We start from the raw sequence: 57671 nt of genomic DNA on the forward strand, positions 1-57671 counted from the left end.
GCTCGACAGGAAGTAGCCGTGCGCACAGTGCAGTTCGAGCCAGTCGAAGCCGGCAGCCGCAGCCATTTCAGTCGAGCGCACGAACTGCGCTTGAATTGCGCGCAGCTCGTCGACGCTCGCTTCGCGCGATTGCTGGCTGACGCCGCGCAGATATTGCTGTGGCGATGCCGACACGAGTGGCCAGTTGCCGTCATGCAACGGTTGGTCGATACCTTCCCAGCTCACGCGTGTCGACGCTTTTGCACCGGCATGTCCGAGCTGGATGCCGATTTTTGCGTCGGTCTGGCTATGCACGAAATCGACGATGCGTTTCCATGCGGTCAGATGTTCGGGGGCGTACATGCCGGGGCAGCCCGGCGTGATGCGCGCTTCAGGCGACACGCAGGTCATCTCGGCCATCACTAGCGCGGCGCCACCCATGGCGCGAGCGCCGAGATGCATCAGGTGATAGTCGCCTGCAACACCATCGACCGCCGAGTACTGCGCCATCGGCGAGACGACGACGCGGTTTTTTAGCGTGACGCCGCGTAGCGTAAACGGTGTGAACATCGGCGGCACGGAGCGCTTCGCCGGCGGCCGTTCGACACCGGCACGTGCGGCAAGCCAGTCTTCGAACGTAGACAGATAGCCGGCGTCGCGTGCGCGCAGATTTTCGTGCGAGATGCGTTGCGAGCGTGTGAGCAGCGAGTACGCGAACTGCTCGGGCTCGAGCGCCGTATAGCGACTGACGTGCTCGAACCATTCGGTGGAATTGCGCGCGGCATTCTGGATGCGCAGCACGTCGACACTGCGCACCTCCGTGTAGTGCGTGAGCGCCGCGGCGAGATCGTCGCTATGCGCGCGGATGCTGTTGGCGAGTTCGATCGAATCTTCGAGTGCGAGCTTCGTGCCCGAGCCGATCGAGAAGTGCGCGGTGTGCGCCGCGTCTCCCATCAGCACGATCGGCGTAGTGCTACCGTCTTCGTTGCTGCGCCAATGCACCCATTCCTGATTGACGACGCGCGGGAAACGAATCCATTGCGACGAGCCGCGCAGATGCGCAGCGTTCGACAGCAACGGCTGACCGTCGAGATAGTTCGCAAAAAGCTTCTCGCAGAACGCGATGCTTTCTTCCTTCTCCATCTTGTCGAGACCGGCCGCGCGCCAGACATGTTCGGGCGTTTCGACGATGAACGTCGAGGTCTCGTCGTCGAAGCGATACGCGTGGGCCTGGAACCAGCCCCATTCGGTTTCTTCGAATGCGAACGTGAACGCATCGAACAGCTTGCGCGTGCCGAGCCAGACGAAGCGGCAGTCGCGCATGTCGATGTCGGGGCGATAAGTGGCGGCGTACTTCTGGCGGACAGCGCTGTTTGCGCCGTCGCAGGCGACGATCAGATCGGCTTGATAGACGGAGTCGTCGGTGACCTGGGTTTCGAACACCAGTTTTACGCCGAGCGCTTCGCAACGCGCTTGCAGGATATTCAGCAGACGTTTGCGACCGATGCCACAAAAGCCGTGCCCCGACGAGCGGATCTGCTGGCCGCGGAAATGGATCTCGATGTCGTCCCAGTGGTTGAACGCGTCGAGAATCTGGTCGGCGCTCGGTGCGTCGGCATTGCGTAGATTGCCGAGTGTCTGGTCCGAAAAGACGACGCCCCAGCCGAACGTGTCGTACGGGCGGTTGCGTTCGACTACCGTGACCTCGTGAGCCGGATTGCGACCCTTCATCAACAGCCCGAAGTACAGCCCCGCCGGGCCGCCCCCGATACAGACGATACGCATGCTCGTTCCTCGAGTAGGTTACGAGCTTAATTTAGTCTTCGATAGTTTAGATGTCAAGTAAATGATGGAGATGGTGTTTGAGCGGGAACCCGGATTGTGATGTTAGAAATAAGAAGTGTCACCAGAAAATAAAAAGTGTCACGCCAGTCCGCAATGTCAAACGACAGCGACAGGTTCGCCGTCAAAGTCCTGGCCCGCAGGCTTTGAATAGGCAAAGGGGTAGGTAGTGGCGCTTCTGATCCGAAAGAATAGAGTCAGTCATGAATATTCCACAATGTGGGCTGCGTCAGAACGAGACTCTTGGATTCCTCGACCGCGAATCTGGGGGGCGGGCAACGGCTCATGCATCCGGACGCAACAGCTCAACTTCGTAAGCATCCACACTTCGCTCGCATTGTCGCCGCGGTAACCAGCCATAGGAGCGTTCGCAAAAATCTGGGTGAGTTCACGTTATGCGGAATCAGGTGGACATTCCGCGTCACTGAAATTCTCTTTGATGCCCCGTTTTCTGCCATGTGTTAGATTTCCAGAGTTTTAGATGACCACTAGAACGCTATCTATATGAGAAATAATTACTGAGGGCATCGTGGCAAACGAAATCCGGGGGCTCGTCGTTCACAAATTTGAGAAGGTGACGCACGAGAAGGGCCAGATTGTGCCCAGAGGCAATGCGATTGAGATAACTGAGGCCGTGCAACGTCTCGTGGACGCGCTTCATTCCTTGTACGGCGACAAGTCTGGCAAGGGGTATGGGAAGTTTGAGGATGACGAAGACACTTACCCGATGCAGCGTCGCGTCCGCGCTTATTTCACAGAAAAAGCTGACGATTTTTATGCATTCTCGCTCGCTGCGATGAATATCCTGAAAGGGAAGGCGGATGAAGCTCCATTGACCACGGGTGGGTACGTTCTTATCGCTCACATCTTTAATGGTGCGAGAGACTTCCTGTTGTTCGCCATCGTCACAGACACCGTGGGAAGCGCCATCACCGACACACTAGACATTGAGGACCGTGCTCACGTCGACCTCAATAAGTTCCGTCTGGCCGGCCGAATCGACCTCACGGGCTGGAGTGAGAAGGAAGAGCGTTACATTGGCTTCCTGAAAGGCGCCAAGGCCGACGACGTGTCCGGGTACTTCCGCCACTTCCTCGGATGCGACTCCGCGGTTTTGCCGCGACAGGAAACGAGGAAGCTTGTGGGCGCCTTGCAAGCCTTTGCCGCCAGGCACTTGCCTGACGACGGGGAACGTGATGCCTGGCTTCAGAAAGTAGTCGACATATGCGAAGACCTGGCCAGGAAAGAAGAATCCTTTATCATCGAGAGGTTCAGCAACGAGATGTGGCCGCAGGAACCGGAGCTCGTTCGTAGTGCGCTTGCGGACGCGGACCTGCAGCTTTCGGACGGTTTCGTTCCTGACAAGAGTGCATTGAAGCCACTCGTTAAGTTCAAAGCCTCAACCAAGTTGTGGAAGCTCGAGTTCGACCGGAAGGCAATCAGCTCCGGTGACGTCAACTACAACAAGGAACAAGGTACGCTAACGTTGAAGAATTTGCCAGACTCACTTAAGAAGGAACTGGACGCCGAAGATGAGTGATGCAAAGTTCGAGACTTTGTTGACGCTCTACCGCGCCGCTGACTTCGGTGAGGGGCGCGCGGCAACGCTCACCGTAAGTAATGAATCAATAAATGAGGCGTTGACGACGTGCCTGTCGGACGCCCGCGAATACGCTGTCGGTCTCGACGCCGATAGCGATGAATTTGCCATCGGGTCGACAGTTAACGTTGTGTTCGAGGACCCGCGAACGGGTCTTGGTGCCCTCGCTAGAAGCCTGTCTGAAATTCTTCAGCCAACCAGATATAGGTTGAAGGAGCCGAACGATTACTTTCTCATCGACAGCAAGTTTGCGAAGAACGATGGAGAGATTCCTAGCGATGTGCAGAAATATCGCCAGGTGCTTCGGCTGATTAAGCTGCTCAAGCAAGCGGCGGCTTTTCTGGATAGCGACGAAGGTGCGCTGGTTTTTGTCCATGGCGGCAAATTCGAGCTGCCCATCGAGTACGGGGTTAAAGACCTGCGCGCACTCGATGACGCGACAATCGCGAAATTGCTTTCATTCGTTGGCGACGATGCTCACGTTGAAAAGAAGCTCGGCATCCTTGAAGGTGCTGTAAAAGCACTACTGGAGAGCTGGCCGAAGGAGCAGCGTTTTGTCCATCTGCTCTCGAATCTCTCCCAGCTTGCAGAGAAGACGCGCGACGGTTACCAGTTGTTCATCGCGGACTTTTCTTATGACAAGGTGAGGGACGCGACAGAGGCAGCAAAGGTCGAATACGCGGGGAAGATACACAAGGCCTTTTCCGACATTCAGACGCAAATACTGGGTATCCCGGTAGCAACCATTGTCGTCGCAAGTCAGATGAAGGACGCGAAAGTCATTGGCTATGAGTTTTGGGTTAATACAGCCGTCCTTGTAGGTTGCTGGGTGTTTGCAATTCTTGTCGCTTTTGTGCTTTGGAACCAGACCCACACGCTTGCTGTGCTCGATGCGGAGATAGAGCGGCAAAAGGAGCTGATTAAGAAGCAATATAAAGACATAGCGAGCCAGTTCGTTGGGGTATTCAAGTTCCTTCGCAGGCGCCTTTGTCTGCAACGGTGGGCGTTGAGAGCCGTCGGATTTGTCTTGTTTGTCGGTCTGATTCTGGCTCACGTGATTTATTTCAAACTGACAGTGCCCGCACAGGCTTGGCTGCCCATGTGGACGCGCAGCGATACCTTGAGCGCTGTCAAAACGCCAGCAGGGTCTGCGGTACCACCTAGCGCTCTCGGTGCGGTGAGTGGGAAAAGCGACACTCATGCACGGGCAGCACAGAAGCAGAACGCGTCTGCGGCAACTGGCGCGTCCGGAGTTAAGTAACTCGATTAGATGGCGCACTGTCACGGCTGGCGACACCTTGCCAGACCCCGCAATGAAAGAAGCAACGAAGCCATGCACAGACATTTTCAGAAAAGGGAAGAATGGCCGGCCGAGTTCCCTAGCTCTGGATAGTCGTCTTTGGCGCAGGATCGCTCTGCGCACCGATCGTAGACTTGCTCGCGGGGGCGGGAGTTGGGCAAGTCGACGTTGTCGATTTCGACATGTTCGAACCTGAGAACGTCGCTCGCCACTCGCTCGGCCTCGACAGCGTTGGTAAGGAGTTAGGCTACGCCGTTTTTAAACGGCGATGTGATTTGGCTGGGTAACGGTCAGCTCGTACACTCCTGCCGTATTGTTCATCACGAGCTGCCCGTAAGCGCTCCATGAAACGGCGTGAGCTACCTTACCAGCAACTGCACCGGCCGCCTCGTTTAAGGTCGTTATCATCCGCCCTTCCATGCGATTGACAGGATTTGCCCTATCACACTGGATGACAACGTAAGCAGCAATAGGAGGCAAGGTTGCATCTGCGTTCGGGATCCGGTCGTGAGACGTCAGCAAGAACCCATTTGATATAACCGCGACGTCAGCCATGCCATAGTAGATGAAGTTTCCACGCCAAGGCATCTTCGTCGTTTTGTGGAATGCGCTGTTGTAGTTCGTTGCCATCCCATATAGATCGAGTGGCACACTTTTCAGCACCTCGAACATGGCGCTCGTCTGCTTCGCCGCCGGTAGCATTGAGATACTCTTGAGGCCGTATATCGCTTTTATGGCCTCCTTTCGGGCATCTATCAGCGTCTGCAACAGGCTCGTCGTGTATTGATTGGGGATGGTCGCAGTTGCTGCAAGGCCGTTGACCCTGCGGCGGATCTCGGTCGCACTGGCGAGCCCATTAGGCTTTCCCTGTCCGGCTACACCAGCCTGCCTTGGCGGCCTCGGGGCGACGAGCTTTTCCGGCAAGTCCACATTGAACCTGTGAGCCTGAGGCTGGGTGGCTCTCACCCCATACTGAACGAAACCTGCATCTCCGTACGGGCAGTCGTTAGCGTGGGGGGAGGTCCGCGAAGCCAGCGTAAAGTACGCTCTCTTCTCGAACTTGACGCCGTATACCGCTGCTGGAGTGACCTCGACATCACAAAAAGCGCAAACCCACCAGGCGAACTTAGGGGTCGTGTTGCGGACATAGTCGTCTCTCAGGGCGTGTGCAGTCCACTCGTCGCCGTGTTCATTTCTTGCCAATTCGCTCATCTAGTCGTATCCATGGTCTCATCGCTGAATCGAAAGGATGACCAACACCTTTCCTCTAGTAATTTAATACTACAGTCGGCAGTCTCTTTTTGTCATCGTGAGGCTACTTCGGTAGTTCTTGTTGCGATACCGCAGGCTGATTCATCTTGATACCTGTGACACCGCGATGGCACCCGGTTTAACTCTTCTCGTCGGACTTTTTCCTGGACGCTGCGCGCCGGGCGCTGCCGATCCTTTTTGCAGCATGGATGCAAAGAACGTTTTGAACAAAACGAATTCCAGAGTTTCGTGCTGCCAGCACTGCAACCAGATACTGGGCTGCGAAAACCACCACAGACCACCCAACAGCTGAAGTTGTGTTCCCAAAAAGAAACAGGCCGAGTGCCACAAGGGGGACGAGCAACAACGACATTGCAGCGACGTCCCGGAACATCAGGTATTTCTGATGGCTCTCTAGCACCGAACTGTCATTCTCGACCTGCTTGTAAAGCCTGTACCACATCGAGTTTTGATCTCGCTCATCACTGGGAAATGCCCCTACATTCTTTCTGAGCGAGTCGACATCAATCCGTGCATCGGTCAATGCATGCATGGAAAACGCACGTGAACCAGGCATCGGGTTATGAATGCGCCAGAACACCAGGACTGCCTTCTGTGAGTGCGAGAGCAGATACGAAAGGAAGATGATCGGCACTGGCAGAAAGACGGACAGCCCGGTCCGCAACGCCATTCCCTTGTCCGCAACGAAATCGTCGATGGGGTGATGAAACGCGATAACCAGCAACACGATTACGTCGAAAACACCGACGGCGACGAGCCAGACCATATTTCGCGCCTTTAATGATTTTCCAGATGAAGCGACCTGTGCGACTTGCTGTAAAGCGTCCATGTTCTTCCCGTATATCGAGTATCGAAGGCAAGCGAATTCAGGTTGGCGATCCATCGCGGACCAGTGCAGCGTATCCATGCGGATGGCGAATTAGCAACACTGCTGCGTGGCGTATCTGGCCGTCGAGAGATCTTGCTGTGTCCCTGTCCATCTGCGACGGCCCACTCACTGCCAGATGGCTGTGCCATGTCCCTAGGCACCATAGCGTGTGTCCACCGAGCGCTTCATAGTCGCGAATCGCGCCCACGGTTCCAGCAACCCCGAGCACGAAACGCTCAGGCGCGCGCGTGCTATCTGGCGAAGCGGGAAGGACATCCGTGATGAATATCTCTCTCGTGAGTGCGGAAACGTTTCCTACGATAATGCCCCCAGTTTCAACCGCAGGATGTTCAGCAACGTCAGCAGCAATTTTTTGGTGTGCCCTGTCAAGCACACGGACGGTCCACGTCTTCCCGTCAAATACCTCCGCCACGTGCGTTGCACCAACTTCGTCGTGCGTCCACACAATGGACATTCCGTCGTCGCCGACAGATGCAACGGAAGATGCACCGGTTTCGGGCAAACCGACCTCATCGTATCGATGCAATCGCTGGCCGATTCCGGCTGCGACGAGCGAGACTCGCGCGTCCGACATAGGGATAGTGACCGAGTGGCAGCCGATACCGATCTCGAGAACATTCGCCGCCGCGGTTACACCCGCATCGCGCAGAAGTCCGAGCGAGCGAAGCTGTTCGTATGAGTGATACAGCAGGTCGATGGTCGAGGGATTTCTGCCTTGTCCCTCCACGGTCATGAATGCCGCGTTTCCATGATGGAGAACTGCGCCTTCAACAACACGGGCGTCAAACTTCGCCTTTGCGAAGAAGTCGCGCACCGCAGGCGAGCCTGTCGTGTTTACAACCACCGATAGCTCGCCGCGAAAAAAATCCCGGTATTTAGCTCCATTGAAGTCCAGGCCGCGAACGTCAAAGGCGACGAACTTCGGGCGCTTTGAAGCGAAGCTCCCCATGACCTGAGCCAGCCTCTCTGCTTTTCCGTGCAAGTTATTCACGTCATCAGGCAGCAGTGCATGGCGGGCTACGTTATGTGCGACAACAAGCTTCTCATCTATCAGCAGCGCCGCCCTGCCTCCCGCGCGCGCAACATGCATGGCAACCTTCGACCCCAGACTCCCGCATCCTGCAAATGTCAGTTGCAATTCCTTCGGTTGTTCCTGCAGCGCCGACGTCCGTTTCAACAGCTTCGGAGAAATGGGGGATGAGAAGGCAACAGCGCCAACCGCTGTCGTGTCGTCCACCGTCAGTCTCGTCGGCAGCGAGAGTTGCATCTTGTAGGCCATCATCTCAAACTGGCTCTGGGTGCCGATAATGTTCGTGGGTCTGCGCACCGGAAACGCAAAATACAGGAGCACATTGGCCTTGCGCTTCGACGTTGCAAGAGTACGGTTGAAGTTACTTATGAAATCGTCCAGTGCAACTCGACAGCCCCACTCGGCCGCCTGCTCGGCAAGCTCCGCGAACGTCGTGACTGTATCGGCCTTGTATCGCTCATGAACAGCGGGTTGCTCACCAGGAGCGGATTGCGGCCAGCAGAAAACCAGAGGTACACGCCCGAAGTATGTCGTGTCGGTCATTCCGTGCGCGTTCAGCCACTCGTGCATGAAAGTCGGATCGCCTACCGGGGACCTGGGTTGAGGGTCACGCGCTAATGACCAGCGGCCGTCTTTGCTCCAGCATGTCATGCACATGAACAGGCGCCATCCGCCAAAAGGCGGCTTGACGAAATGTTCTGCTGGGTCCATTTCGACGAAGTTGAAGCCGACTTCCCTTCGGCTCGGTTCCCAACCCTTCTCATTGATGGCCAGCTGGTCGACCGCAGCTTTGTTAAGCCAATCCGACATCTGGTCGACAAGACGATAGAAACCGTCTGAATGCATTACGTCGAGCTTGTCGCCGAAAGTGATGCAGGGGGGCACCCGACTTCCGCGCTTGTGCAGATAGATATGCGGCAACGCGTCCGGAAAATTCTCGCGCAATGTGAATCGCGGTGCCGTATCCGGGAAACCAGATGGAAACTCGACCAGCACATCCTCTCGCGCCTGGACACCGTTCGGACTTTCGCCCGCAGCGGCCCAGCGCGATGGCAGTTCAACGAGAAACGTCGCGTAGACGTTTGCCCCCCCGCCCGCAATCTCTTCGACTTTTACCGACTCGACCGCAGGATGCGCCTCGAGCGACCGGATTGCACCCTGCAGTAGTGCGTTCATGACAGCCCCAGCCTTAGCCGTGTGACAGGGGTTTCGAGCCGAATGCAGAGGCAGCACCCGCCGCTGCAGGGGTCGCAGCGACCTTCCATTTTGCCTTGACGCCGCCCGACATCACCTCGAACACCATAGGCTCGGGGTTCTGCTCGTTAGGATGGGCCGAGGTGTTTACAAACTTGCCCGACGCGTCCCTCGCGATAGCTTCGTACTCGCGCTTTGCACGGATGCAAGGAGGATCATTATCGTCGTCGAGAATCAGATTACTGCTGGCGACGATGTAAGCGCCCGCACGCGTCTGCGACAGCGCCTTGCGTGCGTCGGAAGACACTTCGGCATCCTCCTTCTTCTTGCTCCAGCTGTGCCACGAGAGCGTGTGCCACGAACAATGATGAGGCGTCGACAGTAAGTCGTACTCCAGCGCCGGTGTATCGTCCTTGTGGCGTTCCCACTGTTTTTCCCAGATGTAGACCTCTGCGTCACCGCCTGACAGAAATTTCACTGCATCTGGAACTGCTCCCGTGCCGATGGAATAGTTGATGATGATGCTGGACTCGTTCTTCGACAATTCATCGGCATCGTGCTCGTCGTCAGCCGGCATCGGCGCCAGGAGCAGGGCACTGAAGTTCTCCTGCTCTTTGCCGGCCACCGCAGTGATGCGCTGGTCAGTCTTTACGACAATGTCGAGAATATCGTCGGTCCTGCCGTCCGTGTCCTCACCCATAATCACCATACGGTCGCCGTCTTCCAGCGCACCCTCTTCGCGAAAGAGCGCGACGCGACGCTTCGCTTCGGTGTTCCACGCGCGCGCGTCATCGCTCAGGGTGTGGTATTTCGAGGCGCGGCGGAATACCAGCGGCGACGACCACATCTCCCGAATAACAATTCTCGACGGCCCGCCCTGCGTTGGATAGTCCATCAGCGAGCCAAGGTAAAAATGCTCGCACAGGCCGCGGCAGTGGTCCTGGTCTGGATGACTCAGGACCATTACATCGACGTACGGACGCCCCTCCTCATCGACGGCAAGTCTGTCTCGCAAATCCTTGAGCACGTCACGTACACCATCACCGGGTTGCCGGATGTTGATGTCGATCAGAATAGTCCGTCCGCTGGACAATTTGATAAGCGTCATGTCCCCATTGCCCACGGGGAAAAAGGTGATTTCTGGCGTTGCCATGGGTGACGTCCTTAAAAAAGCGCGTGATATACGTTGTCAGCGAACTTGTGGTAATTCTTACCGCTCAACAGCTATACATGGTATTGCCAATGTCACAACATATAGTGCATTTTATGCTGGATGTACTAGATATTGCGATACATGTCCATTCGTGCATCGGTCAATTCGACCGTTTCCGGGAGCCGTCGGCTCGCGAAGTACGCGTGCCTGACTAACGATTGATGTTGCGCGTCTCGCGTTCGACTATCATCAGACTGCCCGCTTACCTGGAGCGGCAAAGTATCAAACGCGTCGCCCATACCTAGTAAGACTCTCCAGAACGGCCTCGCGGACGTCTTAACAAAAATTTTCTTCGGCAGCGTCCGTAGAACGCGCTTGGGGAGTCTTTACCAATAAGGGGAGTTCGGGAGCTATGAGTGAAGCCCTCGAAACTGACGACCGCCTGAGTCTGGTGGAGGTCAGGCAGGAACTGGAGAAAATGTCGCCAGCCGATTGGCTTCGTGTCGAGTGGATGGCCCGGCAGGCGTTCTCCGGGCTCGGTGCCGCATCTCATGAAGACCTGCTTCAGGAGGCCTGCGCCAAGCTACTGGGTGGGGAGCGCGTGTGGCGTCGCGGCTACGCTGCGGTTCCGGTAATCGCGTTCGTCCTGGACAGCATGGCTAGCAACGCACGCAAACGCGATGCGAATGGGCCAATTGACGGAGATACCATTGTGGAGAGCAACGACGTCATGGAAGCGACCGACTTGCTCGTTCGAAACGTGGAGCCGGTTCAGACGCTAACCCCCGATATTGCGGCGTCCGATGCTGAGCAGGCTGCTCGCGTCGAGGACCTTCTCGCTGACGATGCAGAGGCAGCCCTGGTCGCGTGGGAGTGGGCCGCTGGTAGATGCGGTACTGAAGCCGCTGCAGCACTACAAATGGACAAGAAACAATACGATGCCGCCCGTAAGCGGCTGGTGAGAAAGCTCAAACTCATGGAAGACGAAAGGAGGAACGGATGAGCGCATCGCGCAAGCCCCAGCTCTCGTCGAGTTTTCTCGATTCGTATATGCACGAGCTGATGTCAATGTCCGATGAGGAAATCCTCGAAGGGCAAGATATAGACGCAGTGAAATTACGTGCGGCCAACCGCATTGAAGAAGCAGGTCGGGATGCGGGGCGCAAACGACTGGCCGCAGCGAAAGCGCGTCGCCAGACGCAAGAGGATCCGGTAGCCTCGCCGTCCTCGGTATCGCTGGACGAAATAAAGGCTTACCTGCTCGCCGCCGCGAATGACGGTGACGTTACCCTCGCTGCTCGCCAGCTGAGCGAAATGTCGGAAGCTGACACCCGGAGACTCTATGCTCAGCTCAAGCAGCTTCGAGAAGGCCAGGGGGACAACAAATGACACCCGGCCAGCGCGCCGAGGCACTCATTTTCGGGTTTGGTATCTCATCTCCGTCGGAGCTTGACGTTGAAGCTATTGCGTGTGACGCGGGAATGGACGTTCGGTACGAACAGCTTGACGGCTGCGAGGCAACACTCGTGGGGGTCAAAAGTCAGGCAATCGCGACCATCAGGCCGTCAGGGAATCGCGGACGCGAGCGATTTTCGGTTGCGCATGAACTCGGGCACTGGAATCTCCACCGCGGAAAATCCTTCCGCTGTCGCGTCGATGATCAAAGTGAAAACCTGGCGTCGGACGTGAAGCTGGAGAAGGAAGCGGACAGCTACGCCGCCCATCTGCTAATGCCACGCTATTTGTTTGACCCGGCGATTCGGTCGGGGCCGAGACTTCCGACGTTCAAACAGATCGGGGAAGTCGCGCAGGCGTTCGAGGTAAGCGTCGCGGCTGCCATTATCCGCATGGCAGAGGTTGACTCCTTACCGGTAATCGTCGCCTGCTATGACGCGCGTGGCATTCGCTGGCGCGCAGTTGCACCCCATGTTCCCCGGCGATGGCGCCTGGTTCAGAAACTTGACGAAGCCAGCTTTGCCTTTGACATCGTAAGTGGCAGCAATATTCAGCAGTCGTCGGGAAAGCAATCGGCTGACGCATGGTTCACAAACGATGATGCCGAGAACTATGAGATTCACGAACACGCGATACCCGGGCGTGCCGGCGAAGTGCTGGTGATGCTTTACCTGAGCGACATTGAGATGTTTGATGCGCCCTTCGAATCGCACAAGCGCGAAAGTCGCTTTGACGGTGGTTGGGATTCTGGGCGGCGCACGCGTTGAGTAGTTAAACTCACCTTGAAGGACCTCGGTGCGCCTATACCCGGCGGTACTCGGGCTATCTCGTTTTCCATGGTCGATCTCGTCGCGCTTGAGTCACTCCAGCTGCGTCGGTGGCATACACCCGATATAGCATCGCGCTGAAGGTGCTCAGGTCGCGAACCAAAGGTGTCAAACGCCGCATGTTCGCCAGTAAGTGCGGTTGATACCCCATAGCCAGGATCCTGCTACAGGGGCAATTGCAGATCGCCACGCGTACCCTTCAGTCTTCCGGCCCGGGAAAACTCCCCTCCACAAAGGCGCGGGTCTGCGTGAGATCCGTTTTCGCGTACGCGGCCGTCGTCTGCACTGATGCGTGGCCGAGCAGCTGCTGCGCGACCGGCAGCGGCACGGCGTGGTCGATCACCAGCGTGCGTGCGTAGCCGTGCCTGAGCCAGTGCGTCGATGCGGCGCGCAGCAGGGTGAGTGTCGCACCGTCACCGGGCGCAACGTGATCTTCCGCCGCATGGAAGACCGCCTTGACCTGGTCGTACAGCCCGCTCGTGCCGAGCGCCTCGCGCCGCTCGCTGTGAATGACGGGCAGCCGTTCAAACGGAGCGGGGGTGGCCGGCAGTCCACGGGCAAGCCGGTACGCGCGTAGCGGCGGCACGCAGACAGCGGGCAGCGGAATCGCGCGCAACCGGCGACCCTTGCCGCACACGTGCAGGGTCCAGTGATCGCCGGCGTCCACCTCCAGTCGCGGCAGTCCCAGCGGTTCCGACCACACCAGTTCGGCGAGCCGCACACCCGCGTACCGGTACAGCGACCAGATCGCGCACCGGCGGGCCCATACCAGCGGCTCGATGCCGGCCGGCGTGGCGCCGGCGATGACCGCGTCACACAGCGCGACCACGCTGGACGGGATGATGCGGTTGGGCGTCCAGGCCACGCGGGCGATGCCACCCGCGGGGAGGTCGGCGGCCGGATTCGCGCTCAGGTAGCCGGTCCTGAGCCAGTAGCGAAAAAGGCTCGATACGACGGCGAGTGCGCGCGATGGCGTCGCCGCTGACCGCGGGTGCGGCGTCGCCGGGCGACCGGGGTGAGCCCGGTGACGGGTACCGGGGAGCGCCGGTTCGTCCATGGCGCGGCCGTACCCGGGCCCGCGCTCGAGCGCACGGCGGTAGGCGAGCAGGTCGTGACGCGTGAGGTCCGACAGGGGCCCGAGTTGCTGGTGCGCGCACCAGGCAATCAGGCGCCGCAGGTCGGCCAGATACGCGCGCAGCGTGTGCGGCGAGCGGCTGGCGCGATCGCGCAGGAAGAGGACGATCGCCTGGGCATCGTCGACGACACCGAGGGTGTTCGTGACCGGAGACGGGTTGACGAAGCGGCCCGCCCGCGCGAGCCATCTTCCGGTGGGAGGGAGCGGACGGGTGACGCCGGCGGTGACGGCGAGCGGTGGTTCGAGCACGGCCAGCCAGACCGCCGTGGCGGCACCTGTCGCTTCGTTCGTCGCCAGCCCCCGCGCGTTCCCGTCGGTGATCCGGTGAAAACGGCGCCGGTGCTGGTGCAGCGTGCGTTCCAGTATGGCCTCGGGCGAGGGCGCATGGTCTGCCGCGACAATGCGCCGGCGTCCGCGATCCCAGTATTCGACGGCCGCCTCGTGCTCGAGCAGCAGCGCGAACACGGTGGGGTGTTCCCGTTTCGCGTCGGCGAGTGACGGGCAGCCACGTTTCAGGCGCGACAGCGTCCAGCGGATGTAGACCGGGTGGCCGGTTGTACCGGCGAGGTAGTCGAGCGCCGCATCGATGGAATCCGGCAGCGGCTGCGGCGGCGACGCGGCAATGTCGATCCAGTGGGCCGGATTCATCGCGTTTTTCTCCGGGCCGAAGCGGTTGTCGCAGCGGGGGATGCCGCCGCCGTCGGTGCCAGCGCGCGCCTGCGGGGGCGTCCTGGCGTCGCGACCGCCGCGGGCACATGTCCGCTGGTCTGCGCCGCCTGCAGCAGCGCCTGCTGCCCGGCGATAACGGTTGTCAGGGCGGCGGCTTCGCCGGCGGCATGCTGGTGCGCGTTGCGCGCCCCGGCGAGTTCGGCCAGCAGGTGGTCGCGTAACCCCTCGAGTGCACTGATCCGCTCCTGGGCCTGCGTGATCTGGCCGGTCAGCCGCTCGCGCTCGACCTGCAGCGCATGTCGCTGGTGTTCGGTCTCCTGCAGCAGTTGCCGCGACAGACCTTCGTAACGGGTGTGGATCGCGGCGATCGCGGCCGCGTGACCGTCGTTGACCGTGCTGAGCCGGGCGTTCGCGGAGGCGAGCGCGGTACGCAGGTCCGCGGCCGCCCTGTCCGCTTCCGCCATCCTTCCGGCGGCCGTGCGCAGCTCCGTGCGCACGGTCGCGAGCCCGGTATCGCGTACCGAGATCTGCGCACGCAGGTCAGCCAGCTCTACCTGCAGCAGTTCGACCCGCAGGCCGGCGTCGCGCTCCGCCATTGCGGCCGCCCCGGCGGCCCCGGCTGCTGCGGCCTTCATCTGTACCACCTCGTCGAGCTGGAAAGTCACGGCCGTCTGCCAAAGCGCGCGCATCTGTTCCGCAACCGCGTCGGGCAGTCCGGGAATCGCGACCTGGGCGAGACCGGCGTGTACCACTTCCGCCTCAATCAGGTTCAGCGTGCGCGAGAGCATCGTCGGGTCGCCGGCGCCCAGGCGCGCGCGCAGCTTGCGCACTGACACCACCTTGCGGAAGCGCTCGCGGGTGGGCGCGCGGTCGGCCTCGACGTCGGCCTCGGCCAGCATGGCGAGCACGGCGGTGCGGATCTGCTCGGGGGAGACGGCGGCGGGACGGGGCATGGCGGCACTCCAGCGCACCCTGGGATCACGCTGGGTGCAGGCGGGAAGTTCCAGCATAGATTACGCACAGGCCGCACGCCAGAAAGCCGCTTTTATACGGGAAATGGAAAGGCTGACGGCGATAAACACTATTATCGCGGCAAACCGGCCATATCGCGCGAAGGCCCGCCTGTGCTGCGCTGGCCGGCGGTCACGGGCATCCGGGTACCCGCGGGCGGGCACCCGACGCAGGAACGGGCCGGCCACCCGGCAGGCGAAACGGGCGTGCGTTATCCGGCAACGGGGCGCGTGACACGACAGGGATCTGTCGCCGGCCTGACCGCGGCGCAGTCAGGCCCCCAGGGCAGGTGGCGGCCGGCGTACCGGCGGAGGTAGCGGCCCGGTGCCACGAGGCACCCTCCACGCGGCTTGAGGCAAGCGCCGTGACCTGGATTACCCCCTGGTGAGGGGCGTCAGAGGGCGCACTTTCTGGGGAGTTCGAATTTCACCCCGCCCGACTGACGGGTGGCCAGAACATAATTCTCGTCACCCAGTGGCGCCTGCCGGTAACCGGAAGCCGTCCTGCATTCCGTACCGGGATACATGTCGAATGCATAGATCGAATTCCCGATGGTCCGCTCGATCTGCGGGCCGAACCGGTTCAGGACGAGAAAGAAGACCCGCGGCGCCACTGACGCGAGCGTGGAGTAAAAAAACAGCTGGAAGACCAGGGTTGCAACGGTGTAGCGATGTCCGCTTTTTTCAAGGTTCAGCCCCAGGAACCACTTCATGAAACGGGGCGCCTGCTTCATGACACCGGACAGGTAGATAACCAGTGGAACCGCAACAATGGAAACCGGAATGAAAACCGCCCCGACCGTCATGGCAAGGACGGGAATCGCCAGAATGGCCAGGAATGACAAGGTGTGCGGGAAGGTCGAGGGTGGGACATGCGTCAGTTCGCCGATAAACCAGCCGGCAAAACTGAATGCAAGATTGGAGCCGATGGCAAACGCAACGGCGATCAACCCCTTGCCAATCAGGGCGCCTGACAGGGTGACGTAGATGCGGTAAACATCCTTTCCGGCAACCCACAGGCAGTATGCGAAGAAGAGAATGCCCAGTTGCGGAAACAGTGTCCGGGCATCCAGCAGATAGGTGTAGCCGAGAAACGGGATGCAGAGCACCACATTGACATACAGCTGCTGGTGAGGATCGAGGCTTTTGTACCAGGTCAGCACCCTGTCCCGAAGTCCGGTCAACGTGGAGCTGCTAGGATTGAATATCTGAAAGGTCCTGATGGAGAACGCGACGACCAGGAGAATCAGGCTGGTAACGGCATAGACGACGCGCCAGGTGGTGGGTATCAGAAGCAGCATCACGCCGAGCAGGACGAGGCAGGTGGCTGCCCGCCTGAACAGGTCGCGGAAATTTTCGCGCGAGGATTTCGATTGACTGGCTGCGCGCGCTGATGCCGCAGCCGTTCTCCGGTTTTGCATGAGTTTTCCTTACTGAAATGAATTTTCCGCCGGTTGCAGCACAACCGGCGTGCTTCAATATCGGCAAAAAACAGCTCGTCTTGAATTCTTCTTTATCCTGCGAGCGGTGTGCGATTTAAGACGGTCGAAAGACGCAGGCAGGGTAAGCGTTGCTCCAGCACCGTCTGTTCATCAAAAACCATGGACGGCAATCTGATTCCTACCAAAATATGGTAGGAACTAGAAGAAATGGCCATCAAGGCGCGGGGGCATGCATACGCTTGAGCCAATAGAGAGTTGGCGTCAATCTCACTGCCTGTGTGTGCGACAAGAGCGGCTACGGCGCGCAACGCCGACGTATGCATCTAACGCAGCAAGGCGATTATGCTGGGGTAAAGTCGCGCTCACCACCATTACTCTTGCCACGATGAAAGCTCCCAAAGTACTCATACAGGCTGCCGAGAATGCGATCCGGACCTGCCGCGCGATTCCAGGCAACGTCTTGGGGAACGGTGAAGTCCCTGAAGTAGCGAGGCTCGTGTAAACCCGCCAGATCTCCTCGTGCAGGAGTGGCGCCCGTATCTAACGGGCGGCGAGCTCGATATCATCGGCGTATTTGCCCACAGGACACCACTGACGAGGTGGAGGGATCCTCCCAAAACCGGCCCACTCAAAAAGCCTGAGTTATGCGATCTAATAATTGTGCTTGATCTGGAGAAGTCCACCACCGATCGCAAACGATTCGCGCTGATTCTCCAAGCCAAAGTGGCCGACGAAACGAGTGCCAGCGGTCAATTTACGCTCAGTACCCAGGAGGAGGCGACACAGCGCCAGTTTTATGTGCGCCAACCCGACTTTACGTTGACAAAGCCAAAGCCGTACCCCAGTGACTTCAACATCCGTCCGTCGGTCGCTGGTCAATGTCCGGGAATGCGTTACGCATGCGTGAATGTCAATGCGGTGGTCCCGTCGTCGGGATGGTGGATTGAAGACAAGCAGCCCGTAGCCACCTTGGTTACACCATCGGCCTCTCCAACTTACACGGGTACCTTCAACGCCAATGTGCCTTTGGGCGAGGCCCTCCATGGCATGGTGACAGGGTTGCGCGGCGCGTTGCTCAAGCCCGACGGTGAATGGAAGCGGCTTATCAAGACTGTGGAGCAAGCCGCGCACGATCGCACCGCCAGAGGGCAGGGGCCCTCGGGTGTTCACGCAACAGCAAGTGGCACTGTTCGGGCCAACGTCGCCGCCGCGTCGCTTTTCCTGACGAACGCGAACGAGTTCTTCGACTCCAAGGCGACGATGGGTTTTCAGGGAAACTGGAAAAAGTTGGGCGGCGCTACTAAGTCGTCGCCCCCGAGCGAGAGGCCGCCCTTGGAATCTGTCGAGCCGCAAGGTTCGGGATTCTTTACATCCGCCTTATTAACCCGGAGTGGCGAGACGACGGGTAAGCTTGGACTCGGACCACGTTGACGGCGGCGGTTAGGTCAGCGTAGATAGACGCTGTTCCTGGCAGGCGTAGGCCGGCCATCAGGCAACATACCCGCCAAGCCTGCGATGCGCGGCTCCGACAACCTCATCACGGTGATCGAGTACATCCCTGGGTGCAACAGGTCGACCCTCACGGCCTCTGAGGTCGGCAATCCATCCGTTCGGAAAATGGAACCACGCTGCTATCTTCCAGCTGTCCTCGACGGGACCGAGTGCCTCGAGGACATCCCGAATGACCTGGAGCGGTTGACACATCGCATCGAACTGGTAACCCGCGAAGTATTCCTTGCCATTGAACGTCACACCGAAGATGCGACCCCTGCGTTTCCAGTCACTTGCGGGCTGCGCCTTGTTGGTGGGTGGGGTCACCTGCAGCGCGTTAATCTGCTCGGCTGTAAGCCAGTCACCTCGGGCAAAAACCTCGCGCATCGTCTTCTGGCGCCGGATGCGCTCCTCAATCAACGGTGCCGACGGTGCCTCCAAACCTGAAAAGGCACGCGCGATCGCATCAGCTCGCCCCAAAATCCTGGACTCCCAGTTGGGTTGAGCCAGAACGATTGTCAGAAACTCTTCCAGGAACCGCTTCAGGGATGAGGCAATCGCTAGATCCGTTCCCCGTGGGAGAGACAGATTCAACACGATGTCCGTGTTCGAATCATCGGGGAGCTTGACCATCGTTATCTCCCAAAATTTGCGACTATGTCAGCAATATATAGCATGTTGGCACGGCCTCAATTTTGAGGAGCAGCCGGACGGATAATCGGTAAGCAGTGGATCAGTACCGTCGTGGATTTTGTTGACGGCGCAGGCGCCGACGGCTAACGAATCGGGTTGACGCGAGCAGACGCAGGCAGCAGAGGTGCGACGTTCCCGGGCAGCAGTTCGTCGACGCGGTTGGTCGGATGATCTGCGATGCGCTCGATGACGTGGTGCAGATAGGCTTCGGGATCGATACCGTTCAGGCGAGCTGAGCCGATCAGGCTATACATGGCGGCGGCACGTTCACCGCCGGAGTCGGCGCCGGCGAATAAAAAATTCCGACGACCAATTGCGACACCACGTAGTGCGCGCTCAGCCTGCAGGTTGTCGATCTCGGCCCGACCATCGCTGCAGTAATAGACGAGCGCGGGCCAGCGATTCAGCGCGTACTGGATCGCTTTGGTGGTGTCAGATTTCGAGGAGAGTGTGAGCTGCGTCGTCTCGAACCACTGCTTCATGTCCGCAAGCAGCGGCACCGCCTGCGCCTGGCGCACGCGTCGGCGTTCCTCCGGTGGCTTGCCGCGAATGTGTTCCTCAATACGATAGAGTGCACCGATGCGCTCCAATGCTTCGGTTGTGATCGACGACGGCCGGACAGCGTGCAGATCGTGCAGTTTTCGACGCGCGTGCGCCATACATGCAGCTTCCCGAATCCGGCCGCTTCGGTACAGCTCTGCGTAGCCGGCGAACGCATCCGCCTGCAGCACGCCAGCGAAGTCAGCGAGGTGTTGTTGAGGATGTTCGCCACGGCGATCTGGCGTGTAGGCAAACCAGACCGCTGGCGCTTCGGTTGAGCCGCTGGGCCGTTTATCTTGAGCAAGGGTTTTTGTGCTTCATGTCATCACCTGCCTGTAAAGGACAGGCTTATAGCTCCAGTTTTTCAAGAACGTGTTGTGCCAGCTCCCTGTTTCTTCCACGCCCATCGAGCAGGTCCAGATAGAGGATAAAAGGACTGGCGAACCAGGACGTGTCATCGGGGTGTCTGTCGCGAAACAGCAGGCTCGCACCTTCCCGCTCGACCAGGGTGACGTTCGCCCCCTTCTCGGCCCGCGTCAGTTTCAGTGCGTCCGTGAACTGATCGATGTGTCCCGGCGGGATGATGAGCTCAGCGGTGTCAACGGCCGTCAGCAACGGCGCCCAGGCATTTGCCGCCGCGGTACCGGTAAATGCCCAGCCGGACTCGACCTTGCCTTTTTCGATTCGTGCTGACAGCTCCGCGAGCATCCGGCCGGGATAATCGATGAATGTGTACCAGCGGCTGCGTTGTGCTTTACGCCTCGTCCACCGTTCCGCCCAGGCGTCCAGCAATTGCCGTGGCCCGGTCAGGTGTCTTCTGAGGGTGGGGCCGGCCCCGCTGGACTCGCACCATTCGCGCCGCTCCAGTTCCTGCATCACCACTGAGCACGTGTAGGGTGATGTCTGGGACATCAGGGCGAGTTCGCTGCCTGTCAGCCACGATTGCCGGTGTACGAGCAACGCGTGAACAACCCTTTCGCGTGAGCCGGTGAACAGTTCCGTAGTGTGTCTTCCTGACGAAACGGGTTCCGGGCACTGTATGTTGATCAGCCAGTTACGCCAGCGCAGGTTGAGATTGCCATTGAACTCGAAATAGCCGATCCCTCGCCGGCGTAGCAGGTCCCTGGCACCGGGGCTGAGCAACCCGGCGGCGACCAGCGTGATCAGGCGCTCCGGGTCGCCAGACAGCCTGTATTCGTCCAGTTTCCATATGGTTTCGCGGATGTCCCGCGGGTAGGCGTGACGAAGCGTTTCGACGGCAATGTTCACAGATTCGTTACCGACGGAAAGCGTCAGCAGGAGATCAAGCCAGAGTCCATTCCCGATCGGACACCTGGCCTGTCGGGATGTGATCTGTCCGCCAGTGGTGTTGACCAGAAGGGCGCACAGCCTGTCTGCGACCTCAGTCTCGTAGGCGAGCCGTGCGCTGCCTTGTTGACCCGGAGTGGTTTTTTTCACAGCGTCTAGTGAAGCAGGGTAGATTCGCGGGGCAGCAAATGCTGAAAAGTTCCGTGCATGTTAGCGAATATCGCCAGATTAGCTGGGCAGCAAATCATCAAAAAGTCAGTCGTAGTGATGCTCCGCGGCGCCGGCATCCGGTGGCGCCGCCTAAGCCTTCGTATTGCGGAGCCGCGTTTGAGACCGCGTTGACGTTGCGCGGGCTCTGGGTGACCCCAATCGTCCAGCACTGTTATCCCGTGAATCCGGCCTGCAGCGATTCGATGTATCTGAGCAGGTCCGTAGTCCGACCTTCAGCCATCAGCTCCTGGGCCGTCTTGCCGGAAAAGACCGCAAGACCATTGTTGTGAAACCAGTCGATGGCTGTTTGCGTATTGCCTGAGAGGGCAATTGCCGCACTCAATACGCGACGTAGTTCTTCAAGATAGTCATCGAGCAAGGTTTGATCGCGGTTGTGGCCCGGCGAAGGTGCTGTCATGCTCATCGCATCGATAGGCGCGGGAGCGCCTGCGTGCTGGACTATGCCCTTGAGAGCGCTTGCGGGCAACGATCGCGCGATCGGCAGGATGTCGGGTTCGGCAATCCTCAGCCATTTACCAAGGGTATCGCGCGCACAGTTCTGGCAGAGATCGATACTGACTGTCGCTCCGTTGCCGAAAGGCGAAGCGGGACCCTCATGCCAGTCAATCGACAGCTTCCCGTCCCATCCAGGCTCACCGAGCTGGATCCGCAATCCGCAACGATCACACCGGCACGCCCACGCCTCCAGTTCCAGCTTTTCCCGGTATTCGAGCATTATTTACTCCCCGACCTGTGATGCCGGAATGCCATCAGGTTCCAGCACGCGATGCGATCTAGCCTCTCTCCGCACCGGATTTCTTTCAAACCTGCTAGCCGTGTAATGGCATCTGCACGAGCACGCGACAACGACGTGCCCACTGAGCTCCTTTGCAGATTCTCGGGACGCAGCACCGGGTTGAGGTCCTGAGGTCACACGCGGGCATCCAACCTTGGTGATACAGGGGCAGTCAGAAAGGACATCGGTGGACTCGATGTCGCCTGAAAGCATCAGGTATCCCGATCACCAGCAGCAACGGCAGTCCCAAAGATCCGCTCGTTTACCAGTTCTGGAGGCGATGCGAGAGAGCGTCTCATTTGCGTACATGGTCTTAACTCACTATGGTTGGTCAGATACCATCTCCAGGGTTCGTCGCCCGCGTTTGTCTCGCGTTCCCGCCAGATGCCGGCAACCTGATGCAGGTGTAGACCGGCACCGTCGGCGGCACAATCCAGTACGTAGACGAGGAAGTCATCCTGCTCGCCTTCAGATACTGCCTCGAGCAATGCATCGGCACCGGCCAGTAGCCGTCCGGTTGGCAAGAAGGTATCCCCGCGCCGATTGGGCGATGCGATCACAAGGAAGTTCGTCGTTTCGTCTGTCCAGCCCACGCAGTCCCATGCCTGGTAGGGGGGCACGAGCCGCCGCTTTGATGCGCTACGCTCGGCCCAGGCCTCATCTGTCACTAACATCCATATTCTCCTTGAGGTAACCAACCTCCCGTCGACCTGCTACCGCGTTATCCCCTATCGTCGGTTCCCGCGGACAAACGGTGCCTGCAAAGAGATATCTTCGGTGCATGTCCCCGGCAGTTGTATCCGGTACAGCTACGGATCGCATGGGAGATCGTCTAGGGTAACAAATGAACACTATAGATTGTAGTTCTTTAGTGGTCGAAATGAGTACATCAAGTCCTTTATGGGAGGACTTGCATGCGCTCCGGGGCCGAGTTTGGCAACGCACTAAAACGACTTCGCGAAATTGCGGATGTCACGCAGGAAGATTTTGGACTGGTCTCCAGTCGAACATACGTAAGCACGATTGAACGGGGCATGAAATCGCCCACACTTGGAAAGATCGAGCAATTGGCAGGCGTGCTGGGTGTTCACCCACTTACGCTGCTGACAGTTGCCTACATGGATCGTTTCACTCTGAAGGACGTCGACCGGGTGACTAATGTCCTACGCAGGCAGCTACGGGAAACTCTCAAAGAAAAGAAGCGGTAACCGCGGTGCGTGATCATGTCAGGTCTATGGTTACTGGCTCGACGATTTTCATGTAAAAGATGCAGTGGTTACAGTCGAGAACCTGCGATTTGCTTTGATCATGGGGAGCAACTTGCCGGATCTTCCAGAGCGGCATGTCCTCGCAGCGCAACCGACTGCCTTGTCCGAGAGGAAATCGCCGGCGGCAGGCCACTTAAGCCGGATCTCACAGACGAGAAGCGAAGCGGGACCAGAAATTTGATTCTCGTGTGCGGCTATATCGCTCAATGGCGATTACCCAGTACCAGGACTATGCAGCGGACTTGTCGAAGCAGCGAAAGCGAAAACCGCGACGGACCTTTACCGCGTACCGTGAAAGTCATGTCAATATCGACTCAATGCTAGCCGGATTTGCGGATGACAATGGAGGGCGCGGCGATCACGTCCCCCAACCATTTTTATGCCATCCGCAGAGCTTCCTTCGTGGAGGGAGTCGCGATGAATCCGGAGCCTCCGAAATCAACTTTAACAAGCCACCGACATTGGCCCTCTCAAGTGACAGGAAAATCGCTACATCTGATAAGTCGAGTTATTAGATATACCGATTTTTGTCGATTGGCGCCTAGATAGTGACCTGCGCGCGCAGAGGAACACGGGCTTGGTTCCTCTGCCGTGCGCGACCTGATTCAACAACGTGCTTTCCGCGTAGCAGTTCGATGAACGGCTACTTCTTAAATGCAGCCCGGAATCAGGACAGTCCTCGCGCAATCACGCGCCCTCAATGAACTCCAATGTGCTAGCCGGCGGCGTCTTGCTCGCGCGTTCGGCGCCAAGCCATTTGCCACTCGCCACCATCTCGTCCACCAATTGAAAGAGCAGCCGCTGCCCCTCCTGAACCGCCTGCGAGTGCGAGCGAGCCGAGTTCTCACACAGTGCCCACGTCATATACATGCCTCGAATCGGACTCCATGAGACTTCCGATTCGAGACGAGGGTTTCCGCTGATGGCGCAGCATGGAGTGACGGTGTCGGACACTCCCTGACGAGCAAGCTGAATAGACAGAGACATGGCGTCAATTTCGAAGGCGCTCGTGAATTCAAAACCTTTCCTCGACAGGGTGTTCTCGATCTGTGTGCGAACGACGTTCGGCTTGCCAGGTAATGCGAGCCTCAGGTTGTGCATATGGGACAAGGGCACCGGCTTGTCAGGTCTCAGCCCGGATTCCTTCTTCGAGACGAGAACGAGGGGCTCGCGAATAAGCGGTGTATGGACGTAGCCGTTGGGAGGAGAACCTTCAAACGGGACAATGGCGAGATCGAGCATCCCTGCATGCATCATTTCCCTGAGCTCATGGCTTGCCCCTTCGTGCACACGCAACGACACACCGGGATATTGCCTGACGAGACGTTCGACGTAATTCGAGGTGAACATGTACTGCCATGAGGGCGGCGCCCCGACGGACAGTTGCCCGGCTGCGCGGTCGCCCACCTGTTCGACCAGCCACGCGAGTTGCCGAAGAACCGGGCGTGCCCGCTCCCGCAGCAGGGTGCCCGATTCAGTTAGCTGGACGCCATCCTGAGTTCGGGTGAAGAGTTTGGCACGAAGCTGATGCTCCAGCAGCGCGATATGCCGGGACAGGCTCGGCTGTGAGAGGCGAAGGTCGGTTGCTGCCTTGTTGATGCTTCCAAGCTCGGCAACTCGAAGGAAATACTCGATCAGCCGCGAGTCCATGGCCACGTCTCCGTCATGCATCAATTGATTAACCGGTGTGCCGAGCATCCGTAAATTGATGATATCTCACAACGCGAACTGAGCTTCTTCTGAAGTGCGCGCTGGCACCCGAAACCTGCTCCCGGTCTGCTTCTCTTCCGGTTACGCCAGAATCGCGGAAATCCTTTACCAGCGGTCGATATCGGTCATGCCGGCAATCCAGAAGGAGCGCTTCAGAAGTTGGGCTTAAAGGGTTATCGCGGATATTTATAAGTTGCATAGCCTGTATAGAAACACCGCATTACCTGAATAGCGGGTGCATAGCTACTATCACATCACGCACCGCAGCCTGGAGTCTCCAACCAGAGGACATCTTCGTGCTGGCGGCCGGGTTTTTCAGGAGATAAATCGTGGGTATCAGAACAGGCAAGCAGTTCATCGAAGGTCTGAAAAGCCGTCCGCGCGACGTATGGGTACGTGGTGAACGGGTCGAGGACGTAACGACCCATCCGGCGTTCCGGGCGGCTGTCGAGCAGCTCGCTGCGCTGTACGACACGCAACATGCCCCGGAACTGCAAGACAGGCTGACTTACGTCGTGCCTGAAACCGGCGAGCGCGCCGGTCTTGCGTTCATGCCGGCGAAGTCCGCAGCGGATCTGCGCAGGCGGCGCGAAGCCTATCGCATCTGGGCAGAGACGAACTTCGGTTTGATGGGCCGTTCGCCGGACTTCCTGAATGTCACGCTTCTGGCGTTTTGGGAGGCACGCCATGATTTCGCGAGAGGCGGCCAGAAATACGCAGATAACATCGTGAAGTACTACGAGTACATCCGCGACAACGACCTGTTTCTGAGCCACGCGCTCATCACGCCGCAGAACGACCGCTCGAAGCAGTCGTCTGAACAGGCGGGCATGCACCTGCGCGTCGTGAAGGAAACCGACGACGGCATCTACGTCAGCGGGGCAAGAATGATTGCGACGCTGGGGCCAGTGTCAGACGAATTGATCATGTACAACCTGCCGCAGTTCAAGGCGGGTGATGAAGACCACGCGATAGTTTTTGCCGTACCGACGGATGTCGCGGGTCTGCGCCAGATTTCCCGCGACCCCTACCACGTCGAAGGGCATGAGAGCTACGACCATCCGCTGTCGACCCGTTTCGAAGAAAACGACTCACTGCTCATCTTCCACGACGTATTCGTGCCGTGGGAGCGTGTCTTTTGCTACCGTCAGGTCGAACTGTCGAACCAGTTGCACACGCATACCACCGTGCGTAACCACACCGCGCATCAGACGAACACGCGCGCGCTTGTCAAAATGCAATTCTCGGTGGGTGTGGCTATCGCGGTTGCGAAATCTATCAAGGCGGATCAGTTCCTTCACGTGCAGCAGATGCTGGGTGAGCTGCTCGGCTATGTCGAACAGGTAAAGAGCGCGCTCGTGCGGTCCGAGTATGAATCGGAGCTCACCGAGGTCGGTACAGTGCGCCCGTCGCTCGCTCCGCTGCAGGCGATTCGGGCGATGCTCTCGACCGCCTATCCACGCGTCATCGAAGTGCTGCAGACCATTGGTGCCGGTGGCCTCATGCTCATGCCGAGCGCTGCCGATTTCCGCGCTCCTGAACTATCCGACGACCTCGCGCTGTACTACCAGGGGGCAGGCGGCATGCCGTCCATCGAGCGCGTGAAGCTGTTCAAACTTGCATGGGACCTGGCCGGCGAAGCATTCGGTCAGCGCCTCGTGCAGTACGAGCGCTACTACGCAGGAGATCCGGTTCGCAATCTCGCGCTGAACTACTTGAGCAATCGCGATCCGGATATGCAGCGTCTGGTCGATAAGGCACTTGAGCTTGCAGGAGATCCTGGCGGCATTGTGCCGGTCGCGGAACAGTCGACAGCGGACTTGTCGCAAAAGTGAGTTCGGGACGAGGAAGGAATCATGACTGATACCAATCGACCCTCTGATGCACGCGCGCGGGACGCAGATCCGGCTGGCGTGGTGTTTCGCCACGCGCTGGGTCATTTTGCCACCGGCATTACTGTGATTTCGACGGTGGACGCACAGGGGACGCCGTACGGTGCGACCGTCAGTTCATTTGCCTCGCTTTCACTGGACCCACCGCTCATTCAGTGGAGCCTGACGACGACCTCGTATTCGTATCCCATCTTTAGTCAGGCGAAACACTTCGCGGTCAATATCCTCGCCTCCGATCAGGAGGACGTCTCGCGTATTTTCAGCAAACCGGTTGACCGGTTCGCGCAGATCGAGTCGCTTGTCGGGCTTGAGGGATTGCCGCTCGTGGCAGGGTGCGTTGGCTGGATCGAATGCGGCGTCGAACGGGAAATCGAAGCCGGTGACCACACGATTTTTGTGGGTCGGGTGATGCGAGCGCGCATCGCCAACAAATCACCGCTGATTCACTGGCGCGGTTGCTATCACTCACTCGAAGCTGACGCCGTGTCCTAGACCCGCATCCATGCAGGTAGTTCCGCGCAGTTCTCCTATCCCCGATCGCGTGATGGTGCTTTCGTCGGGGATGTGAGAAATCCCAAATTTAGGAATGTTTGATCAATCACGGTGTCATGGGCCGAGGTGATGGGATTGGCGCGTCCTCATGTGCAACTGAAATTCATCGAATTACCCGGCAAAGAGAGATTTCAGACCACGCCGATCATTCGATTGTGTCGTGAATTCTTACATCGCTAAGTTTTGACAAATCCCGAATTAAGGGATTATAGTAATATCAACCCAAATAGATGGTCGCGTTGTCACATGGAAATCTCACAGATTGGTCTTGAACAACAGAACGGTGCCTGTGTCGTGCTCAAGACGGCCCGTGACGCAGGCGTTACCGTTTGTTTTGCCAATCCCGGCACCACGGAAATGCCTTTCGTCGGCGCACTCGACAGGGTGTCCGGCGTGCGTCCGATCCTGGGTCTTTTCGAGGGCGTATGCACCGGGGCCGCTGATGGCTACGGGCGTATGGCAAGCAAACCCGCCATGACGTTGCTTCATCTCGGCCCGGGTCATGCCAACGGCATCGCGAATCTGCATAACGCGCGGCGCGCACGCACACCCATCCTGAACATCGTGGGCGATCACATGCGCGCGCATCTCAAGTACGACGCACCGCTCACATCCGATATCGAGTCTCTCGCACGTCCGGTGTCGGTCTGGTACCGCAGCGTGGCAACCGAGGCTGACCTGGCGCGCGACACGAACGATGCCATTGCCGCCGCAATGAGCGCGCAGCGTGGCGTCGCGACGCTGGTGCTACCGGTTGACCTGCAATCGGTAACGATGGATGTGCCGACGCCGACCATCAGCCCCCGAATCACCTCGCCCTCGTTCGATATGGCACGTGTTGTCGAGGTCGCTGAACTGCTGGGCACGAGGACACCGGTGGTCTTGCTGATGGGTGGCCAGGCCCTTTCGGAGCGAGGCCAGCGGGCTGCCGCCCGCATTGCAGCCGCTACAGGTTCGATGTGCTTCAGTGAGACGTTTCCGGCTCGCACTGAGCGCGGCGGTGGCCTGCCCGACATTGACCGCCTGCCGTACTTCCCGGAACCGGCCCGCGAAGCACTCGCCGGGCGCAAGGTCGTACTTGCCGGTGCGCTCGCTCCTGTCACGTATTTTGGCTATGAAGGCATTCCCGGCGAACTCGCGCTGCCGGAAGACATCATGACGCTGGCGTTACCAGGCGAAGCTGCCGATCGGGCGCTCGAATCGTTAGCCGAGTACATCGGTGCAACGCAGGATGTGGGTGGCGTAGAGATCGAACGTTGGGCAGTCGCCGACGGACCACTCACGCCGCAGGCGGTAGGGCGAATTCTGTCGAACGCCTTGCCTGAAAATGCAATTGTCTCCGTCGAAGGAGGCACGTGCGGCTATCCGTTCGTCACGGCGTCGGCACGCGGACGCCGCCACACGATTCTGACCAATACCGGTGGTGCGATTGGCCAGGGTCTGCCGGTTGCACTGGGGGCTGCCGTCGCGTGCCCGGATCGGCGCGTGTTTGCCCTGCAATCCGACGGTAGCGCGCAATACACGATCCAGTCTTTGTGGACCATGGCCCGCGAGCGTTTGCCCATCGTCATGTTGATCGCTTCAAACAGGCGCTATGGAATTCTGCAAACCGAACTGGCGCGTAGCGGACTACCAACCGATGCGCCCAACTCGCGTCGTCTCACGCTGCTGGACGATCCCGCCATCGACTGGCTGGCGCTCTCGCAAGGCTACGGCGTAATGGCAGAGCGCGTGAGTAAGACACAGGCGCTTGCGAAGGCACTTGAGGCTGCACTGGCCCGTACCGATGGGCCGTGTCTGATCGAGATGTGCCTGCCGTGAATCACGATCCTGACGCTACCTCTGTTGTCTCCTGACTCTCACATTCGACCTATGGATCTGCAACTCAAAGGAAAGGCCGCTTTCGTCACGGGCGGCAGCATGGGCATCGGCAAGGCAGTTGCGCTTGAGCTGGCTCGTGAAGGTGTGCATGTCGCCATCGCTGCGCGACGGATGGAGCATCTCGAAGCGGCCGCTAGCGAAATTCGCGATGCACTTGCACCGCTGGGCGACGCCGCAGGCTCGATCTTGCCCGTAAGCGTGGACACGACCAGCATGGCTTCAATCGAGGCGGCGATGGCCGCCACGGTCGAGCGCTTCGGTCGTCTGGACATCCTGCTCAACGGTGCGGCGCATCCCGGTGGCCTGGTCCGCGCCGAGCTCGAAAATGCCGACCCACAGGGCCTGCTGCAGGACATCGACATCAAGGTGGTCGGCTACCTGCGATGTGCCAAGGTCGCCGCCCCCTACATGCGTCATCACGGCTTCGGACGGATCATCAACGTCGGTGGGTTAACCGGTCGCGGTAGCAAGCAGCTTTCCGGCATGCGCAATGTTGCCATCGTGCACATGACCAAGACGCTGTCAGACCAGCTCGGTCCTCACGGCATCACGGTGAATACGATCCACCCAGGCGTGGTCGAGACGCCGCATATCCACGAGCTCTACGAAAACGAAGCGCAGAAGCAGGGGCTGACGGCCGGACAGGTCGAGGCCAACTACGTGAAGGTCACGCCTATAGGGCGCGTGCTGCAGCCGGAGGAAATGGGCTGGATCGTGGCGTTTCTCGCCTCACCGAGGTCGGCGTCGATCACGGGCGAATCCATTGGCTGTGATGGCGGTCTGACGCGCGGCATTTTCCTCTGAGACAAGGAGTATTCGTCCATGACGTCAACTGTACTGGTCGCAACCGCGGGGCAGGGCATCCTGCGCTCCAATGACGACGGCAAGACCTGGCATCGCCTCGGGCTCGACGAGCCGATCGAATTCGACGGTATCGTGCGCGCACTCGCCGTGGATCCCGCCACATCATCGCGGATCTACGCGGGTGCCGATTCGGGACTGTGCATCAGCGATGACGGTGGTGCGCACTGGCATCGCCCCAGCAACATCCTGAACGACCAGACGGTATGGTCGATCGCAATCGATCCGAACAACCCATCGGTACTCTATGCAGGCACCGGAGCGCCTTCACGCGCGGCGATTTTCAAATCGGTCGATGCGGGGCAGACGTGGATCATGGCGGCACCGGTACTCCCGGAATTCTGTTCGGGTGTTCACCGCCCCCGTCTGCTGACGATCTGTGTCGATCCCGAGGACAGCAACAACGTCTGGTATGGCGTGGAGGAGGGCGGTGCATGGCGCAGCCGGGATGCCGGGGCAAACTGGACGCGCATCGACGGCCCGGATTCGGCAATTCGCAACAGTGATATCCACGCCATTCTCGTGTTGCCCGCTACGGCCGCCAAGCCAAAGACGACACTTGTGCTGACCGTGAACGCCGTGTACGTGAGTGAAGACGACGGTTTGACATGGGACGGCAGGCTCTCCAGGGAGCGTTTCGACGGGCTGTACTACACCCGCACCGCGACGCAGGTGCCGCGTCCCGACGGCGATCTGCTGATGGCGATCGGTGACGGAACGCCCGGTAGTCGCACCCGCATCTATCGCTCCGCGAACCGTGGCTACGAATGGGGCGAGATGGTGTTGGCTACGCCGCCGAACTCGACCTTCTGGGCGTTCGGGGTGAATGCAGCGCAGCCGGACCTCGTTTATGCCGGCACCAAGTACGGCCACCTGTTCTGCTCGCGCGATGGCGGTCGGCATTGGGCGAAGGAATGGCGTGATTTCAGTGAAATCACCGCAGTGGCGTGGACGCCGTTCGAGGCCCCGCTCGTCGCCCACGCTCAATCGACGCATTGACCGGGGAGCTAAACGATGACTCCAGCAGAAATACAGCAGCGCGCCGATCGGGCCAACGCGAACGGCTTGCCGCTGCTCGCGCCGCGTGTGCGACGCACCCATCTTTCGCTGTTTGTACGCGATCCGGATCTTTCAGGTCGCTGGTATGCCGACGTCCTTGGCATGATCGAAACCGCACGCGACGAGCCATGGGTATTCATGTCGTTCGGCAAGAAGCATCACGACATCGCACTCATTCGCGCAGTGTCCGACGCGGAGCTCGGCACTATCGGTTTGCAGCACTACGGCCTTGAGATCGAAGGTGACCTTACCGAGCTCCGGCGCCTCTACGGCATGTTGATCCGGCGCAACGTGTCTGTCGTCAAGATCACCGACCACAAGGTCGGTATCGGTGTGTACTTTACCGACCCTGACGGCAATCGCCTGGAATTCTTTTGCGAGACCGTCAAGGATGACGAAGAGGGCAAGCGGGTGCTGAACCAGTACCACGCACCCAGTAGCCCGACGCAACTGGATCCGCTATTCGAGTGAGTTCTACCCGACTCGTCACGCCAGGCCATCGCATAACTTGTGGAGCATGACTCATGAGCAGGAAAGCAAATTTCGAGGGTTATCACATTCGTAAGTGGTATACGCAGATCGAAGACTCGCTGGCAAATGAAACCGGCGAGCTGGCAGACGGCGAGCCACTGCGCAAGATCGTGATCGCCGCCGCGTTGCATAACCCGTACGCCGGTCGATTCAGTGAGACCCTCGACGATCTGGTGCGTCCGTCGCCGGCTTTGGGCGCGGAGTTCGCCCGTCGTATCAGGGAACTGGCCGGAGACAGGAAGATCGAGAGCTATGGCAAGGCGTGCCTGGTCGGTTCTGCTGGCGAGTACGAGCACGGCAACGCGTTTCTGACGTCGATCTTTGCGGAGCCGATTCGCGAGGCACTGGGCGGTGGCAAGTCATGGGTGCCGTCCAGTGGCAAGCGGGGTCCGGTTAACACCGTGATCGACGTGCCGCTGGCCCATAAGGATGCACTCTATGTACGTTCACACTACGACACGGTTACCTGTCTGTTTCCGGACGCACCCAATGCGGATGAGGTCGTGGTGATCTTTGCTTTCGCAACCCGTGGTCGCCTGCATGCGCGGCTGGGCGGTCTGAAGGCCAGTGAGATCGTTGGCAAGGATGGTCTGGTCTGATTGTGCAGGTTGCGTAGAGAGCAAACGATGAACATGTCTGTGCAAGAGGGGTGGGTCGCGAGCGAGGGCTTGCGTCTGCGTTACGTGAGCTGGGGAAGTGTTGATGCACCGCCGGTGGTCATGCTGCATGGGCTACGCAGCTATGCCTACACATGGGAGCCGGTGGCTGCTGCGCTGGTCGATCGTTACCGGGTGATTGCACTGGATCAGCGCGGTCGCGGTGCGAGCGACTGGGATCCCCGGCGCGATTACTACACCGATGCGTACGTGCGCGATCTCAAGGTGCTCATCGAGACGCTCGGGCTTCAGCGCTTCGTGCTGCTCGGGCATTCGATGGGGGGCGCGAATGCGTTCGTCTATGCCGGCGACCATCCTGACCGGCTCGCGGGTCTGGTCATCGAAGATATGGGACCGGGAGCATCGGCCAGCTCGGCGGGTTCGGAACGCATCAAGCGCGAGCTCAAATCGACACCTGATGCATTCACCTCGTGGGACGAGGCGCGGGCATTCTGGCGGCGTCAGCGGCCGAACATCTCCGCGGCAGCACTCGATTCGCGGGTGGAACACTCGCTTAAGTCCGAAGCGGACGGTCGCGTGGTCTGGCGTCATGACGCGGAAGGCATTGCGGCCGCGCGACTGGCGGCGACGCCGGAGCAACTGGTCGATCTCTGGCCTGTTGTGACCGGTCTGCAGGTGCCCACACTGGTCCTGCGTGGCGGCAATTCAGATTTTTTGTCCGATATGGTTGCGGTGGAGATGGAGGCGCTCAATCCCCTCATCAACGCGCTCAGCATTCCGGGCGCGACCCACTATGTTCACGACGACAAGCTCACTATCTTTAACGTGGCGTTGCGCTACTGGCTTGATCGTCTGGACGATACGGCATGGCGCGGATGACTGGCCATTTCAAGGTATTTGCGCCGCAATCGCTGGAGAAATCACATGTTCGTTGAGCAGCGCATCTATACGCTGGTCCCGGGCGGTACGGCGGAATATCTCACGCTGTATGCCGAGTACGGCCGCGCTGCACAGGAACGCATTCTGGGCAGGATGCTGGGGTGCTTCACTACCGAGATCGGGCCGCTCAACCAGCTCATCTACCTGTGGCCGTTCGATTCGCTTGAGGAACGTGCCAGGCGTCGCACAGCGTTAATGTCGGATGCCGGATTCAGGGACTTCCGCGGCAAGGTGCGTCATCTGCTGGTCAGACAGGAGAACCTGATTCTCAAACAGGAAATTGGCAGTTCGCCCGTTGACCGATAGGTACGGAATTGCCCATTGGCAAACGCGCCGGTCTGCCGGTCTGCTGTCGCGTACGACACAGTCAACCGACCTTGTACAACTACCATCGAGGTATCCGTGTCGATTCCTTTTACGTCGTTCATGCCGCAGACGTCGGCTTCCGGTTCAGCTTACGCACCGCTTTACCTGTACATCGACGGCGCGTTCCACGCGGCCGGTCACCGTCGCATGCGCCCTGTCTATGATCCGGGCACGGAACAGGTGATTGGGGAACTGCCGCTTGCTGAACCCGAGGATATTGCATGCGCGGTAGATGCCGCGCATCGCGCGTTCGACATATGGAAGCGTGAATCTCCACTGGTGCGCTCCGGCATTCTGCGAAAGGCGGCGACGCTGATCCGAGAGCGCGCGCAGGAGATTGGCCGTCATATCACGATGGACCAGGGCAAGCCGCTACATGAGGCTGTTGCTGAAGTTGTGTCGTCCGCTGAGCATCTCGAGTGGCACGCCGAGGAGGGCAGACGCATCTACGGGCGCGTTGTGCCGGCGCGTTCCCCCGATGTCCAGCAAACGGTGTTGCGCGAGCCTGTCGGTGTGTGTGCCGCATTCTCGCCCTGGAACTTCCCGTTCAACCAGGCGATCCGCAAGGTCGGGGCGGCACTGGCGTCGGGGTGCACGCTCGTACTGAAGGGACCCGAAGAATCGCCGAGTGCCATCGTCGCCCTTGCGCGCGCCTTTCACGACGCCGGGTTGCCTTCGGGGTGCCTGAATATCGTTTGGGGTGTACCCAGCGAAATCTCGACACAGCTGATCGAATCTCCGCTTGTGCGCAAGATATCCTTTACTGGTTCGGTGGCGGTGGGAAAACATCTCGCGACATTGGCGGGTGCGCACATGAAGCGCATGACCATGGAACTGGGCGGCCATGCTCCGGTGATCGTGTGTGACGATGCAGACGTTGAACGCGCAGCCACGATGCTGGCCGCATACAAGTTCCGCAATGCTGGTCAGGTCTGCGTGTCACCGACCCGATTCTTTGTGCAGCGGCCAGTATTTGAACGCTTTGTCGCGACCTACCTTGAAGAGGTCAGCAAGATCCGGGTCGGCTACGGCCTGGAGCAGGGTGTGACGATGGGGCCCCTCGCACACGCGCGACGGGTTGCGGAAATCGATGGATTCGTGAAGGACGCGAAGGCAAAGGGCGCAGAGGTCGTTGCCGGCGGTGCCCGGCTTCAGGGGCTCGGGCACTACTACGCTCCTACAGTGATACTCGCGGCTGGATCGGATACCCGGCTCATGAACGAGGAGCCTTTCGGTCCCATTGTCGGCATTGTTCCTTTCGATGACATGGACGCGGTCATTTCCGAAGCGAACCGGTTGCCATTTGGGTTGGCCTCGTACGCCTTTACGACGTCGGCGCGCAATGCCCACCACATTGGCCGCGAGCTCGAAGCAGGGATGGTCAACATTAACCACTTCGGCATGGGGCCGGCGGAGATTCCGTTTGGAGGTGTCAAGGACAGTGGCTTTGGCAGCGAAGGCGGCACGGAGACCTTCGATGGCTATCTGGTGACCCGATTTGTCACCCAGTTGAACTGAACCAAGACAATGAACATCGGGGACAAAGACAGTCTTGAAGCCTGGCGTGCGTCGTTGCCTCCACGGTCAGGTTGCGTGACCGATACGTGCGGCTGCGTCGAGCAGAAGTTTGCCCAACACGGCCTCGTCAAACAACGCGAAATGCTCTTCGCGAAAGATCAGCGACACGCTGCTGTTGATTTCGCCGCTGCTTTCGGTCCTGATCGGCGCAGCAATGCCGACAAAGCCCTGACTGAGCTCACCGCGTGAGATCCAGTAACCGGTCTCGACGATATGCTGGCAGTGTCGCCAGAATGTCGCCCAGTCCCCGAATTCGCCCATCTCCCCGCGACACCGGCCATGCAGACGTTTGAGTCGCGCCCGCGACATCGACGCAACGATTACCTTTGACGATGCACCCTGAAACAACGGCATGATGCGACCACGTCCGAAGCCGAGGCGCAAACTCTCCACGCCGGCCTCGTGCATGACGTTGATGATCTGCTCGTCGTACAAGGTGGAAATCAGCGCGTCACCACCGGTCACCCGGACCAGGTTCTCAACGATCGGTGCTGCGGCATTCAGCGTCGGGTCCGACTGGCGCATGTTGTAGTCCAGATGAATGATGCGTGGCCCGAGCGTATACACACCGTTGTTGCTGACCAGCAGTCCGACCGATGCCAGTTCCTTCACGTACCGGTAGCATGTGGTTCGCGAGAAACCCATATGCTCCGCGATTTCTTCGGCTGCCATCGACATGGCGGACGACGAAAAGACATCCAGAATGGAGAGCATCTTGGTGAGGCTTGACATGGCGTGGTCCGTGGCGCTGAGAGGGGGGCAGAAGGCGGCGTTGCTGGTCGAGGTGTAATGTATATGAAATCCACATCACGGGATTTTAGAAAAAATACTGTCGTGAGTTCAACAATTTTTTTATCCTCTATCCTATATGGGTGTTGGTCTGAATTGACGGACAGCAAATGGTCGGTCGGCAGTCACTCAAGGTCGTTCTTCAGAGGGATAGCCCCGGTACCGGTCCATCTTCCGTCGAGGAGCGGTCATGCAGCTTTTCGTAACGTCTCACACTGACGTTCTTGAACATTCGGCAGCGGTGCTGGGCTGGCAACAAACGTACGACCAGCTCGAATGCGGGCGGCCACGCAGCACACTGACGCAGCTATGCGGCGATGGCTACCAGGTGTTTCTGGAGTCGATCGACAAACGTGTCGCCCAGCGGGGCCGGTCGCCTGCCGGGCGACTTTGCATTGGAGTGTCGTGGCAGGACCCGACGTTCGACAGCGAGGATTGGGCGCTCGCAAGTGGTGTATGCCAGGTCGCGCTGCTACGTAATGGCGAACCGTTCAATCTGCATATGCCCGCTGGAGCGACGTTGCTTTCCGTCAATCTGGATTTCGCGCGATTTCGTGAGCTGGCGCTCACCTGCCTGGACGATGCCCGGTTGCGTCAGATCGACGATGCCGGCTCTATCGAAGTGCCGGTGCCGGTAGTCGCACGAGTTGCTGGACGCCTGCGCGGTGTCCTTCAGCAAGCCGCAGGGCAGAATGGATTAGCGGCATCTTCCTGCGGGGATAACGACATGGTTGATCTGGCCATGTCTGGATCCCTGGAGTTATTCAGTGGTGGTCATACGGGCCGGACCGAACGATGTCGCTCGCTTGCGGTAAGTACCTGGCTCGTCAGGCGCAGCGAAGAACTTCTCTTCGACCGGGCGGCTGTGACTCTGACCGTTACGGACCTGTGCAATCAGCTCAAGGTGAGCCCCAGAGCGTTACAGAACAGTTTCCACGCAGTCACGGGTAGCGCGCCAGTGGAATACCTGCGCGGCCTTCGCCTGAACGCCGTCCGGCGCCGGCTGGCTACCACGTCTCCCGATGCACTCGGTGTAGGCGGCGCGGCAGCCGAAATGGGTTTTTATCACCTCAGCCACTTCGCGCGCCACTATCGCGACCTGTTCGGCGAATTACCGTCAAACACGCGTCGCGCCCGCACTTTGTCCGTTAGCCAGGGTATACGACAGCACTGATTTTTTGTGCCGATTCGGGCTAACCGCCTACTGGTCCAGCGCCCTACGATCAAGCTCACACAACCGGAGACACGCAAGGCGGTCGATAGCTTTGCACGTCGGGCGTGATATCCACGGCCATAGTGCCGCACTGACCTACGTACACGACGGAGGGAGCACGATGCTCCAGCAGACCCAGGTTCCACAGCCTGTCGGACTCAGGCAGGGCGCCTTGAGTACCGGATTCATTATTTTCTTTGTCATATCGGCGGCCAGCCCGTTAGCCGTTCTTGCCGGTGCCTTTCCGATCGGCATCATGCTTGGCAATGGGCCGGGTACGCCAGCCCTGTTGCTTGCCACCCTCGCGATCCTGCTGGTTTTTTCCGCGGGCTATACGGCCATGGCCAGGCATGTCGCCAATGCCGGTGGTTTCTACGCGTTTTCGTGTCGAGGCCTGGGTGGAGTCGCAGGCGGCGGCGCTGGCGTACTTGCCATGTTCTTCTACAACATCATTCAGATCGGCGTATATGGGCTGTTCGGTGCGGTGGTATCCGACACCATGGTTGCGACATTCCATGTCGTGCTGCCCTGGTGGGCGTACTCGTTTATCGCCATGGCGAGTGTCGCCATACTCGGCTACCGGCAGATCGATTTGTCGGCGCGCCTGCTGTCGGTGATGGTGACAGCCGAGTACATCGCCATTTTTGTTCTCGACATCTGCATTCTGCTGAAGGGCGGGGCCGTCGGCGTCAATCTCGACGCGTTCAAGCCGGTCAACGTATCTAGCGGGTCCCCCTCCATCGGCTTGCTGTTCTGTTTTGCGGCCTTTATAGGCTTCGAGGCGACCACGATTTACGGTGAGGAAGCAAAAGACCCGAAGCGATCTATCCCGATCGCCACATTTGTGGCCGTACTGCTGATCGGTGCGTTCTATTCGCTGTCGGTGTGGGCGATGGTCGTGGGTGTGGGCGCAGGCAAGATTGTGTCCGTGCTACAGGCCATGCAGGACCCGACTACTTTCATCTACGGCCTGTCTGATCATTACGTTGGGAGCGGACTCACGCATGTGATTCGCGTTCTTTTCATCGTGAGTCTCTACGCTGGTCTGCTGGCCTTCCACAATTCGGCTGCCCGGTACTTTTTCGCCGGTGGTCGTGACCGCTTGCTGCCGCAGAAGTTTGGTCGGGCACATGGCTCGCACCAGAGTCCGCACATCGGCTCATTGCTGCAAACAGTCATTGCAGTCGTTGCGGTTGGTCTCTTTGCAATGTTCGGCGCAGATCCGGTTATGCAGTGCTTTGCATGGCTGTCGAACGTCGCCACATTGTGCGTGATTCTGCTCATGGCAATTACCTCCGCGGCGGTGATCGGCTTTTTCCGCAAGCGTCCATCAAGCGGCGAGAGCCGCCTGCGTACCCAGGTACTGCCTGCAATCTCGTGCGTCGTCTTGATCTACGTACTGGTCACGGCAATCCGGCACTTCGACGTCCTCACCGGAGCGAGTGGTTTGCTGGCGTATGGGCTGTGCTCCCTGGTGCCTCTGGCCGTAGTGCTGGGCGTCATTCTGGCCGTGCGGCTGCGGCGTGTATCCCCTGAGCACTATCGTCGCCTTGGGATGCATACGGTCTAGTGGTTCAGGGGCAAGTCCGGGAACGGCTGGATCGCGGCATCGTCTGCGAATTCGCCCGGACTGTTTTTTGTGAAACCGAGAAAACTTCGCGAGCAATATCTTATGGACTATCAAAAACGCACCAAACGTTTCTGGCACCCGATGAGTTCTTCAGCAGCCGGGCATTCGGCACCGACTCTCGTGATTGCAAGGGGCGACGGTAACTATGTCGTCGATGTGGAAGGCAACCGCCTGCTCGACGGAGCGGGTGGCCTGTGGAACGTGAACGTCGGCCACAATCGACCCGAGGTCAAGGCAGCGATTTCACGGCAACTGGACGAGATCGCTTACTACCAGACTTTCGACGGCGTAGCGCATCCGCGCGTGTATGACCTGGCCGACCGCCTGTGTCAGATGTTTGCTCAGGAAGACATGCAGCGCGTGTTGTTCAGCAGTGGGGGCTCCGACGCGATCGAGACGGCGCTGAAGATGACGCGCCAGTACTGGGTTGCCGCCGGCGAGCCGTCGCGGACGAAGTTCCTGTCGTTGCGTAATGGCTATCATGGTTCACACATGGGCGGAACGTCGGTCGGCGGCAGTGGTGTCTATCACTACAACCATGGGCCGTTGTTGCCGGGCTGCGTGCAGCTCGATACCCCCTGGCTGTATCGCAATCCGTGGAACTGCGAGGATGCGGATCAACTCGTCGGGCATTGCATCCGGCAACTCGAGGAAGTCATTGCGTTCCATGGGCCGCAGACGATTGCGGCGTTCATCGCTGAACCGGTGCAGGGCGCGGGTGGCCTCATTGTGCCGCCTGCTTCCTACTGGCCCCGCGTGCGCGAAGTCTGCAACCGCCACGGTATTCTGCTGATCGCGGACGAGGTCGTGACCGGTTTCGGTCGTACCGGGGCCATGCTGGGGAGCCGAGGGTGGGGCGTGGCGCCCGACATCCTGTGTCTGGCCAAAGGTATCTCCGCGGGATATGTTCCGTTGGGAGCGACGTTGTTCAACGGGCGCATTGCCAAGGCAATTGAAAACGGCAAAGGCTTTTCACACGTTGTCATGCACGGCTACACGTATAGTGGGCATCCGCTCGCGTGTGCAGCGGCACTGGCCGTGCTCGACATTGTCGAGGCCGAGGATCTGCCTGCTAACGCTGCACGCGTGGGCAAGCATCTTCTCGAGCAGTTGTTGCCATTGCGAGAAGAATTCGAGGTCGTTGGCGACGTGCGTGGAAAGGGGTTGATGCTGGCGCTCGATTTCGTGACTGACAAGGCCAGCCGGACTCCTGTCGACCCGGGCGAGGGCTTTCCCGTCCGCGTAGTCGATGCTGCTCGCAAGCGAGGGGTACTGGTGCGCCCGGTGGCCAACAAGATCGTTCTGTCGCCGCCGCTCACGCTGACGGTGGAAGAAGCAGACCTGATTGCTCGAACGCTGCGCGAGGCGTTGCATCACTGTCGCTGACCTGGCTTCAAGAGCAGGTTAGTGAAAACAGGAAAACCCGGCGGGGGTATGAATAACCCGCCGGGCTTTCGTTTGAGATGAGAGGGTATTCACATGCAACATGACCGGCAGGACGAACAGGCCGCCCTGAAGACGATACAGGATTTCCTGGACGGGATTCAGGCGCGCGACAAGGAAGCCATGCTCCGCCTGGTTCTTCCTGATGGCGGCGCCACGCTGCTTAGGAATGGACAACCGCTTCATATGAGTATGCGTGCGGTGATCGAGCGTATTGAATTCGACGCGGCAATCGAAATGATCGAGAGTATTCACGATCCTCTAGTTCTGATCGACAGCGACATAGCGATGGCATGGACACCCTATGAATTCCATATGAATGGCGCGCTACATCATCTCGGTACGAACATCTTCACGCTGCTGCGCCGCAACGGTCGATGGCTGATCTCTGGTGTTGCAGACTACAGCCGTGCACCGAACGACGTTCCACAATAGCGGTCTGTCGTTCCAGCTGATTTCCAGCGTGATTTCCTGGCGACGGTCTTACCGACCGTCGCTCTGCCTAGAGAGATATCGTTACTGTCTTTTCGCGAACGTAGGACATCATCGACATGCGCGACAGATCATGACCTGAGCCACTGTCCCTGTGACCGCCCCATGCGAGGCGTGCGTCGAGTGGGCTCCAGCAATTGACGGCGACTGCGCCAACGTCGATTTGCCTGGCGAGTTTGTGCGCTTTGCTTACATCTTGTGTCCACAATGAAGTGGACAACGCATAACGGGTGGAATTTGCGATCCGCACGGCGTCTTCGTCATCGCTGAACGGGACGATGACTCCGACCGGGCCGAATATTTCTTCCTGAGCGAGCACACTGGTACTGTCGACGTGAACGAATAAGGTAGGACACACAAAGAAGCCTTGCTCTGGCACGGGACGGCCACCGGCGATCATGCGTGCACCTTCGCTCAACCCCTTCTGGATATAGCCATTGACCCGCTCCTTCTGGCGAGCGTTGATGAGTGAACTCATCTGGGTTTCGGGGTCCTGAGGAAGACCGATACGGATTGCGTTGGTGGCGGCAGCTAGCTGGCCGGCCACTGCGTCGGCGATTGACTCATGCACAAGAATGCGTGAACCGGCGGCGCAGGTCTGGCCTTGATTCGCAAACAGTCCCAGCAGCAAACCGTCGATCGCTCGGGACACGTCGGCGTCGGACAGCAGGATCTGGGCGGCCTTGCCCCCAAGTTCAAGCGTCAATGGCTTGAACGAGCCAGCCAGATCGCGAGCAATCGCACGACCGACTTCCGTGCTGCCAGTGAAGCTGACCTTGGCGACATCCGGATGCGTAGTCAGTGCGCGGCCGGTGGTGGGGCCCACTCCGTTGACCAGATTAACCACCCCGTCCGGAATGCCTGCCTCGGCCACGAGACGCATCAGATGCGTCAAGGTAACCGGTGCATCTTCAGAGGGCTTGATGACTACGGTACATCCTGCAGCGAGGGCCGGGGCTAGCTTCCAGACGCAGATCATGAGTGGTGCGTTCCACGGAATGATCTGTGCAACGACACCGACTGGTTCAAGCTCGGTGTAATTGAGCGTTGACCGGCCCATGCTGCCAGCGGTCGGAATCGTTCGCCCCTCAAGTTTGTCTGCCCATCCAGCGAAATAACGGAGTGTGTCGACCGACATCGGGATGTCCATCATGCGCATCTCGATGGCCGGACGTCCCTGTTCACGTGCGAGCAGGGTGGTCAGTTGCTCGGTGTCGCGCTCGATCAGATCGGCGAGACGATGCAGCGTCGCGGCGCGTTGCACGGCAGGCGTGTGGCGCCATACGGTCTCGAATGCGGTTTTCGCTGCGGCCACAGCGCTGTTGACCTCGGTTTGTCCCGACGCGGCGACGCGGGCCAGCTCGCCTCCCGTGGCTGGTTCAAGCTTGACGAAGGTCTCGCCGCTGGTGGCAGCGCTAAAGCGCCCATTGATGAAGTTCTCTACCTGCATGCTCATCGCGTTTCCTTGGGGCACGCCTGTCGTGCCGAAGTTGATAACAACGGGTCGATGGACCAACGCTAGCGGTTGATCCTCATCTGCGTCAACCGGACGGAAATCAGTGAAAACCCTCGATGATCGTTGGAGGAAAAAACAGTCGCCCGATTTCTCCATGAAGTACAAGAAATCCCGTCGGTTGGCTTGTGTTGCATTTTAGCTTATGTTTTCCCAAATTTATTTTTTTTAAATCCCGTAATTGGGGATACTTCTCACGTGGAGCGACAAGTGAATTCCGGTGACTTTGCCTTCCACTATCCGCGCCGAGACGATGCCAGGTTGCCGGCGCAACGTGAGACCACTGGTTGTACCTGGCCCGGTGGTACCTGGAGATAAATCGGACGATAGACATGAAAATGAAGACATTGGTGCTAGCGATGTTGCCGTTCGGCGTTTCGGTCCCGGCGTTTGCGCAGTCGACAGTGACCCTGTATGGCGTTCTGGACACAGGGGTGACGTACACAAGCAATACGTCTTCCGGCCAGAACCATGGGAAGGACGTGGCCTTGCAATCGGGCGTCGCGATGCCCGAGCGTTGGGGCATCACGGGTAAGGAGGACCTCGGCGGTGGTAACTTCGCGATGTTCAGGCTCGAAAATCAGTTTCAGACATCTGACGGTACTCTGGCCTTTCCGGACACGGCCTTCGGCCTGCAGTCGTACGCAGGGCTAGGCGGAAACTGGGGCACCGTGACCTTGGGGCGTCAGTATGATTTTGCTGGCGACATCCTCCCGGCATTTGCCATTGCAGCGAATACGCCTGCTGGACTTCTGGCCTGGAGCCTGCCAGCCAATGCGTCGGCGGGCGGCGCGTTAGACAACCGGGTATGGGGTATTCAGGTGAACAACTCCGCAAAATATCTCAGCCCCACCTTTGCGGGCTTCTCCTTCGGCACGATGTGGGGCTTCGGCAACGTACCCGGATCCGTGGCGCGGAGCAGTACGCAGAGTTATCTGCTTTCGTACGACAACGGTAAGTTCAGCGCAGCGCTTGTGTATTTCGGGCAGCATGATGTGAGTTCCGGTGGCAACGTTCGCGTGTTTGCAGGTGGCGCGGGTTACAACCTCGGGAGCTTCCGGTTTTTCGGTCTCGTCTCTGATGTGAGCATCAGTTCGACTGCATCACCGCGTGCAATCACCTATGAGGCAGGGTTGACGTACCTTGTTACGCCTGCCATTCAGCTTGGCGGCGGCTTCCAGTATCAGGATCGGAACAACGGTATCGGCTCGGCCAACCAGGTGACAGTTACTGCCGACTACATCTTGTCCAAGCGCACGGACCTGTACACCATATTTGCGCTTGGGCATGACAAAGGCTACGGTGCGCAGGTTGAAGCTGCACCACTCGGCAGCAACGCTTCGGGGTCGATGCAGAGTGCGTTCCGGGTTGGCCTGCGACATCAATTCTGATCGTTATATTTCCCGCAGATTCATTTCCATACACGGGGCAATAGCACGAGCGGCGGATAGCGGTTGACGGCGTCCCTGGCTGTCGCCGTTGCCGCCGTCTGATCATTCAGGAGTGTCGTAGTGCGGGCGACCTCGAAGCGTCGGGGTTTGACGCCGAACGCTTCGTCAGGCAGCCGGGTAACGGCATCGAGTTGAACAGACGGCCCGCAGTCACGCGTGGCAGTACTGGACGAATCAGGCGACTATGGCCACGTGTTCCGGGTAATCGGTGTAACCGTGCCCGTTGCCACCGTAGAACGTCTGACGGTTGTACGCGGCGAGCGGCAGGTCGTGCTGGAAACGCGCGGGCAGATCCGGGTTCGAGATGAACATCCGGCCGAACGCGACCGCGTCCGCGATGCCAGTGCTAATCGCCTGCTCGGCACTACGCTTGTCGAAGCCGCCGGACGCGATCAATGGGCCGTCGAATTCTGAGCGAAATATCGCCGCAGCCGAGACGGGCAGTGAAAAGTTGGGCGCGTCGGTCTGACCTGCGTTTGCGCGCGGCTCGACGACGTGTAGATACGCGATCCGCGTCGACGACAACCAGGCGGTGACGCTGCGAAACAGCGCTTCGGGCTGGCTGTCGCCGATATCACCCAGCGTTCCGAACGGTGAGATACGAACCCCCACGCGCGTCTCGCCGAACACACCGGCGACAGCCTCGACCACCTCGCGTAGAAAGCGCATCCGGTTATCGATACTGCCGCCGTACTGGTCCGTGCGTTGATTGGAGCGTTCCTGCAGGAACTGGTCAATCAGGAAACCGTTGGCCGCGTGCACTTCGACACCGTCGACACCCGCGAGGTGCGCACTGGCGGCAGCGTGCCGGTATTCGTCGACGACACCGTCGATTTCCTCGAGCGTCAACGCTCGCGGCGTCTCAAACGGGTAGCTGACGAACTCGTGACCGAGCGCGTCGCCCGCGGGCCGAATCGCGGACGCTGACACGGGCAACGCGCGATTCAAATGATGACTGGAGTGGGAAATGCGGCCGGTATGCCAAAGCTGGACGAAGATCCGGCCGCCTTTAGCGTGGACTTCGTCAGCAACGTGCCGCCACCCCTGTACTTGCTCAGAGGTGTAGATGCCCGGGGTGCACGGGAATCCCTTCCCTTGCTGCGAGATCTGCGTAGCCTCGGAAATCAGAAGCCCGCCCTGGCTCGCACGCTGACCGTAGTAGGTCGCCGCCAGCTCGCCGGGAACGTCTCCGGGCTGCAGTGCGCGCATTCGAGTCATCGGAGCCATCACTACGCGGTGCGCGAGTTCGAATGGGCCCAGTCGCATCGGGGCAAACAGCGGTGCGGAGGAGGACGCTTCAAAATGACTAGTCATATAGTATCCGGATGAATGCAGGATCCTGATTGGATGAGGCGCGATTCACGACACGATGCCGACAAAAACACGCAGCGGCACATCGCTGTACCCAACGCCAGTTGTTAACAAAATGAGTGCTGATTTCGCTTACGCGCCGTATCCACCGTCTACCGAGAAAACCGAGCCGGTAATGAAGCTTGCGCGTGGGCTCGCGAGAAACGCGACGGCTGCTGCGATTTCTTCCGGTCGACCATAACGGCCGAAGGCATTTCCCGCTCTCTGCCAATCCGCAAGAGGACCGTCATCCGGGTTCATGTCGGTATTGACGGAACCCACACGAATAACGTTCACGGTGATACCTCTCGAACCCAGATCGCGCGCGGCCCCCTTGCTAAAACCTTCCACAGCCGCCTTCGACGCCGCATAATCAGCCCTGCCCGGGCCACTCGCGCGATTTGCAATACCTGAGGACATCGAAATGATCCGGCCGCCGTCATTCATCAGACGCGAAGCGACGCGGATGGCCGTCAGAACGCCGTTGACGTTCACGGCGAACTGATGCTCGAAGGCGCTGGTTTCAGGTGTTTCGTGGATGGTGCCCGAGATGAACACGCCGGCGTTATTGACCAGGATATCCAGACCCCCAAAATCCTTTGTGACACGCGCCACCATGTCGGCGACCGCACTGGCATCTGCCTGGTTGGCCTGGTAGGCCCGCGCGTTCACACCGTTTGCCTGCAGCTCGGCAACAACCTGTGCCGCCTTGTCTGCCTGCTGGCTATACGTGATGGCCACGCTTGCACCCTGTGCAGCGAGTTCCTTCGCTACCGCCGCACCGATACCGCGCGAACCACCCGTGACGATTGCAACTTTTCCCTGAAGTATCCGATCCATTTTGAGTGCCCTGTCGCTGAGTCTGGCTATCAGACGATGACTTCGATTGTAGACAGGCCAATCGCAAAGAAAAGCAGCAGAATATGAATAGACTTTCCATATTCATGGACAATTCGATTTCGTAGGAGGAGCAGGCAGGGATGAGTCAGTCACTCGCGATTCGGGCTCGATCGATGGTGTCTCAGACTATTCAGATGCTGCGGCAAGCCGGCGGGCCAATGCTCGGATATGGGCGTCAGATGTCCCGCAACAGCCGCCAAGAATTTTAGCGCCGTGCCGATGAAGCGTCGTCATGTGGTCAGCGAAAGCCTCAGCATCGTCGCCCGCCGCATGAGATAAATTCTCCAGTTCACTGGGCGGCAGAGCCGACGCGTTAGCTTGCAAACCCACAACTCTGCCGGAGTCCGGCCAGGTCACATGAGTCGAGGCATGCAGGTAATGACTTGGGTGTACACAGCCGATCTGGAAATGGATGGGGGGGCGTGAAACACCCGCATCAATCCGCGCAACCGCGTCCGCGAGCGAAACGCCATCCGGTAAATACCCGTGAGCGTTGATGATCGGCGCAAGGACGTACGGCAGCGTTGTTGCGGCGCACGCTCGGGAGAGACCCAGCAGTTCCTCGGTGCTCGCGAAGGTCGGCGCATACAGCAGGTCGACCCCGCTCTGGGCGAATACATCGGTCTGTGCAGCATGGTACGCGGAAGCGTCCTCAGCATCAGGCGCTCCAGCCGGATCATAACCGTCAACCCTCGGGCCGATCACGCCCGCAATATAAACCGTTCCCTCGAGCTTCAGCGAGCGACGCAAGTCTTGCAGAAATGCGACTGCCTCCTGATTGACGGTCCGCAAATCGCCAGGAGCAGTCCACCCTTGCTTGACCAGGCCATCTCTATGGGCTCGCCATGTCGCAGTACCCACTTGCATGGGAATGCCATATTGAGCCGCTATTGTCATATAGCTTTCGTAAACAGCTTTAAGCGCACGGCGCCCATCGTCTTGAAAGAGGTGAACGAAGCTCGCCGAATCCGGCACAGACAAGCCGAATTCATAGACGAGACGCGTCACAATCGCGCCTTCCGTCAAGATTGCTGTCGCCGTACTAACCCGTTCTGAAAAATTCATTCATCCTCTCCCGGATCGGTTGCAGACTCATTGATCAATACGTGCCACGCCGCCGCCACTGAATTGACGCCCGGAGCAGCGAAAAGCAGAACGGCCTCGCTGCGCTCCAGACGGCGTTCGACGGACAGGTTGCAGGCACACATAACTTCGCGACTTTCGCTATGCCCGCGGATCTGGGAAATTCATCCGTGCCCACTCTAGGAACGTGTCTGGATGCCTGCCAGCCAGCTTGTTGGCGAGTGCAATCCGGTCGCGCGAGTCGGAGCCCAGATAGGTATATCTCCGGAAGTATTCAAACGTTGCCGCGATCTCGGCAGCTCCTGGGTAGAGCGTAGAAAATATGTCCCCGGGAACCTGCTTGAATGAAAACCTGTGTCCCAGGTGATTCAATGTTTCAATGACGTCGTTAAAGCTCATGAAATCGCCGACGAGGGGCAGGTACGCACCGTGCCCTGCCTGATCCGGGTGCGCGAAGGCGCCGACAACGATGTCACCGAGTTCGTGAATGTCACCCATGTGAATGCAACATACTGCGGGATCGAGTGGAAGGGCCCAGCCGTCGGATCCGTCCGCTTGCTTCTGCGGGCTCAGGAACCCCATAAAGTTCTGATAGTAGAAAGGTGCGATGACAAACGTGTGGTATGCGAATCCGGCTTCCTCGACGATTCTGTCAACCTTCGCTTTACCGGTAAAGTGAGGGACATGAATTTCCCCTCTGCTGATCGCCTCTACGTCCGGAAGCGTCGACCAGATAAAGTGTTTGACCCCGGCGTTGCTGGCAGCGCAGATTGCCGCGGTTGCCTGTTTGATCTCGTCGACCCCGTTGACCCCGTGCTGCCAGAAATCGGTAATCAGGAAGACGCCGTATGCGTTCTCGAATGCAGCTCTGAGGGTTTCCGGACGATTCAGATCCGCTTCGACAACTTCGTCGGCGAGGTCTCGATGGCGGTCCGGATTGCGAGTCAAAGCGCGTACCCTGAACTGGCCGTCTGCTTGCAACGCACGTATCACGGCGCCACCCTGGCTTCCAGTTGCTCCAATAACAGAAATCAGTTTTTTACTACTCGGTAACATGCTCGGGTCCTTGATGAAATGCCTGCGCTGAGCCTGGGCACTTTGGCGGCGCGCGATTTCCTCTAGCGGCAAAGTGCGAGAATCTACGCCGACCGGCTGCGCCGTTTCTTCGCAATGACCGGCTGCTGACGACTAATTCCGAGAGATGTCGCCTGGAGGATTTCATCCGAGAGTTCGGGGCGGCCGTGCTTAACTGCGCGAGACAGAACGATCGCACCGACAAGGGTAGACAACGTTCCAATTGCATCTTGTCGGCTACTCGGGCCGATCGCAGACTGGAAGCGCGAAATCAGATCAATATATTGCTCGAGTCCGTCCGCGAATGCCGCCTGGGCTTCACAAGGCTGGCGGCTTACATCCACCGCGAGACTCCCGGTAGGGCACCCTCCGGAAGGCGTGTCACGGTGTGCAGGCGCGAGATAGCCGAGCAGCGCGTCTGTCATCGCCTCCGAAGGTTCGTCATTTCCAGTGACCTTCGCCTCCAGTTCGTTGACCGACTGGCCGAACGCATACCGGATCACTTCGACGGCAAGATCTGCTTTCGATTCGAAGTGGTTGTAGAACCCGCCATGGCTAAATCCCGCAGCGCTCATCAGGTCCGCGACCGAAACGTTGTCGATCCCCTGCGTTTTGAACAGCCGTGTGGAGGCCTCAAGGATCTCATCGCGGTTCTGGGCTGCTTGTTCCTTCGTTAGACGCACTGGCGCTCTCCCGCATTTCAAGAAAAGTTCTTGACAACGATGATAGTCGACATCAATACTTTGATGTCAATCGCCATCATTATGGCAGCCCAGTGAGGTTTCGCAAGTGTGGAATGTGCACCCTCGTAACCAGAAGCACTTGGGTACAGATGGGGGGCCGTGTGGGCTTGGGCCTGGCTACATGATCAACACGCGACCTTCTGCCAGAGGTGTGACCGCTGGCGGGTGGTCTGGAAAAAGTAGTTAGTCGATAAGGAGGGCGCCATGGCGTCAGAAGTTCTCGCAAGCTTTTTTACAATTGCAGGCGACTGTGAACTTGAGTTCCTGGGCGGAACGGAGATCAGTCCCTTCGACCTTCGTGATCGGATTGAGGCGGTTGCCAAGGCCGGATACACGGGGATCGGCTTCGGCGACAAGGACCTCAAGCATTGGGGCCGTGTCTATCCGCCGAATGTCGTCAAGTCCATCCTGGCCGACAATGGAATTCACTATGTCGAACTGGAGATGCTGTTCGGCTGGTATTCCGACGGCGAGGAGAGAAAGAAGTCCGACTCCGCGCGCGCGGAGTTACTGAAGTGGGGCGAAGGCCTGGCAGTCCGGCACATCAAGGTTGGGACCGACTTCAGCGACAGACATTGGGACGTCGATCTCATTGCCCGCGAGTTTGCGCGTCTGTGTGCTCAGGCTGCCGACGTAGGCACGCGGATCGCGCTTGAGCCTATGCCGGTGACGACGCTCAAGACACCGACCGAGGTTCTGGACATGATCGACCGGTCCGGCGCCGGGAACGGAGGGGTGTTGCTTGACATCATTCACATGGTAAGGGGGCGAATTCCATTTGAATCTCTGGCAAAGCTTCCCGGCGATCGCATATTCGCCGTGGAACTGGGTGACGGGCTTGCCCAGCCCGTTGAGAACGATATTGTCGTCGACGGCACGGGCTATCGTCGGAGACCGGGCGACGGCGAGTTCGACGTCACAGGGTTCATCTCTGCCGTACGCGCGACCGGATTTGATCGGCCTTTCGGTACAGAGATTCTTTCAATCGAGAATAGAGGACTGTCCCTGCACGACGCTGCCACTCTGAATTTCCAGGCGGCGTCGGCGGCGCTCAAGCGGACTGCTTAGAGTGTATCTAGCATGAATACCGCGTAGCAGAGTAAACCAGCCATTGCGTGAGGCGCGTCCAATGGGCTCGGACCGGTAATGACCGAGGCGCTCGCAGAGGGAGCGAGCGTGATCATGTGTACCACGTCACGTGGACAAGCTTGCGCGAGAGGCAGACAGACTTGGCGCTGTCGTTGCACCGCTTGACCTGTGCGACGTCGCCCCACCGGATAGGCTCGTGACTCGATGCGTCGAGTCCTCCGGTGGGGCGGCCGTCCTGATATGAAACGGAGTAGGTCCCAAGACTGGTTGCACGAGAAATATAACAATCAGTGATCGTCAAGAGTCCTACCAACTTCCCGTATTTAAATTCGTAAGGCTAGCTCATCCAGCGGTCCCCTACCTGGAGCGCGGTTTATCTGGTCACATCATTGCAGTCTCAGTGACAGGCTTGCGCGCCCCCACGTCGTGCGTCGTTCCAACGCTGCGCGAACAGGGATTCACCGATACGCCTCTCCGCGTAAAGCTACGAACATCTCATCCAGAGAACACATGCTAACGCGCATGCGCCCGTCTCTTTCGGATGACGTTCAGAATTGGATAGTTCCCTTCCACACGGAGCGGATCGAGTGATGCTTTACGTTTACCAGATTGATAGTCTCGAAGCGGTATATTCACGACGTGGCTATTTTGGGGGACGATGGTGCGATTCAATAAACTAGACCTAAACCAACTCGTTGTACTGGACGCCATTCTGGACGAACGCAGCGTTGGTCGGGCGGCGGAGCGAGTATTTTTGAGTCAACCGCGATGAGCAACGCCCTCGGACGCCTGCGCGATTATTTCGAGGATGACCTGCTACTCCAGGTAGGGAAAACCATGGTCCTTACTCCTCTCGGAGAGAGCCTCGCAAAGCCGGTTCGCGACGTCTTGTTGCAGGTTCAGGCGATAACGACAACCAGACCATGTTTTGATCCACTGACTTCGAACCGGAAAATTGCGATCGAGGCGTCGGACTACGTTATGAATATTTTTCTATCGGAGGTCGTTAAGGTAGCGTGGGAGGAGGCACCGGGGATTCAGTTTGACTTACGACTGGTGAGTACGAATTCCCGGGAGAACCTTGATAGCGGCGATATCGAACTACTGTTGGTGCCGGACTTCTTCAATGCGCCAGATCATCCATCGGAAGCGTTGTTCGAAGATACTTTCTCGTCGGTCGTTTGGGCTGGCAATGCCGAAGTCGGTGCGCGAATATCGGAAAAACAATACCTCGCGATGGGGCACGTTGCGGTCCAGTGGGGGAGCGGTCAGCTCGTCTCGATCGAAGAAGAGTTCATGCTTAAGCATGGAATCAAAAGGCGAAGGGAGATAGTCGCGCCGAGCTTTACGCTGCTTCCGCGTCTACTTGTTGGTACAGATCGGATTGCAACGTTGCATACCCGGTTGGCAACTTCTCTCGCGGAGCACTATCCTTTGCGCGTCGTACATTGCCCAGTGCAAATACCTCGCATTGTTGAGACGATGCAGTGGCATCGATATCAGGAGCGCGACCCGGCAATCTCGTGGATCAGGCAACTTTTTAAGCGCGTCGCTGGATCGCTGTCCTCGCCTCAAGAGCCGCCTCCGGCTCGAGGTAGAAAAAAACGATGAACCTCGTGTGGCTCGTTCTACGCGCGTCAGATTGATTGGTAGCGAAAGATACCCAGACAACATGACAACGCCTGACGAGGACATTCGGGCTGACGCATTCGAGTTCGGCAGAAATCCGCTCCAGTAACAGACACCGGTGCGAGCGCTCGCGGACGTCGGACCATAGCGCACTCAATGCGTAGCTCACGATCGCTGCGCGGCTTACGACGAAGCCTTGCGGCTCGGTGATTCAGGCCCGTCGAGCTATGAGCCAGTGCAACTCCGGGCATGCCTGACCTCCCCCGTTAGCGATCCGCTTTCCAGTGATTCCACCTGAGCTTTCGGGTATCCCTGCTCTCCGGCGTCATGGCGAAAATCTCCTTCGTTCTTCAGGCCCAGATTGATCGTAGATCTGTGTCATGCAACGCATTTGGGTTCCGATGCCACACAACCCGTCGAACTACACCGACGCCGACGGATACATTCACATAGTGAATGTATCGTATTGAGATAATCAATTTGATAAACATCCATCGCAACTTGATGATTAATCCGTGGAAAAAACATCCAGTCGAGAACAACCTTTGACGGAGACGAGCGCATGCACATTCCCCTTCCTTTCCAGACGCCGTAGCGCGCCGCGATAGCGGTCGCGTACTTGAATAACTGGCGCTGCCGATTGCGATGAACGGTCCCCACCTGGTCGACTACGTCGACCGGATCCGCAACGTTGGTCGATGCTGTCAGAAGCGAACGATGTATGGAGACATTAGATATGACCATATTGGGTATCAAAGCTCTTGTATACGGCGTCGAGGACGTCGAGCGTTGCACGAATTTCTTCATCGATTTTGGTTTGCCGTTAATTCAGAGTGACGCCAAAGAATCCATCCTCGAGCTTGCAGAAGGCTCACGCGTTATTGTTCGCTCCATTGCGGACGCCCGTCTTCCATCGGGCAGTCTGGTAGGGACTGGGGTTCGCGAAGTAGTTTGGGGTGTGGACACGCAGGCCAGCCTCGAAACACTCGTGCGTGATCTCGAGCGGGATCGAAAGGTCGTACGTGCCGCCGATGGCGGCGCTCATTTCCTTAGCGATTGTGGTCTACCGCTGGCACTTGAAGTGTTCAGCAAGCGGCCGATCATAAACGCCCCAGATCCGGTAAATGCGCCTGGGGTGGTGAATCGACTGAACTCACACCGGAAATGGCGCAAGCGGGCCTATCCCAAGACAATTCAGCACGTAGTCTTTGCGGTGAAAGACTTCAGAAAGTCGTTCGAGTTTTTTCGCGATCGACTCGATTTCCGGCTGAGCGACTATCAGCACCATGTCGGTATCTATAGCCGCGCCGCGGGAAGTAATAGTCATCACAACCTCTTCCTTATAGACGCAAATTCGCCCGGGCCTGAAATGGACGGTCAGCCGCGCTTCCACCATGCGAACTTCGGTGTCGAAGACATCGACGAAATCATGACCGGAGCGAACTATATGGAACGCAAAGGTTGGCCGAAGTCGCACTTCGGCCTTGGCAGACATCGTATCGATTCAGCGTTGTTTTTCTATCTTCCGTGTCCTACCGGCGGTGAGGCGGAGTACGGAACTGACGGCGACTTTGTCGATGAGAGTTGGGTTCCGCGCGAATGGAATGTTCCGCTCTTCGGATTTGCCCACTACGTACACAATTTGCCCGAGTGGTTAATGGAGCCGCCAAAGTGGGAGTTCCGGTATCTGGACGGCGAGGTTCCCGCTGAGGCTGACTGAGTTAGGCGAAAAAAGCGGAGCAGGCGTGGTTATTTGCTTTCGCAGGAGACATCAAATGACGAAGATAAAGAGTGTATTGATTGTAGGCGGCGGAATCGGTGGGCTTACATCAGCGATTGCGCTGAGGCAGCGCGGAATCGATGCCGTTGTCGTCGAACAGAATCCTCACTGGTCAGTCTATGGAGTTGGGATCATCCAGCCGTCAAACATGCTGCGAGCACTGAAGACGCTCGGACTCGGTGATGCGTGCCTTGCCGCTGGTGTGGGATTTCATGGCTGGAAATTCTGTGATGCCAACGGCCAGGTTCTGGGTAGAGCAGCAAGCCTCAACGTGGCCGGCCCCGGTTATCCGGCGGTGAACGGGATCGGTCGTCCGGCGCTTCACAAGATATTGACCGACGCCGTTCTAGCTCAAGGCACACAAGTGCGCCTTGGTGTCACCGTTGCAGCCACAGTTGAGAAAGATCACGGAATAGAGGTCGTTCTGAGCGACGGCACATCGGGAATGTATGACCTGATGATCGGCGCAGACGGTGCGTATTCGAAGACGCGTTCACGCCTGTTTGGTGACCGCGTCAGGCCGGATTTTACCGGTGAGGCAGTGTGGCGCTACAACTTCCCGAGGCCGAAAGACCTCGATTGGGCGGCCATCTACTATGGAAAGAACAGCAAAGCCGGTCTTGTACCACTCACTGCTTCTAGCATGTACCTGTTTCTAGCCTCCCCGGAACCTGGCAATCCTCGCATGCCGGCAGAACGTCTTCACGACCTTCTGCGAGATCGATTGAGCGAATACGGCGGAATAGTGGGCAAGCTTCGCGAACAGATCACCGATCCCGCCGCAGTGGTGTATCGCCCCATGGAAGTCGTTATGTTGCCGGCTCCCTGGCACGTCGGCCGCACACTGCTGATTGGAGATGCGGCGCATTCGGGGACACCGCATCTCGCGGAGGGCGCTGCGATGGCTATTGAAGACTCTGTGGTCCTCGCTGAAATTCTCGCCGACACAGTCGATCTGGACGCCGCGCTCGCGGCCTTTGCGGAGCGACGGGAGCCTCGCACCCGTCTCGTCTACGAGACCGGTCTAAAACTGGGTGAATGGGAGCAAGCGGAGTGGGCGAGGACGCCGGTCCCGGATGCCAACCATCAGGCTCTCTTCGAACGCGCATACGCAACACTGGCGGAACCCATCTAGTCATTGGACGTTGCTTTCCGCGTTCCGTGCGACGGTCCACTTACCGTTCTCATCGAAGGATATGACATGCTCGAATATTTCCCGACTAACTATGTGTGGAATCTGTCGACCAATCTCGCGTTAACTATGGGTGCAAACATCGGCGAGGTGGATTCCATCTGCCGTCAGATTGTCGAGGCATCTACACGCGGAGACGACGCAGGCACAGAAGCGTTCTTCAACGCCTGGTGCAAACAGGCCGATCGTCTGGCCGAACTTGCAGATGAAGATCTCGCACTCGATCGTCGACTGAGCGCTGGCGCAAAGCATGGACGTGCCTCGACTTACTACCTGACCGCCGAACGCATGCAGCATCGTGACTATGCGCCGCGCAAGATCGTCTACCAAAAGATGCTCGAAAGTTTTGCAAAATTCGTCAAGCTTAGCGAGGAGAATTGTGAGCGAGTTGATATTCCCTATCAAGGCAAGACTCTCGCAGCGCTGTTCGTGAAAGCGGTTTCACAAACTGGCGCACCCGCTCCGTGTATTGCACTGTTTAACGGTCTGGATAGCACCAAAGAAATGATTTACGGATCGGGTATTCAACAAGCTCTCGCGCACCGTGGTGTGTCCAGCATCTCTGTCGACCAACCTGGTGTAGGGGAAGCGCTGCGACTGCACGGGCTCACGGCAATGGTCGAAGCCGAGGTTTGGGCAAGTGCTGTCGTGGATTACCTCGAGACCTGGCAGGATGTCGATCGTCAACAGATCGGCGTCGGCGCGTGGTCCCTCGGTGGGTATTACGCGCCACGGGCTGCGGCGATGGAGAAGCGCTTCAAGCTTTGCGTGGCATGGGGTGCAAATTTCAATTGGGGTGAACTGCAGAAACGGCGGCTCGCACGCGAGGGCGACCGTCCAGTTCCGCATTACTGGGAACATGTCCAATGGGTATGGGGCAAGAACACGCTTGAGGAGTTCATGGCGTTCGCTCCAAACGTCACGCTTGCTCCTGTTATTGACAAGATTACTGTCCCATTCCTGATTACTCATGGAGCCGGTGACCGTCAGATCCCGCTTGAGTATGCCCATCAACAGTATGACGGCGCACGCAATAGCCCCAAGCGGGAACTCAAGTTCTTCACATCCCGGGAAGGTGGCGTCGAACATTGCAGCGCGGACAATCAGGACAATCCACGCGACTACATTGCCGATTGGGTTGCGCAGACGTTTGGAGAGTTGGGGGCCAAAGGTGTCCGAACCTGAGGTTTTCCGGGTCTTGCTGCTGTGGCTGGACCTGAGCAGAGCCTTATCTTCGTGAATGTACTGAATTTAGCCTCCACTAGTCGCGCTGGAAACAGTGCTGGAAGAGGGGGCGGTATATGGCGTGAGATCCGGATTAGTTAGGTCATCAAGCCACTGTAGGCTCACGACCCGCGGTGGCCAATCAACACAATATCCCTTGCGCACAACGAGTGCGGAACAAGGCACCTGGAACCTGAGAGTATTTTTGCTAGCGCTTGCGCGGTTCAAAGTTCGCAAACCATTTAAAGGAGAGTGAAAATGCCGACATACATCGATTTATCAGTACCTCTCGAAAACAATCCATTCGCCGATCCACCGCATCAACGCGTCAACATCGAGTATCAGGCCCACGCTGAAGGCGGCAAGGATCTGATTGCATCGTTTCCCGGTCTGCAGCTCGATGATTTGCCCGAAGGGCTCGGCTGGGCGGTGGAAAAGGTTCATATCTCGACGCACAACGGAACGCACGTGGACGCACCGTGGCATTACCACCCAACCATGGACGAGGGGAAGCGGGCGATCACCGTCGATGAACTACCGCTTCACTGGTTCTTTCAGCCCGGCATCAAACTGGACTTCCGGCACTTTGAGGATGGCTACCTGGTGTCCTCGGATGACATCCGCCGCGAACTCGATCGTATCGAACATGAACTGCAGCCGCTGGAGATTGTGGCGGTGAACACCCGAGCTGGGACCTGCTACGGCACGAAGGAATATGTGAACTCCGGATGTGGCATGGGGCGAGATGCAACGCTCTTCCTCGCGAAACAGGGCGTAAAGGTAGTTGGTACGGACGGGTGGAGTTGGGACGCACCGTTCTTTCATACTGCTCGAAAATTTGCCGCGACCGGCGATGTGTCGCTGATCTGGGAGGGGCATAAGGCCGGGATGGAGGTCGGCTACTGTCAGATCGAGAAGATGCACAATCTCGAACAGTTGCCATCGAAAGGCTTTCACATCTCCTGCTTTCCTGTGAAGGTCGCAGGCGGTTCGGCCGGGTGGACCCGTGCCGTCGGGATCATCGATTAGCGATACTCGATGAAATCACCCGTGCAATGCCTCCTCTGACAAGCTCAATTTTCCAGGCAGACTTACGTATGAAACTCGCGTCGCTCATCAACGGGGAAAGGGATGGTCGCCTGATCATCGTTTCACGGGACCTTACACGGGCAGTGATCGCTCGCGCAGCAAAGACGTTGCTGGAGGCACTCGAGTCGTGGGAAAGCGTCTCAGATTCTCTCGCTACCCAAGCGCAACAGCTCGAAGATGGCATGCCCGCAAATGTGTTTCCATTTTTTCGCCAAATGACTCTTGCCCCGCTGCCCCGGGCTCCCCAGTGGCTGGATGCCTCGGCATTCAAGTGTCATAGCGAACTGGTGGCCAAGGCGTGGAATAACCGGAATAGATGGAGCGATGAGACACCGCTCATGTATCAAGGGGCGTCAGACGACTTTCTGCCGTGCTACGGACCGTCGCTGCTGCCATCGGAAGAGCACGACATGGACTTTGAGGCTGAAATTGTCGCTGTCGTCGATGATGTACCGATGGGAGTCTCCGCCGAACAGGCGTTGAATCATGTCAGGTTGATCGGAATTGCAAACGACGTTAGCTTGCGCGCGTTCGGTGCCTCGGAACAAGATTCTGGATTTGGTTTCGTGCGAGCGAAACCTTCGACGGTCTTTGGTCCGGTATTCGTTACGCCAGACGAACTTGCCGGAAACTGGTCTCGCGGGAAATTGCACGGCTCGATCACAGTTCATGTGAACGACCACTGGGTGGGTTCACCACATACCGAATACATGAGCTTTGGCTTCGGGGAACTTATTGCACATGCCGCTACATCGCGTCGGCTTTCCGTCGGCACCATTTTCGGTAGCGGAACCGTGTCCGATCCGCTTGACGATACCGGGTCCGCCACCATCCTCGAAATACGCGCGATCGAGAAGCTAAAGTATGGTGAATGCCGGACAGCGTTTCTCAGATTCGG

At 58.6% G+C, this 57671-nt stretch carries 50 protein-coding genes and 1 pseudogene (2 of these 51 cut by a window edge); 30 read left to right on the forward strand and 21 right to left on the reverse strand.

From position 1 onward, the window contains the following. A protein-coding gene (locus M0D65_RS19005) for a bifunctional salicylyl-CoA 5-hydroxylase/oxidoreductase (protein ID WP_266254057.1) crosses the window boundary here: on the reverse strand, window positions 1–1764 show its 5' portion. 609 nt of this gene lie to the left of the window's left edge; 1764 of the gene's 2373 nt are visible here — the first part of the coding sequence; it begins with the start codon at window positions 1762–1764; the stop codon falls past the left edge of the window. Window positions 1765–2350: 586 nt separating this feature from the next. On the opposite strand from M0D65_RS19005, the gene M0D65_RS19010 reads away from it, so the two are divergent. From M0D65_RS19010 to M0D65_RS33140, 3 genes are all read left to right on the forward strand, one after another. Beyond that, window positions 2351–3361, forward strand: coding sequence for a nucleoid-associated protein (locus tag M0D65_RS19010; protein ID WP_266254058.1), 1011 nt, complete (start codon window positions 2351–2353; stop codon window positions 3359–3361). Next, window positions 3354–4682 carry a hypothetical protein gene (locus tag M0D65_RS19015; RefSeq protein ID WP_266254059.1) on the forward strand — a complete coding sequence of 443 codons (1329 nt, stop codon included), beginning with the start codon at window positions 3354–3356 and terminating at the stop codon, window positions 4680–4682. The genes M0D65_RS19010 and M0D65_RS19015 overlap by 8 nt, the downstream gene beginning before the upstream one ends. Window positions 4683–4810: 128 nt before the next feature. Then, window positions 4811–5008, forward strand: coding sequence for a ThiF family adenylyltransferase (locus M0D65_RS33140; protein WP_367619336.1), 198 nt, complete (start codon window positions 4811–4813; stop codon window positions 5006–5008). Here M0D65_RS33140 and M0D65_RS19020 read toward each other — a convergent pair. The 4 genes from M0D65_RS19020 to M0D65_RS19035 all read right to left on the reverse strand — a co-directional run bounded on the left by M0D65_RS19020 (window position 4980) and on the right by M0D65_RS19035 (window position 10259). Beyond that, entirely contained in the window at window positions 4980–5933 is a 954-nt protein-coding gene (locus M0D65_RS19020) for a hypothetical protein (protein WP_266254060.1), read from the reverse strand. The genes M0D65_RS33140 and M0D65_RS19020 overlap by 29 nt on opposite strands. 178 nt (window positions 5934–6111) lie before the next feature. Next, window positions 6112–6822 carry a hypothetical protein gene (locus M0D65_RS19025; RefSeq protein ID WP_266254061.1) on the reverse strand — a complete coding sequence of 237 codons (711 nt, stop codon included), beginning with the start codon at window positions 6820–6822 and terminating at the stop codon, window positions 6112–6114. A gap of 37 nt (window positions 6823–6859) precedes the next feature. Further along, a complete protein-coding gene (locus M0D65_RS19030; protein WP_266254062.1) occupies window positions 6860–9088 on the reverse strand; it encodes a Mov34/MPN/PAD-1 family protein in 2229 nt (742 codons plus the stop codon). 13 nt (window positions 9089–9101) lie between these two features. Beyond that, window positions 9102–10259 carry a metallohydrolase gene (locus M0D65_RS19035; RefSeq protein WP_266254063.1) on the reverse strand — a complete coding sequence of 386 codons (1158 nt, stop codon included), beginning with the start codon at window positions 10257–10259 and terminating at the stop codon, window positions 9102–9104. Window positions 10260–10671: 412 nt separating this feature from the next. Between M0D65_RS19035 and M0D65_RS19040 the strand changes: the two genes are divergently transcribed. The 3 genes from M0D65_RS19040 to M0D65_RS19050 are packed head-to-tail and all read left to right on the forward strand — an operon-like array spanning window position 10672 to window position 12481. Further along, entirely contained in the window at window positions 10672–11262 is a 591-nt protein-coding gene (locus M0D65_RS19040; RefSeq protein WP_266254064.1) for a hypothetical protein, read from the forward strand. Then, the gene (locus tag M0D65_RS19045) at window positions 11259–11648 is read left to right on the forward strand and encodes a hypothetical protein (protein ID WP_266254065.1); all 390 of its coding nucleotides are present in this window, start codon (window positions 11259–11261) and stop codon (window positions 11646–11648) included. The genes M0D65_RS19040 and M0D65_RS19045 overlap by 4 nt, the downstream gene beginning before the upstream one ends. Beyond that, the gene (locus M0D65_RS19050) at window positions 11645–12481 is read left to right on the forward strand and encodes an ImmA/IrrE family metallo-endopeptidase (protein ID WP_266254066.1); all 837 of its coding nucleotides are present in this window, start codon (window positions 11645–11647) and stop codon (window positions 12479–12481) included. The genes M0D65_RS19045 and M0D65_RS19050 overlap by 4 nt, the downstream gene beginning before the upstream one ends. A gap of 259 nt (window positions 12482–12740) precedes the next feature. Here the strand turns inward: M0D65_RS19050 and M0D65_RS19055 are convergent, their stop codons facing one another. The 3 genes from M0D65_RS19055 to M0D65_RS19065 form a co-directional block, all read right to left on the reverse strand. Beyond that, entirely contained in the window at window positions 12741–14324 is a 1584-nt protein-coding gene (locus tag M0D65_RS19055) for a tyrosine-type recombinase/integrase (RefSeq protein WP_266254067.1), read from the reverse strand. Then, on the reverse strand, window positions 14321–15298 hold the full coding sequence (locus tag M0D65_RS19060; RefSeq protein WP_266254068.1) for a DNA-binding protein: 978 nt from the start codon (window positions 15296–15298) through the stop codon (window positions 14321–14323). Before M0D65_RS19060 ends, M0D65_RS19055 begins: the two co-directional genes overlap by 4 nt. Window positions 15299–15750: 452 nt before the next feature. Beyond that, window positions 15751–16776, reverse strand: a complete 1026-nt coding sequence (locus M0D65_RS19065; RefSeq protein ID WP_266254069.1) for a hypothetical protein — start codon at window positions 16774–16776, stop codon at window positions 15751–15753. A gap of 681 nt (window positions 16777–17457) precedes the next feature. Here M0D65_RS19065 and M0D65_RS19070 point away from each other — a divergent pair. Further along, window positions 17458–18228 carry a hypothetical protein gene (locus M0D65_RS19070; RefSeq protein WP_266254070.1) on the forward strand — a complete coding sequence of 257 codons (771 nt, stop codon included), beginning with the start codon at window positions 17458–17460 and terminating at the stop codon, window positions 18226–18228. A 57-nt stretch (window positions 18229–18285) separates the two neighbouring features. On the opposite strand, the gene M0D65_RS19075 is transcribed toward M0D65_RS19070, so the two are convergent. The 5 genes and pseudogenes from M0D65_RS19075 to M0D65_RS19095 all read right to left on the reverse strand — a co-directional run bounded on the left by M0D65_RS19075 (window position 18286) and on the right by M0D65_RS19095 (window position 22509). After that, a complete protein-coding gene (locus M0D65_RS19075; protein ID WP_266254071.1) occupies window positions 18286–18921 on the reverse strand; it encodes a hypothetical protein in 636 nt (211 codons plus the stop codon). 143 nt (window positions 18922–19064) lie between these two features. Next, window positions 19065–19820, reverse strand: a pseudogene (locus tag M0D65_RS19080) (IS66 family transposase); the annotation flags it as partial. Window positions 19821–19869: 49 nt separating this feature from the next. Then, a complete protein-coding gene (locus M0D65_RS19085) occupies window positions 19870–20979 on the reverse strand; it encodes a type IV toxin-antitoxin system AbiEi family antitoxin (protein ID WP_266254072.1) in 1110 nt (369 codons plus the stop codon). Window positions 20980–21211: 232 nt separating this feature from the next. Further along, a complete protein-coding gene (locus M0D65_RS19090) occupies window positions 21212–21775 on the reverse strand; it encodes a hypothetical protein (RefSeq protein WP_266254073.1) in 564 nt (187 codons plus the stop codon). 272 nt (window positions 21776–22047) lie between these two features. Next, complete coding sequence (locus M0D65_RS19095; protein WP_266254074.1) at window positions 22048–22509, reverse strand: hypothetical protein; 462 nt, start codon at window positions 22507–22509, stop codon at window positions 22048–22050. A 240-nt stretch (window positions 22510–22749) separates the two neighbouring features. Here M0D65_RS19095 and M0D65_RS19100 point away from each other — a divergent pair, with 240 nt between their 5' ends. Next, window positions 22750–23043 carry a helix-turn-helix domain-containing protein gene (locus tag M0D65_RS19100; RefSeq protein ID WP_266254075.1) on the forward strand — a complete coding sequence of 98 codons (294 nt, stop codon included), beginning with the start codon at window positions 22750–22752 and terminating at the stop codon, window positions 23041–23043. Window positions 23044–23790: 747 nt separating this feature from the next. Here M0D65_RS19100 and M0D65_RS19105 read toward each other — a convergent pair. Then, window positions 23791–24753, reverse strand: coding sequence for a LysR family transcriptional regulator (locus tag M0D65_RS19105; RefSeq protein WP_266254076.1), 963 nt, complete (start codon window positions 24751–24753; stop codon window positions 23791–23793). Between the two features lie 389 nt (window positions 24754–25142). Here M0D65_RS19105 and M0D65_RS19110 point away from each other — a divergent pair, with 389 nt between their 5' ends. The 10 genes from M0D65_RS19110 to M0D65_RS19155 all read left to right on the forward strand — a co-directional run bounded on the left by M0D65_RS19110 (window position 25143) and on the right by M0D65_RS19155 (window position 35029). Next, window positions 25143–26648: a 4-hydroxyphenylacetate 3-hydroxylase family protein gene (locus M0D65_RS19110; RefSeq protein WP_266254077.1), complete on the forward strand. Its 1506-nt coding sequence runs from the start codon at window positions 25143–25145 to the stop codon at window positions 26646–26648. Window positions 26649–26669: 21 nt separating this feature from the next. After that, entirely contained in the window at window positions 26670–27197 is a 528-nt protein-coding gene (locus M0D65_RS19115) for a flavin reductase family protein (protein WP_266254078.1), read from the forward strand. Window positions 27198–27503: 306 nt separating this feature from the next. After that, entirely contained in the window at window positions 27504–29078 is a 1575-nt protein-coding gene (locus M0D65_RS19120) for an acetolactate synthase large subunit (RefSeq protein WP_266254079.1), read from the forward strand. Window positions 29079–29129: 51 nt separating this feature from the next. Continuing rightward, a complete protein-coding gene (locus M0D65_RS19125; RefSeq protein ID WP_266254080.1) occupies window positions 29130–29942 on the forward strand; it encodes an SDR family NAD(P)-dependent oxidoreductase in 813 nt (270 codons plus the stop codon). Window positions 29943–29960: 18 nt separating this feature from the next. Further along, the gene (locus tag M0D65_RS19130) at window positions 29961–30998 is read left to right on the forward strand and encodes a sialidase family protein (RefSeq protein WP_266254081.1); all 1038 of its coding nucleotides are present in this window, start codon (window positions 29961–29963) and stop codon (window positions 30996–30998) included. Window positions 30999–31013: 15 nt separating this feature from the next. Then, window positions 31014–31529 carry a VOC family protein gene (locus M0D65_RS19135; protein ID WP_266254082.1) on the forward strand — a complete coding sequence of 172 codons (516 nt, stop codon included), beginning with the start codon at window positions 31014–31016 and terminating at the stop codon, window positions 31527–31529. A 53-nt stretch (window positions 31530–31582) separates the two neighbouring features. After that, window positions 31583–32188 carry an amino acid synthesis family protein gene (locus tag M0D65_RS19140; RefSeq protein WP_266254083.1) on the forward strand — a complete coding sequence of 202 codons (606 nt, stop codon included), beginning with the start codon at window positions 31583–31585 and terminating at the stop codon, window positions 32186–32188. Between the two features lie 27 nt (window positions 32189–32215). After that, entirely contained in the window at window positions 32216–33085 is an 870-nt protein-coding gene (locus tag M0D65_RS19145) for an alpha/beta fold hydrolase (RefSeq protein WP_266254084.1), read from the forward strand. 45 nt (window positions 33086–33130) lie between these two features. After that, window positions 33131–33451 (forward strand): NIPSNAP family protein, encoded by a 321-nt coding sequence (locus M0D65_RS19150; protein ID WP_266254085.1) that lies wholly within the window; start codon window positions 33131–33133, stop codon window positions 33449–33451. A 120-nt stretch (window positions 33452–33571) separates the two neighbouring features. Then, window positions 33572–35029, forward strand: a complete 1458-nt coding sequence (locus M0D65_RS19155) for an NAD-dependent succinate-semialdehyde dehydrogenase (RefSeq protein ID WP_266254170.1) — start codon at window positions 33572–33574, stop codon at window positions 35027–35029. 66 nt (window positions 35030–35095) lie between these two features. On the opposite strand, the gene M0D65_RS19160 is transcribed toward M0D65_RS19155, so the two are convergent. Beyond that, window positions 35096–35821: an IclR family transcriptional regulator gene (locus tag M0D65_RS19160; protein WP_266254086.1), complete on the reverse strand. Its 726-nt coding sequence runs from the start codon at window positions 35819–35821 to the stop codon at window positions 35096–35098. A 247-nt stretch (window positions 35822–36068) separates the two neighbouring features. Here M0D65_RS19160 and M0D65_RS19165 point away from each other — a divergent pair, with 247 nt between their 5' ends. From M0D65_RS19165 to M0D65_RS19180, 4 genes are all read left to right on the forward strand, one after another. Then, window positions 36069–37052, forward strand: coding sequence for a helix-turn-helix domain-containing protein (locus tag M0D65_RS19165; protein ID WP_266254087.1), 984 nt, complete (start codon window positions 36069–36071; stop codon window positions 37050–37052). A 160-nt stretch (window positions 37053–37212) separates the two neighbouring features. Further along, window positions 37213–38661 carry an APC family permease gene (locus tag M0D65_RS19170; RefSeq protein WP_266254088.1) on the forward strand — a complete coding sequence of 483 codons (1449 nt, stop codon included), beginning with the start codon at window positions 37213–37215 and terminating at the stop codon, window positions 38659–38661. A gap of 102 nt (window positions 38662–38763) precedes the next feature. Further along, window positions 38764–40107 carry an aminotransferase class III-fold pyridoxal phosphate-dependent enzyme gene (locus M0D65_RS19175; RefSeq protein WP_266254089.1) on the forward strand — a complete coding sequence of 448 codons (1344 nt, stop codon included), beginning with the start codon at window positions 38764–38766 and terminating at the stop codon, window positions 40105–40107. 93 nt (window positions 40108–40200) lie between these two features. Next, on the forward strand, window positions 40201–40599 hold the full coding sequence (locus tag M0D65_RS19180; protein WP_266254090.1) for a nuclear transport factor 2 family protein: 399 nt from the start codon (window positions 40201–40203) through the stop codon (window positions 40597–40599). Between the two features lie 67 nt (window positions 40600–40666). Here M0D65_RS19180 and M0D65_RS19185 read toward each other — a convergent pair whose 3' ends face one another. Next, window positions 40667–42106, reverse strand: a complete 1440-nt coding sequence (locus tag M0D65_RS19185; protein WP_266254171.1) for an aldehyde dehydrogenase — start codon at window positions 42104–42106, stop codon at window positions 40667–40669. A 395-nt stretch (window positions 42107–42501) separates the two neighbouring features. On the opposite strand from M0D65_RS19185, the gene M0D65_RS19190 reads away from it, so the two are divergent. Further along, window positions 42502–43560 carry a porin gene (locus M0D65_RS19190; protein ID WP_266254091.1) on the forward strand — a complete coding sequence of 353 codons (1059 nt, stop codon included), beginning with the start codon at window positions 42502–42504 and terminating at the stop codon, window positions 43558–43560. A 234-nt stretch (window positions 43561–43794) separates the two neighbouring features. Here the strand turns inward: M0D65_RS19190 and M0D65_RS19195 are convergent, their stop codons facing one another. The 5 genes from M0D65_RS19195 to M0D65_RS19215 all read right to left on the reverse strand — a co-directional run bounded on the left by M0D65_RS19195 (window position 43795) and on the right by M0D65_RS19215 (window position 48710). Continuing rightward, window positions 43795–44934: an alkene reductase gene (locus M0D65_RS19195; RefSeq protein ID WP_266254092.1), complete on the reverse strand. Its 1140-nt coding sequence runs from the start codon at window positions 44932–44934 to the stop codon at window positions 43795–43797. Between the two features lie 129 nt (window positions 44935–45063). Then, window positions 45064–45810 (reverse strand): SDR family NAD(P)-dependent oxidoreductase, encoded by a 747-nt coding sequence (locus M0D65_RS19200; protein WP_266254093.1) that lies wholly within the window; start codon window positions 45808–45810, stop codon window positions 45064–45066. A 186-nt stretch (window positions 45811–45996) separates the two neighbouring features. Then, entirely contained in the window at window positions 45997–46935 is a 939-nt protein-coding gene (locus M0D65_RS19205; RefSeq protein WP_266254094.1) for a homocysteine S-methyltransferase family protein, read from the reverse strand. A gap of 159 nt (window positions 46936–47094) precedes the next feature. Beyond that, window positions 47095–48009 (reverse strand): NmrA/HSCARG family protein, encoded by a 915-nt coding sequence (locus M0D65_RS19210; RefSeq protein ID WP_266254095.1) that lies wholly within the window; start codon window positions 48007–48009, stop codon window positions 47095–47097. Window positions 48010–48092: 83 nt separating this feature from the next. Continuing rightward, window positions 48093–48710 carry a TetR/AcrR family transcriptional regulator gene (locus M0D65_RS19215; RefSeq protein WP_266254096.1) on the reverse strand — a complete coding sequence of 206 codons (618 nt, stop codon included), beginning with the start codon at window positions 48708–48710 and terminating at the stop codon, window positions 48093–48095. Window positions 48711–48974: 264 nt separating this feature from the next. On the opposite strand from M0D65_RS19215, the gene M0D65_RS19220 reads away from it, so the two are divergent. The 7 genes from M0D65_RS19220 to M0D65_RS19250 all read left to right on the forward strand — a co-directional run. Beyond that, window positions 48975–49838 (forward strand): sugar phosphate isomerase/epimerase, encoded by an 864-nt coding sequence (locus tag M0D65_RS19220; RefSeq protein WP_266254097.1) that lies wholly within the window; start codon window positions 48975–48977, stop codon window positions 49836–49838. Between the two features lie 789 nt (window positions 49839–50627). Further along, window positions 50628–51470, forward strand: coding sequence for a LysR substrate-binding domain-containing protein (locus M0D65_RS19225; RefSeq protein ID WP_266254098.1), 843 nt, complete (start codon window positions 50628–50630; stop codon window positions 51468–51470). A 739-nt stretch (window positions 51471–52209) separates the two neighbouring features. Continuing rightward, a complete protein-coding gene (locus tag M0D65_RS19230; RefSeq protein ID WP_266254099.1) occupies window positions 52210–53208 on the forward strand; it encodes a VOC family protein in 999 nt (332 codons plus the stop codon). A 55-nt stretch (window positions 53209–53263) separates the two neighbouring features. Beyond that, on the forward strand, window positions 53264–54403 hold the full coding sequence (locus M0D65_RS19235; RefSeq protein ID WP_266254100.1) for an FAD-dependent monooxygenase: 1140 nt from the start codon (window positions 53264–53266) through the stop codon (window positions 54401–54403). A gap of 66 nt (window positions 54404–54469) precedes the next feature. Next, window positions 54470–55645 (forward strand): S9 family peptidase, encoded by a 1176-nt coding sequence (locus M0D65_RS19240; RefSeq protein WP_266254101.1) that lies wholly within the window; start codon window positions 54470–54472, stop codon window positions 55643–55645. A gap of 297 nt (window positions 55646–55942) precedes the next feature. Further along, window positions 55943–56713, forward strand: coding sequence for a cyclase family protein (locus M0D65_RS19245; protein ID WP_266254102.1), 771 nt, complete (start codon window positions 55943–55945; stop codon window positions 56711–56713). A 68-nt stretch (window positions 56714–56781) separates the two neighbouring features. Next, window positions 56782–57671, forward strand: the 5' portion of a protein-coding gene (locus M0D65_RS19250) for a fumarylacetoacetate hydrolase family protein (protein WP_266254103.1). 82 nt of this gene lie beyond the right edge of the window; only the first 890 of its 972 coding nucleotides appear in the window; it begins with the start codon at window positions 56782–56784; its stop codon lies beyond the right edge, outside the window.

Origin of the sequence: Paraburkholderia sp. CHISQ3, from assembly GCF_030464945.1 — a bacterium.
Lineage (GTDB): Bacteria > Pseudomonadota > Gammaproteobacteria > Burkholderiales > Burkholderiaceae > Paraburkholderia > Paraburkholderia megapolitana.

Coding starts and splice junctions, on each gene's coding strand:
- M0D65_RS19015 (WP_266254059.1), top strand. CDS start 3,354: ATGAGTGATGCAAAGTTCGAGACTTTGTTGACGCTCTACCGCGCCGCT.
- M0D65_RS19020 (WP_266254060.1), bottom strand. CDS start 5,933: ATGAGCGAATTGGCAAGAAATGAACACGGCGACGAGTGGACTGCACAC.
- M0D65_RS19025 (WP_266254061.1), bottom strand. CDS start 6,822: ATGGACGCTTTACAGCAAGTCGCACAGGTCGCTTCATCTGGAAAATCA.
- M0D65_RS19030 (WP_266254062.1), bottom strand. CDS start 9,088: ATGAACGCACTACTGCAGGGTGCAATCCGGTCGCTCGAGGCGCATCCT.
- M0D65_RS19035 (WP_266254063.1), bottom strand. CDS start 10,259: ATGGCAACGCCAGAAATCACCTTTTTCCCCGTGGGCAATGGGGACATG.
- M0D65_RS19040 (WP_266254064.1), top strand. CDS start 10,672: ATGAGTGAAGCCCTCGAAACTGACGACCGCCTGAGTCTGGTGGAGGTC.
- M0D65_RS19045 (WP_266254065.1), top strand. CDS start 11,259: ATGAGCGCATCGCGCAAGCCCCAGCTCTCGTCGAGTTTTCTCGATTCG.
- M0D65_RS19050 (WP_266254066.1), top strand. CDS start 11,645: ATGACACCCGGCCAGCGCGCCGAGGCACTCATTTTCGGGTTTGGTATC.
- M0D65_RS19055 (WP_266254067.1), bottom strand. CDS start 14,324: ATGAATCCGGCCCACTGGATCGACATTGCCGCGTCGCCGCCGCAGCCG.
- M0D65_RS19060 (WP_266254068.1), bottom strand. CDS start 15,298: ATGCCCCGTCCCGCCGCCGTCTCCCCCGAGCAGATCCGCACCGCCGTG.
- M0D65_RS19065 (WP_266254069.1), bottom strand. CDS start 16,776: ATGCAAAACCGGAGAACGGCTGCGGCATCAGCGCGCGCAGCCAGTCAA.
- M0D65_RS19075 (WP_266254071.1), bottom strand. CDS start 18,921: ATGGTCAAGCTCCCCGATGATTCGAACACGGACATCGTGTTGAATCTG.
- M0D65_RS19090 (WP_266254073.1), bottom strand. CDS start 21,775: ATGCTCGAATACCGGGAAAAGCTGGAACTGGAGGCGTGGGCGTGCCGG.
- M0D65_RS19095 (WP_266254074.1), bottom strand. CDS start 22,509: ATGTTAGTGACAGATGAGGCCTGGGCCGAGCGTAGCGCATCAAAGCGG.
- M0D65_RS19100 (WP_266254075.1), top strand. CDS start 22,750: ATGCGCTCCGGGGCCGAGTTTGGCAACGCACTAAAACGACTTCGCGAA.
- M0D65_RS19105 (WP_266254076.1), bottom strand. CDS start 24,753: ATGGACTCGCGGCTGATCGAGTATTTCCTTCGAGTTGCCGAGCTTGGA.
- M0D65_RS19115 (WP_266254078.1), top strand. CDS start 26,670: ATGACTGATACCAATCGACCCTCTGATGCACGCGCGCGGGACGCAGAT.
- M0D65_RS19120 (WP_266254079.1), top strand. CDS start 27,504: ATGGAAATCTCACAGATTGGTCTTGAACAACAGAACGGTGCCTGTGTC.
- M0D65_RS19125 (WP_266254080.1), top strand. CDS start 29,130: ATGGATCTGCAACTCAAAGGAAAGGCCGCTTTCGTCACGGGCGGCAGC.
- M0D65_RS19130 (WP_266254081.1), top strand. CDS start 29,961: ATGACGTCAACTGTACTGGTCGCAACCGCGGGGCAGGGCATCCTGCGC.
- M0D65_RS19135 (WP_266254082.1), top strand. CDS start 31,014: ATGACTCCAGCAGAAATACAGCAGCGCGCCGATCGGGCCAACGCGAAC.
- M0D65_RS19140 (WP_266254083.1), top strand. CDS start 31,583: ATGAGCAGGAAAGCAAATTTCGAGGGTTATCACATTCGTAAGTGGTAT.
- M0D65_RS19145 (WP_266254084.1), top strand. CDS start 32,216: ATGAACATGTCTGTGCAAGAGGGGTGGGTCGCGAGCGAGGGCTTGCGT.
- M0D65_RS19150 (WP_266254085.1), top strand. CDS start 33,131: ATGTTCGTTGAGCAGCGCATCTATACGCTGGTCCCGGGCGGTACGGCG.
- M0D65_RS19155 (WP_266254170.1), top strand. CDS start 33,572: ATGCCGCAGACGTCGGCTTCCGGTTCAGCTTACGCACCGCTTTACCTG.
- M0D65_RS19160 (WP_266254086.1), bottom strand. CDS start 35,821: ATGTCAAGCCTCACCAAGATGCTCTCCATTCTGGATGTCTTTTCGTCG.
- M0D65_RS19165 (WP_266254087.1), top strand. CDS start 36,069: ATGCAGCTTTTCGTAACGTCTCACACTGACGTTCTTGAACATTCGGCA.
- M0D65_RS19170 (WP_266254088.1), top strand. CDS start 37,213: ATGCTCCAGCAGACCCAGGTTCCACAGCCTGTCGGACTCAGGCAGGGC.
- M0D65_RS19175 (WP_266254089.1), top strand. CDS start 38,764: ATGGACTATCAAAAACGCACCAAACGTTTCTGGCACCCGATGAGTTCT.
- M0D65_RS19180 (WP_266254090.1), top strand. CDS start 40,201: ATGCAACATGACCGGCAGGACGAACAGGCCGCCCTGAAGACGATACAG.
- M0D65_RS19185 (WP_266254171.1), bottom strand. CDS start 42,106: ATGCAGGTAGAGAACTTCATCAATGGGCGCTTTAGCGCTGCCACCAGC.
- M0D65_RS19190 (WP_266254091.1), top strand. CDS start 42,502: ATGAAAATGAAGACATTGGTGCTAGCGATGTTGCCGTTCGGCGTTTCG.
- M0D65_RS19195 (WP_266254092.1), bottom strand. CDS start 44,934: ATGACTAGTCATTTTGAAGCGTCCTCCTCCGCACCGCTGTTTGCCCCG.
- M0D65_RS19200 (WP_266254093.1), bottom strand. CDS start 45,810: ATGGATCGGATACTTCAGGGAAAAGTTGCAATCGTCACGGGTGGTTCG.
- M0D65_RS19205 (WP_266254094.1), bottom strand. CDS start 46,935: ATGAATTTTTCAGAACGGGTTAGTACGGCGACAGCAATCTTGACGGAA.
- M0D65_RS19210 (WP_266254095.1), bottom strand. CDS start 48,009: ATGTTACCGAGTAGTAAAAAACTGATTTCTGTTATTGGAGCAACTGGA.
- M0D65_RS19220 (WP_266254097.1), top strand. CDS start 48,975: ATGGCGTCAGAAGTTCTCGCAAGCTTTTTTACAATTGCAGGCGACTGT.
- M0D65_RS19225 (WP_266254098.1), top strand. CDS start 50,628: ATGAGCAACGCCCTCGGACGCCTGCGCGATTATTTCGAGGATGACCTG.
- M0D65_RS19230 (WP_266254099.1), top strand. CDS start 52,210: ATGGAGACATTAGATATGACCATATTGGGTATCAAAGCTCTTGTATAC.
- M0D65_RS19235 (WP_266254100.1), top strand. CDS start 53,264: ATGACGAAGATAAAGAGTGTATTGATTGTAGGCGGCGGAATCGGTGGG.
- M0D65_RS19240 (WP_266254101.1), top strand. CDS start 54,470: ATGCTCGAATATTTCCCGACTAACTATGTGTGGAATCTGTCGACCAAT.
- M0D65_RS19245 (WP_266254102.1), top strand. CDS start 55,943: ATGCCGACATACATCGATTTATCAGTACCTCTCGAAAACAATCCATTC.